Raw genomic sequence first — 57,671 nt, 5'->3', positions numbered from 1 at the left:
GTCCGTTTGCCCATAATACATAGTGACATGTTCGGACGTTCCCCCCGTAGAAGAATAGTACTTTTGAATGAGTTCCAGCCCCCCAACGTCACAATGTGCCTCTTCTTGAGCTTCCATTCGGGCAATCTCTTCGGCGGGTTTATCCTTATCAAGCATACCAGCCACAATTTCCAGTGCCCAAGGCGAATCGCCTTTATCCGCGATGGCCACACCAAGTCGAAACTGCTCAACCAATACGATGCTGTCCAACTTAGGATCATGCAACAGTATTCCAACCGCATGACCTCTTTCAAATAACTCACGCGTAATGAGATCACTCCAACCGCCATTAAATAAGCGATGACGAAGCTGATACCGATTTAACGCAAAAAAACCTTTGTAACCCTCGGTTTTTTCAACAATGTCGATGTCTTCGTTGGTCATGGTTGAAAAATCAGTCATTCATTTCTCCTGCTGACGAATCCGCGCATCGGTACGTCACACCGACACATCCGCTTTCCTTAGTTTCTGTTCAATACCGAACCAATACCGTCTCACTACTCATATTAAGCTTAGCCCTAAAACCACAAAACCAGCGGCTAACCGCTGGTTTCATTGCTTCCGGAAAAAGCAGAGCGTTTACACTTTATGGTAAAGCTGACTTCCTTGCTGCTTAAACTCTTCGGCTTTTTCTTCCATACCTTGCTCAACGGCAATATCCACCATTTGGATTTTATTCTCAGCCGCGTAATCACGAACTTCCTGACTGATCTTCATAGAACAGAATTTAGGCCCGCACATTGAACAAAAGTGAGCCACTTTGGCCGACTCTTTTGGCAAGGTAGCATCATGGAACGACTTCGCCGTATCCGGGTCGAGTGACAGATTAAACTGATCTTCCCAACGGAATTCAAAACGCGCTTTAGACAGTGCATTATCTCGAATTTGAGCACCAGGATGCCCCTTAGCCAGGTCGGCAGCGTGAGCAGCCAATTTGTAGGTAATAATCCCGGTTTTTACATCGTCTTTGTCTGGCAAGCCCAAGTGTTCTTTCGGTGTCACATAACAAAGCATGGCACAGCCAAACCAGCCAATCATTGCGGCACCGATCCCGGAAGTAATATGGTCGTATCCCGGAGCAATGTCTGTGGTCAATGGGCCTAATGTATAGAAAGGCGCTTCATCACATTCTCGCAGCTGCTTATCCATATTTTCTTTAATCATATGCATTGGCACATGACCTGGGCCTTCAATCATCACCTGAACATCGTGCTTCCAGGCAATTTTGGTCAACTCACCTAAGGTCTCCAGCTCCCCGAACTGTGCTTCATCGTTCGCATCGGCCACAGAACCCGGGCGAAGACCATCACCTAAGGAGAAGGAAACATCGTAAGCTTTACAAATTTCGCAAATTTCTTCGAAGTGCGTGTATAAGAAGTTTTCTTTATGATGTGCCAGACACCATTTTGCCATGATCGAACCACCACGAGACACAATACCGGTCACGCGCTTAGCGGTCATAGGAACGTAACGCAACAAAACGCCGGCGTGAATGGTGAAGTAGTCAACGCCTTGCTCCGCTTGCTCAATCAGAGTATCTCTGAATACTTCCCAGGTCAGATCTTCCGCAACACCGTTTACCTTCTCAAGCGCCTGATAAATAGGCACGGTTCCGATTGGCACATGTGAGTTGCGAATGATCCACTCGCGTGTTTCATGAATGTTTTTACCGGTGGATAAGTCCATCACAGTATCAGCACCCCAGCGAGTGCCCCACGTCAGCTTCTCCACCTCTTCTTCAATGGAAGAGCCCAGAGCAGAATTACCAATGTTACCGTTGATTTTCACAAGAAAGTTACGACCAATGATCATTGGCTCAACTTCCGGATGATTAATATTGGCAGGAATGATTGCCCGGCCACGTGCGACTTCTTCCCTGACAAATTCCGGGGTAATTTCTTCAGGAATGTTGGCACCGAAAGATTGACCCGGATGCTGTTGAGCCAGCAACTCAGTGGCTTTGGCCGCCTGCAATTTGCTGTTCTCACGAATCGCAATGTATTCCATTTCAGGGGTGATAATGCCCTGACGAGCATAATGAAGCTGGGAAACGTTTTTTCCGAATTTGGCTTTTCTTGGTCGGCGGGTTAAGTCAAAGCGCAAACTGTCCAGAGCGGTATCTGCTTTACGCTCACGACAAAATTCGGAACTGAAGTCATCCAAAAATTCGGTGTCGTTACGATCCTCGATCCAGGCCGTACGAACATCCGGTAAACCTTTTCGGATATCAATCGTCGCAGCTGGATCTGTGTATGGACCAGAAGTGTCATAAACTCGAACAGGATCATTTTTTTCACCACCAAACTCAGTTGGGGTATCTGCCAACGTGATTTCTCGCATTGGTACCTGAATGTCTGGCCGAGATCCTGCTAAATACACTTTTTTCGAATTAGGAAAGGGTTGAATAGATGCCTGATCTACCTTTGCATTCTTACTAAGAAAATCTTCCGGAACCGCACTCATAAAACCCATCTCCTAATCACAGTAATGCCAAGGTTATTTCCCCGGCATTCGCATACCTTTTTAATATGCTATCTAATTTGTCTAAACGCGCTATTTTGGATCAGCTAGGCTCACCAAACAACCACAAAATACGTATGGCAAATAAATATCTGCCACGAATGGCAAGATTATAGCCCCGACAGCCCGAATATGATTAAACAAAGATGCAATTTTGTTTAGCTATACTGGTGCGTGAAGTTGAATGAGTCGTATATACTGTTGCAAAATTAAACAACATCTATTTTGTTCACCTAAGTTAGGACCCTGATATGTATAAAGGACGTTTAAAAGTCACCGCAGTTGTGCTGTCCCTGAGCTGCGCTCCAGCCTGGTCTGCAAACTTGCTCGATATTTATCAAAGCGCCATCCAAAAAGATGCACAACTAGCAGCGTCCAAAGCACGATTCGACAGCCGGAAAGAAACAGAAGACCAAGCGTTTTCCGGCCTTCTTCCACAAGTGAATTTAGGTGCCAGTGCAAGTTTCAATGACCGGACAACTTCACCTAACAGCGGTTCCGATGTGGACCAAGAAACCGATACCACCCAGTGGAGTCTGTCCGGTAAACAGGTGTTATTCAATGGTTCAATCTGGAATGACTGGAAAGCAGCCGGCCTTTCCACCCAATCTGCACAATACACCTACCTGGCAGATCAACAAGCACTGACGTTCAGAACCGCCACCAGCTACATCGAAGTGCTGCGGGCTCATGAAAATTTAACCTTGCGCATTGCAGAAGAAAAGGCAGTCGGCCGACAGTTGGAACAAACTAAACAGCACTTTGAAGTGGGATTGATTCCGATTACCGACGTACATGAAGCTCAGGCGTCTTTTGACAGCACCCGGGTGAACCGAATCGTAGCCCAGAATGACCTGAACATCGCGTTTGAAGCACTCACGAAGTTGACGGGTGAGATTTACGGCGAATTAGACGCCCTGTCTGCAGACTACCCGATCACAATGCCATCACCGGCGTCCGCTCAGGAGTGGGTTTCAGCAGCCTTAAACAGCAACCCTGCACTGGCTTCCGCCCAGTATGCTGTACAAGCGGCTCAGGAAAACGTGGATTCATCCCGCTCAGGCCATTACCCAACCATTGATGTAACCGCCAGTTATGGCGAACAGTATTTAGATTCAGATGTTAGCCCTTCTGGTTCTTCTGGTTTTCAAAGTGGTGATACCGACGTCCAGGACACCGTGGTCTCTTTGAACTTCAATCTACCTCTTTATGCCGGTGGTGCGGTCAGCTCCAGCACCAGACAAGCCACTTCGGATTTAGAAGAAGCCCGTCAAAATCTGATTTTCTCTAACCGAGATATTACCCAGCAAACCCGAACGCTATACAGCTTGGTGACCACAAACGTTCTGCGCATTGATGCGAGAAAGCAAGCGGTTGTTTCAAGCACCAGCGCACTGGAAGCCACCGAACTTGGCTATGAAGTGGGTACCCGGAACATTGTAGACGTGCTAATTGCTCAGCGAAACCTGTATGAGTCTCAGCGCAATCTCACGGATGCCCGCTATGACTATGTGCTTAACTATCTGCAACTGAAACAAGTCTCAGGCCAGTTGGCTCAGTCCGATATGGAAGAGCTCAACCAATGGCTGACCGGTGATAAAGTCACCACAGTGGAAGTCACCAAAAACCTATAAGCGCAACGCTTATAGGTCGTTCACAGACAATAAAAAAGCGCCAAATCGGCGCTTTTTTTATGGGCGTTCACATACGAAACATTTACAACAGAAAGTATTCCACGCGCTATCGTTTTAATTCATTATCAATCAACTCAATCAAATACTTCAATGCACCCTGGTTTTTCTTCACCACATCAATACCGGCTTTCGACATGGTTTGATATAAGTCTGCATCTGTGAACACGTTTTGTACTTCAGACATCAGCTCGATACCATTTTGAATCTGCAACACCGATCCTGCACTCACCATCATTTTCATGATTTCATCAAAGTTAAACGTATGAGATCCGGTCAGGATAGGTTTTGCTAATGCGGCTGGCTCCATCGGGTTATGCCCGCCATGCTCAATCAAGCTACCACCAATAAAAGCAACATCGGACGCCTGATACATCATCATCAGCTCACCCATGGTATCACCAAGGTACACATCGGTGTCAGGTAAACACAAATCCCCCTTGCTTCGCCGGGCCATATTCAACCCGCGTCGAATGACCAACTGCCCAACGGATCGAAACCGCTCCGGGTGCCGAGGCACCAAAACCAATAACAACTCAGGCAACACACGTTTCAGTTGTTGGTAAAGATCTAATAACTGGCTCTCCTCACCTTCATGCGTGCTGGCTCCAATCAAAATGTCCCTGTCTTCACCAAGTAAACGCCTTAATTCATACCCCTGCTCGGTCAGATTCTCAGGAAGTTGGATATCAAACTTAATACTGCCGGTCACGTACAACTGATCGTCCGTCAACCCCAGAGACTTAAACCGCTCTGCATCTGCCTCATTTTGTGCGGCCACTAAACTTAAACAAGACAACATTTCCTCAGCAACAAAGCCGACTCTTCGATAACCGTTTGCGGAACGTTCTGACAAGCGTGCGTTGGCTAAAATTACCGGAATATCCTGTGACTTAGCAATTTTCAAGGTATTCGGCCACAACTCCGTTTCCATAATAATGACGGCTTTAGGGCGAATTCTTCGAAAGAAACGTTTCACCGCCAGAGGAAAGTCGTAAGGAGCATACACATGAAACACAGAGTCACCAAACAGCGCCCGAACCCGTTCTGAACCGGTTGGGGTCATCGTCGTCATCACAATCTGACAGTCCGGGTATTTTTGCTGCAACTGTTTTACAAGCGGCGCTGCTGCTAAGGTTTCCCCCACAGATACGGCATGCACCCAAATGGACTCTCTGGCTTCCTGATACTTAAACAGACCGAACCGCTCAAAAATACGTTTACCATACGCCGGAGCTTGCCAGGCACGATAAGCAAGTCGAAGCAACACAAGTGGTAAAATCAAATACCATAGAACACTGTAAAGCGCCCAAACCGCTTTGGCTTTGAAAGACACGATAAATCCTTTTTAGAGCAGTACTTATTAGAAGTGTTATTGGTGTGAAGTATACAGGAATATCAATGCTGATGAATAAGAATCAAGAACGCATTTATCACACCAGAACGAACTTTCAACACTAAGGTAATCAATCAGCATCCCGGTGTAACAGTATACCGATCTCTGTTGGATGCTCTCCACGCTTCGCTCTTGCAATGTATTTCTCAACATCCTGCCTTAATAAGGAAATTTTCTTTTTTGCCCTCTTTTCGAAATACGAAGCAGTGAGCATCGACTTTGGGAAAAAGCCGGAATAACCCAACCCATCAATAACAACCAACCGAACAACCCGCTGCATGTCATCTTGTTGTACTAGAACATTATGGGCAAGCAGGTTCCTTGAAGGCAGACTTGTCTCCTGCCAAAAGTTGCAAAACGCATCTAAAGCAACATTAAACGACTCTGTTGGGCCTACTTCATAAAGGTACTGTTTGATGTTGTATGAAATCAGCCCGTTGCCGTCGCGGACAAGCTCTAAAATTAAGCCTTTACCTTGATCCGTCTCTTCAAACCCATAACAACGGCTAATATGTTTAAAAACATGTTCGCCATACTTTTTCTGGAAAGCGCTCAACACTTTAAACTCTTCCAGATTGTCATCAAACGAAGACAGCGGTTTTAAAGATTTTGGGAACCCTTTCTTCTTGCGAAGATCTTCAAGCGTAAAATCAGGTCGACGTACTTTGACCACCTTTGATTTATCATCAGGATGAACATAACAAAGGCGATTACCGCCTTGTGCGAAAGGCTTGGTTGAAGCGAGTTTTATCATCTAAGGTATAATTTTTATGGAATACTGTCGTTATCTTGTAACAAGTCTACTGAATACACGAACGATCACAAAGGATATATTATTTTTATTAGAATGAATATTTTAGAATACCTATTTACCCAATAGATTATTTGCAAAATCGACTTATCATACCACCGACACAACAAGACGTACGATAAACAATAACCGCAATAAACCAAACAAATAACCTCTGGCAATACCTACAATACAAAGAGAATAATGAAATGAAAGTGTTACTGATTTTTGGGACACGCCCCGAAGCGATTAAAATGGCGCCACTGGTTCAAGCACTTAAGAAATCTGATTGCGATGTTGAAGTTTGTGTCACTGGCCAACACAGGGAAATGCTCGATCAGGTGTTAGACCTATTTGGTATTGTTCCAGAGTACGACCTTAACCTCATGAAACCCAACCAAGACCTGACAGAACTGTCGGCAAGAATGTTAATCGGATTGAAAGACGTTTTATTGCAATCAAAGCCTGACTGGGTTGGTGTTCACGGCGATACAACGACCAGCATGATTGCAGGCTTAGCGTCTTTTTATCAGAAAATCCCAGTATTTCATGTGGAAGCCGGTCTTAGAACAGGAAATAAGCTTTCCCCTTGGCCAGAAGAAATGAACCGATCCATTACAGGCTCATTAGCAAATTTGCATTTCGCACCCACCGTTTTAGCAAAATCGAATTTAACAGCAGAAAACATTGACGACCATTCCATTGTGGTTACTGGCAATACAGTCATTGATGCCCTACTGGACGTGGTAGATAAAATTAAAACCGACCCTGACGTAACCAAACGTTGTAAAGAACATATTGGCCTAGACTTTATCTCTGACGAGCAGCCTATTTTATTAGTCACGGGGCACAGGCGAGAAAACTTCGGACAAGGGTTTGAGAACATCTGCCTGGCCTTAAAAGAAATCGCCCAACGAAAGCCTGAGCTTCAGATCATCTACCCTGTGCACTTAAATCCAAACGTACAACAACCGGTGAACACTCTTTTAAGCGGGTTATCTAACGTCCACTTAATTCCCCCCCAGGACTACTTACCTTTTGTCTACCTGATGTCGAAAGCCCATATCATCCTTACAGATTCCGGCGGCATACAAGAAGAAGCTCCCTCATTAGGTAAACCGGTATTAGTCATGCGCGACACCACCGAACGACCGGAAGCGATATCAGCAGGCACAGTGAAATTAGTCGGAACATCCGTGACTACCATCGTAGATCATATAATCGAGCTCCTGGATAATGAGTCACTCTATCAATCCATGTCACAAGCATCGAACCCTTATGGTGACGGCCAGGCCGCTTCCCGGATCGCCAACCACCTCATGAAGTTAAATGCATAAATAAGAAGCGCTAACGATTTACCTTCCTTAAGAGACACTTTTATGAAAGTCATTATGGTTTCAAATGAATTCCCACCGAGCATCGGTGGGGTTCAGACACATGTCTATGAACTGTCAAAAGCGATGGTTCGTCTAGGTCACCAGGTCGCAGTCGTAACTCGTTTGTCGGATAGCGCCCTGGCAATCCAAGAAGTAATGGATGGCGTAGCAGTTTTCCGAGTCAAACTTTCTAACAACCATATGCTCTACGACTTTAAATTACACCGACTCTTACAAAAGATGATCGATAAAGAAGGTTATCAAGCAGTACATATTCACGGAATGCGGCCATTAAAAGCCTGTAAAAAGTTGAGCGTCCCTGTTGTTTTCACCAACCACACCTCTTCATTTTTAAAAAGGGTCACCAAAGGCCCTAAAGTACTGCATAAGATGAAAAAGCAATTGGACATCGCTCAACAAATATTTGCACCCAGCGACGAATTAGTCGAGGCAACGAAAAAAACCGGATATCAAGGTCCAACCAGTTTCATTTCTAACGGAGTAGATATTAACCGTTTCTACCCAGTGAAGTCAGAACTGAGAAAAGAGCTAGGTATACCTGAAAGTGCTTTCGTCGCCGTTCTCGCTCGAAGGCTGGTTGAAAAGAATGGCGTATTGTATTTCGCCAAGGCCATTGTCAAAGCAAACCAACCAGACCTTCATGTCATCGTTGCCGGGGATGGTGCCGACAGAAGCGCTTTTGAAAAGATCATTACCGAAGGCGGTTGTACAGACAAAGTCCATTTTCTTGGTGGCGTTGACAACCAAAAAATGCCAGAAGTATTCTCAGCAGGCGATGTGTCCGTTTTACCTTCTCTGATGGAGGCGACCAGCATCGCCGGCTTAGAGGCGATGGCTTGCGGGTTGCCCTTAATCGGAACCAATGTGGGCGGGATACCTGTGATCATTCAAGACGGAGAAACAGGCATCTTAGTAGAACCTAAATCCCCCGAACAACTTGCAGACGCTCTGGTGAGCCTCTGCAATAACCGCCCGCTTGTTACGCGTCTTGGGGAAAACAGCCTGAACAGTGCCAAACATGACTTCAGCTGGGATGTCATTGCAGAAAAAACGATCCGGTTAACATTCAACAGTGCAACATAACAAACGACTGTTCATGTTCAAGCCGACCTGTTATTTGCTGCATCGATTAAGATCCGAGACCTAAAACAGTTCGGTATTCAGATAACGAGCTTTGCACCATATTGTCAATTTGCAGATGACCATCTGCATAATCAAAAATGGGCTGAAACCTTTCTTGCAATTGATCACGGCAAGAAAGGGTCTGATTAATCATTTTCTGCAAAGAGTCACTGCACTCAACAGGGCATATGTATTCACTCGGCAGTATTTCATTCGGTATCGGCACGTCTGTGGAAATCACCGGAGTTCGGGACAACAAGGTTTCACTGAACACATAAGAAAAACCTTCTCTCCTTGAAGAAATCACCACCAACTCAGCGCGCTCAATTAACTTTGAAATGTCGCTTCGGTTTCCTAACAACTTTACGTGTTTTTGCAAATGATCCGAGCGTTCGATCAAGGTTTCTAACTCAGCTCTGTCAGGCCCCTCTCCTGCAATCAATAAATTGGCTTCAACGCCCAACCATGCCTCTAACAGGACATCAAACCCTTTTGCAGGAACCAGTCGTCCTACCGCTAAAATTAACGGTAATTCAGAGTCAGAAAAATCAGGCAGATGAAGCTGATTGCCGGTGACATCAGGCTTATTGATACCATTGTAAATCGTCGTGATACGGTTATCACCAGTGAGCTGCTGACTGACGCCCTTACTGACCCCAATGGATAAATCAAAATACTTGGTGAAGTTAAGGTTTTTCTTCAGGTTATGAATGGTAACGGCCGTTTTGCAGGGTAAGAACCTCCTGATCGAAGCCACCATCAGGCCGGCTTTATTTGCTTGCGCATGGACAATGTCAGGTTTGTGAGACTGCACAATTTTCAGCAGTTTATATAACAAAGACAGACTTCTTCGGCTTTTCGACAAATCCAGAGGTACGAACTCAACGTCATCAACAAAGCGATCTTTGTATTTCTCATGAGCTACCACCACCACATCACAGTGCTTACTCATTTCATTGGAAAGCTCGACAACATGTTTTTCTAAACCGCCTTCACCACTGCCACCCATTATCTGCATGACCTTCATAAAAATTCTCCTTGTAATACCTAATTTGGGTGGCAAGTTATATATTCGATTTAAAGACAATCGGTTACAATTGTAACCACTCATGGCGCTATGGTTAAGTATCACTTCTCTATTGCTGTGAAATTACCACTTATGGCAAACGTTAATAGGTATCTTATGGGAAAACCAATCTCTCTAACGCATGAAACACCGTTCGCAGTGGGTGATCATAAAGCCGTGTATATTCACCCAAATGATTCAAGTCTACTAATCAAGGTGGTTCATGAAGCGGGGCTGGAAGCACTTAAGGCTAAATACCCCTGGTCAATGAGATTCAGACGTTTGCCTAATTATTGGGAGTTCCTTCATGAAATGGTCGAGCATCTCGCCGTTCGAGAGTTGATGTCGCCTGCTGAGAGTTATATAGAAAACGTGATTGGGCTGGTAGACACAGACCTCGGTGTCGGTATGATAGTTGAAGCCATTCGCTCACCGACTGGCGAAGTGGCCCCCACCTTACGAAATCTTATTCAGGGCAACACGTTTAAACAAAAACATGAAGATGCCCTCAATGAAATCTTAGACTGGATCGTCAATACCAACGTCATTATTCGTGAGCTGACCACCACCAACATGGTTTGGAACGACACCACCCAACGCTTTGTCATTATCGACGGTATCGGCAGTAAGCCACTTTTGACTCTAAGAAGCTTTTCAAAACGATACAACAAGCGCTCCAATTTTAAAAAATCTCAGAAACTAAAAATGTGGGTTCAGGAAGGACTGAGTAAACACGCTTCTCAATAATACTTTAACCACGCTACTACGAATTACGGCAACAAAATCTATGACATTAACTTTATCAGACACAACGCCCATTGCTAAAGGCGGAGAGCGCTTCGTTTTTATACACCCAGACAACCCAGACTGGCTCATCAAAGTTTGGCACGAACGCTTCCATAAAAAGCAGGAAAAAAGAGTCCCCATTGTCATCAAGTTTCTTCGTTTAAAACGCTACTGGTCGTTATTAAATGAATTAACAGAGTATCTGGCAATACGTGAATGCGCAAAACCAAACCTGAACCACATCCAACAGATCGTCGGCTTAGTGGATACCGACCTGGGCTTAGGCATGATCGTCAAAGCCGTAAAGAAAGAAAACGGTGAGTTAGCACCAACCACGGAAGACCTGGTCAAAAATGCTCAATACACGGCTGAACACGATAAAGCGTTAGACGAATACTTTGACTGGATGCGGGATACCGACATCATTATACGAGACTTCAATCTCAATAATTTAGTTTGGGATGAACTCGCCAAGAAGTTCGTATTGATTGATGGGATAGGTAGTAAGCCAGGATTTTCGTTACGAAGCTTCTCCAAGGCTTACAACAAAAAGGCAAACTTCAACCGAATACAAAAGTTTAAAACCCGAATGAAAAAAGCCTTGTCCTAGTGGCATTTACCGAAGCAGAAAAGGCGACCATCCTTTTCTGCTGAACGGCCTGCCTAATTAGCGATTTACCTCAAGCGATCGGTTTTACCCAGCCGTTTATCAGGCATTTCAGCCGGGTAGAAATCAGACCGATTCAGCCTGAGATAACTGTGACGCCTGACACTACGAAACCCTTTGTACAGATGAAAAGCAACCAGCTGAAAAAGACTTAACGACATGCCTTTTTCAGGCGGCTTTTTAATGGTCGACTCGGCACGGTATTCATGCAAAATGTGTGGCTCTACGCCATAAAGTTTTAAGTCAAACTCAAAGAAATGATCAAACACTTTATCAATTGGTTCATAAATACGAGCCGCATGATCAATAATTTTCTTCATTCCAGGTCGGGAAAGCACATACCCCTGAGCACCACACCACCCCCTCTCGGGTCGAACAATTACTGAATGCTCACCATCTATCTGATCGGGAATATCACGTACTTTTTTACGTCGTCTGACCCTGAGTGCCATCAATCGAGTCATTTCATATTCATCAGGTAAGTCAATAATATCGTTCAGTGCCGATGCAAAATTAGGCTCTAAAAAGACATCATCTTCTAAAATACAAATACGGTCATGCCCTTCGTCATAAGCTTGTTTGATTGCCCGGTAATGAGCTAAATAACAACCAACCTGCGACGGAGAAAGTAACTTTCTATGCCTTAATACAGACTCTTTCTCATCAATAAACTCATTCCCTTGCAGTACCGGCATCTGACTGCGGCCATCGACACCAGGAAACGGCGTTGCATTAACACCCTGATCCGCCAAGGAATCAATTAACTTCTTAGTTTGATCAGATTGTTCATCTAACGTTAATACCCAACAAGAAAACTTCACATGCAGTTCCTTATCAATTCAAGCAGGCCCAAAGCTAAGCCACTCAATCGAGAATTTTGGTTGATTTCCAGTGCAACGACAACAGCGCTCCACCAACCAAAGCCAGCACATAAGTACCACTTGAATAGTACATATAGGATTCAAAACAATTTACGATACCCGTAAAGATAAGTAAAAGAGATGAAGTTACAATGACTGTCTTGGTTATAGTTTTCTTTTTATAAAGATCAATCGTAATATAACCAAGATAATAAAACAGCAATACCAACGTCAGCAAGCCTAAAAGGCCGAAATTGACCAGCGTATCCAGATATGAGTTATGAAGATGCCGGAATATCTTTTTGTTTTCTTCAGATAAGCGATCGGTATGCTTCACCACCAAGTCGCGCCCGTTTCCTCCCCAACCTAACACTGGCCGTTCTGAAATCCAGTCCAATGACTCATACCAAGTATCCAACCGAATGCCGGTACTGGTATTTGATCGATATTGATCTGAACCACTCAACGCAATGGTAATATTTGAGAGTTCATGGGCAATGCGTTTTTCAAATGTGTTGCTCAAATTGGTCACAGATAAGGTTGCAAATACACCCACTAGGACAACAGCTAATATTGCGAAAGATTTAAACGACCCTCCCCGCTGAATAGAACGGAAAAAACAATACAACACAAAACAACACAATACTGCGGCCAAAGCCAACCATACGGCTCGAGTCTGAGTAATAATAACAGCGATTAAAGACACTGCCGCCAACATCAAATACAGGGATGTTTTGAACCAACTGACGGACTTGTTTATTAAGTCGTTAATGAATAGCGCGCAAAAAGTAATAAATAGCATGCCAAACAACATAGCCACATGCTGGGCATTTCTGACGCCAAAGTCTACTCGTCCTCCAGAAAGGCCATGCCAAATTTCCTGCCATCCGCCACCGGTTACCCATGGAGAAATAAACAAGGCAAAGGCTGCCAACCCAAAGACGAACAATATTTTCCGCTGGTCTCCATTTAAAAAGTACGCAACGGGAATCAACATAAACCACGCCAACAAGCGTTCTACTTTAGGCGAACTCTCAGCCCACTCAGGATGCTGGAGCTGCATCCCCACCCAGGTTAATAACTGGATAACAATGGCCACCAACACCAATAAAACCAGGGGTGACTTAACCAAAGTACGCCAACGTGAGCATAAAAAGAGAACCCCCAACACCGCCATCACTTTCGCCGAACGATCACCAATCTTGTCGGTAATCATCATCAATAACGCCATACTGCAAAGCGCCAAAAAACCTACCCAATGAAAGAACGTGTCGAGGTTTTTAATATCTAATTTCTGGTTTAGCAAGCGCAAATCGAATTCCTACATTAATTCTTCAACAACTGTATATAAGCAGCTGTTTTTCCGATCAAAAACAAATTATTTTAGGGGCAAACTCTATTCAGCCGAACTGAGTAAGCGCCCATCTTGAGCAATGTCTCTCGCCCAAACATAATCATGACTGAACGGTATTTCCATGGTCGCTTCCGTAATATAGCGCGCGTATAGTCGTGAATTCATTTCATTATGAAAAAACTCACGCGTCCGTCCTGCCCAGTCACGTCGCTTGGCGTCGTCATGATGAAACTCTTTAATGCTGGCAATCAAATCCGCTTCATCTTTAAAATAAACCACCGTATCTTTAGGCAATAATTCATCAAATTTTGGCGATTCATGAGTAAACTGAAGAATTCCGTTGCCTGCCAATTGAGCCATTCTGGCCGAAGAATACCAATAAAAACCTTCCTGCCGATTTAAATTCAATCCCATTTTAGTTTCAGCCAAAGCACGATCGTAATCCCTTCCCCAAATAGGCGGCTGCCCAAAACTGCCAAAGGTTGCGAAATTCAATTCATCCTTTACTTCTTCTCTGATATTGCCAATCATTTGAAGACGCTTGGTGAAGTCATTACTGTTGCTGCAAAACAGTAGGTCAATGGATAAGTCGCTACGAAGGTCATTTTTCAAAATCTCGACCGAAGCTTCAACCGGATTAGGCATGTGGTAGATACGAGCACCAATGCCTTCAAACATAGTTAATTCTCGACGACCAGTAGAAACAAAACTCGCATCAACCACTTCTGCTCTGTGTTTAATCTTTTCAACATTCTCAGGCACAAACAGCGGGTCATTATTACAATGAGCTATCTTACAACCGGGAGCCAACTTCTTAGCCTTCATTAACGACTCATTAGTAATCATGTCGCAATGACCTGCAATGATCAGGTCTGGCTGAAAAGACGCTACCATCTCCAGGAAACGTTTGTTAGAAGCGGGCTTTCCCAGGTCACGGATGCCAAATGGCGCCTCAAACGCGGCCACATCCCGGTCACTGAACATTTGCACATAATAATCGTTTTTTATTAAGCCAAACGTTAACTTCTCAGCCCAGCTTACTCTGGTTTTTCCATATCGACGAAGCTGTCTGTAGTCTACATGTAAAATTCTCATTCCAAACACAACCTACTGCTCTACGAGCGCTAATTCATAAACCGATAAGGTTTCTTGCACCTGATAAGACAAATAAAATGCATCAGGTAATCTAATGTCAGTATTATCTTCAGACAGTTCTATAATTTTCTTGGCAAAGAGTTCGATATTATCAGACTCAACCAAACCTTGAGGATAAGCATCTTTCATAGACTCACTCGCCCCGCCCCGGTCAAAAGCAACCACCTTACACCCGACGGCCAGAGCTTCAGGCACCGTTCTGCCAAAAGGTTCGGGCTTGTTCGACATGTGGCAAGTAACTTCAGCCAACTGATATAAATTCTGAATGTCTGATCGGTGGCCCAAAAAACTGATAGAATCTTGCAATTGTTTAGCTTCACATAACCCCAAAAGTTCCGTCTTATAATGCTCTTTAATTGGGTCCGCCTCACCAACAATCACACCATGAAAGTCAGGATTAGCATCAACCAAAAGGCGCATCATATTAATGAAAGCTTCCTGCCCTTTCCATCGGGTTAGCCTGCCAGGCATTAAAATAATTCGTTTATTCTTCAGCTCAGGGTGCTCAGCATAAAGGGCGTCTTTCCATGCATCCAAAGACGCTATTTTATTAAATGACTCAGGATCAACCCCCCGATAAATGCGCGTTATTTTATTTGGACTGACCGAATAGTTCTTCAGAATATATTCATGAACACAGTCCGATATGGCAATAATACGCTCGGCTCTGGCCATCACTGCACTGTAAAAATTCACCGAATACAGGCCATGAAAAGTCGAAATTAATTTAGGTCGGCTCTCTTTTGGTAACTTTCTCCATGCCAACCAAACAATCCAGGCAGGCACTCTCGAACGGACATGAACAATGTCCGGCTTCAATGCCAGCAGTTGCTGTCTCATCAACCTGACTTGTCTTAACGACATAAGCGACTTTTTATGAACAGGCATTTGTATATGGGTGGAACCTTCAGCCTCCAACTTGTTCACTTGGCGACCACCATTCGAAATAACGATGGATTGATGCCCCAGCTTCACCAGCTCTCGTGCAAACTCAATGGTACCGCGTTCAACGCCACCCGAATTCAATTCAGGCAGTACTTGTACTACTTTCAAGCATTTAGCAGTCATAGTTTGCCTTTAGCTGAGACCATAAATCAAAGTGGTTAAACACAGCATGAATTTTATAGTCATTACCGTCACACTTGGATTTATTCTGTTTAATCAAAGCCACATCCTGAGAGCCTTCAATCATTAACAACCTGGCCCGCCAATGCTTTGTATGCGATACCACCTTACAAGGCACCTTATTCCTTAACGACATCGCTTTTAGCCACACATCATCTGCATTCAACGCCAAGGACTGAAAAACCTTCTCGTCGGTCACATCTGAGTGTAAAGCGCCGGGAAAATAAAGCACCCCTCCGTTTCCGGTCGGAAAAATATCGAAGTTCGCTGACGATGATTTAAGACCCATTTGCCATTGATGGTAAGGCAGAATATTGCCTGAAGTATCGTATTGGACTTTATGGCCCCGGTGACAATGAATAACATTCGGCTCGTTCAGGTAGGCGCGATACAACAAGTCAATGGAGTCGACCGGGTATAAGATATCGTCATCAAACGTTAAAATCAGCGCATCCGGGTGCGCTTTTAACGAATAAATTATTTTCTTATAAGGCCCCAGGTCACCTTCCACAAATTCTATACTTAATCCACGAGCGCGCTGCATGAGTAACGCTTCCGGCAGGTCATTCAACTGGTTAGGGAAATTCTCGACAGATAACCAAAGAATTATTTGATCTGCCTTGAGTGATTGCTGAAACAAGCTCTCGATGGTTAAGTGGACATCATTAATTCTTGCAGGAAAACTCGTTAAAGACACGACAATCGATTCCGGCTTAGCATTTCCAATGCCTGAACTCTGGCTGTGTAATGTCATCGACTGCAGGTGAAGAGCCGTTAGCATCGCGTGCATTTTATAAATTTGCTCTTGTTTGCGCTTTGCTCGCTTTTCTCGATATTTTTTTAACATGGATCAACCAACCCTAACTTCATTTAATCGAGACAAAAGCCAGTCTGCAGCTCGATCGGCCTCACAAAAAGAGTGCGTGTGTTCTAATTCGATATCCATATCTGATACAGACAAAACCAACTTCCCTTTCATTAAATTATTAATACCTTGCACAACCCGACCCTGCTTAATCTCAGACAAGACAAACAAACCCGTTATTTTACCTGACGATAGCGCCTCATACACCATAGACACACTATCAGGAGTCACCCATATTTGATCAACAGCCTTCATTTGCGCCGGCAACCAGTTAGCATCGGTACTTTCGTGTGGGAAAAATTCTATTTTCTGACCATCTTTACTGCCGAGTAACGCCCTGAACGCTTCAGGCGTTCTTCTTGAATCCGTCAACAACCAAGTATCAATATTGGAAGCCTTCTCTATCACTGTTGATATTTGATTCAGAACAGCCTCGGAATTCCAATGATAATGTTTGGACTCTCCACCGATCAAAATCAAACCTTTACGAGAAGGTTCTGTCAACTTATGAGGCCGTACTTTATTTAATACACCAAAGCTTTTAAAAATACGAACAGATCGCTTAGGCTTATCATGCTCAGGAATAATCAGGGCATCAAACAAGCACTGAGGAAAAACACTGGGCCGCATCAACAATACCAAAAAAGCATTAAACTGGCGTTTCACCGTTAACGCAAATAATTGAGTGTCGCTGCCTGCGGCAATCACCACATCCGGTACAAATGGAAGATTGAGCTGTTTATTTTTTTTAAACAAGTTCAGCCATGAAAAAGGCGTCGTTTTCACAGACAACCAAACACACTCCAGCTCCACTTTTAATGCTAACGAGTTCTGCAGCCCTTCCAGCTGATTTTTATGGCCCGGCTTGTTGTCTGTAATGAAACAAATACGCAATGTCATAACGTCACTCAACCCGCCTATTCTTCGAACTGGCTTTGATACAGCTGAGCATAAAGCTCATTCTTAGCCAATAACTCAGCATGAGTGCCGCTTTCTTTTATTTGGCCCGACTCCATCACTATGATTCGATCTGCCCCGACGATGGTAGAAAGTCGATGCGCAATAACAATAGTCGTTCGGCCCTTCATAACTTCATTCATGGCCGCTTGAATATAACGTTCAGACGCATTATCCAATGCCGAAGTTGCTTCATCCAAAATCAATACCGGTGAGTCCTTCAAAATAGCACGAGCAATGGCAATCCTCTGTCTTTGCCCTCCGGAAAGCATCAACCCTCGTTCACCAATTTCAGTATCAAGCCCCAACTTAAGCTCTTTGGCAAATTCCATCACATACGCAGACTCTGCTGCTTTTAAGACAGCTTCATCCGAAGCTTTGGAAAGCTCTCCATAAGCAATATTGTCACGCAAAGTGCCTTTGAATAAAAAAACATTCTGGCTGACCAAGGCAATCTGTTCCCGCAAAAACTTCAGATCGAGATCTTGAATGTTTTCACCATCCAAAGATATTGTTCCCGACTGAGGATCATTAAACCTGGGCAACAAGCTGGCAAGCGTGCTTTTACCACTGCCGGAGTGACCCACAATAGCAATCATTTCGCCAGCGTTAATCTCCAACGAAAAGTCCTTTAACACAGGCTTACTTGGCTCATAAGCAAAAGCAATATTATTAACGGATACAGCACCCTTAACCTGATCTAACGTTTTAGACCCTTGATCTTTTTCAATTTGAGTATCCAGCAACTCAAACAAAGTGCTGGCCGCAGCGATACCTTGCTGCATTTTACTGTTGATGTTAGTTAAAGTTCGGATCGGCTTTGCCACTAAACCTGCAGCGGTAATGTATTGAACAAATAAAACTTCATCAAACCCCTTCAAATATTCTGGGTTAAGCCCAATGTAAACCAATACCGCCATAGGAATGGCAACCAACATTTGCACGACCGGCGTATTCAGGGCTTTAACAAACTGAAGTTTTACACCTTGCTTAGCGGTATACCGACTGGAAGTATGAAACCGATCGTATTCATACTTTTCACCACCAAAAATACGAATTTCCTGAAACCCCTGCACCGACTCAGAAGCAGACTGAGTAATATCACCCATGGAGTTCTGAATTCGTTTACTCAGCAAGCGAAACCGCTTTGAAGCATAACTGATCGCTACGGCAATGAACGGCATGGACGTTAAAAAGACCAAGGTCAGCTCCCAGCTCAAATAAACCATGTACCCCAAAAGGACAATCACTGTCGTGCCCTCCCGGAGAATCACTTTAATGGCCTCCGTTGCAGCTCCCACAACCTGCTGAGTGTTATAAGTAATCTTTGATAGCACATGCCCGGAAGACGTAGCAGAGAAATACGAAGAAGGCAGATAGAGTACTTGCTTAAAAACACTTACCCTTAAAGAATGGACTAACTTTTGAGCGACCACAGAGATTGTGTATTGCCCCACAAAACTGCCCACGCCTCGCAATAAGAACATCAGAATTAAAGCCAAAGGCAGCGCGATGAATTTTTCCAGCCCAAACGGTATATCAGGGTTATCATCCACCATCATACCAATGATTTCCGCCCAGCCCGCCTGCGTCGCAGAGTACAAACCATACCCAGCAAAACTCAATACAAAAAGCCACCACTGAGGCTTCACATAGGAAAGTAATCTCGCATACACCTCAGCGGGTGTTAAATTTCCATCAAGACTTGTCTTCTTTGACATAACGTTTCTAATTGCCGTAATAATTACAAAGTCAAACAGGCTGACCAAAAACAACAAAACCCAAAGTAATAAAAGCCTGGGCCTGTATTACTTTGGGTTAACAAAAAATCAATTCGTGAAACCGAATTAACGATCCACTAACGCCAACCATTCTGGGTACTCTTCTCGCTTACCCATCACCTGATCAAAATACATGGATTGCAACTGCTCAGTAATCGGACCTCGAACACCTGAACCAATGACGCGGCCATCCAGCTCTCGGATCGGCAACACTTCAGCTGCAGTACCAGTGAAAAAGGCTTCATCAGCCACATAAACTTCATCACGAGTAATTCGCTTTTCACGCACTTCGTATCCCAAATCCGCAGCAAAGCGGAAAATGGTATTACGGGTAATGCCGTCCAGACAAGACGTCAACTCAGGTGTGTATAAAACGCCATCGCGAACAAGGAAGATGTTTTCGCCCGAACCTTCGGCGACGTAACCTTCGTTATCTAGCAACAACGCCTCTTCACAACCACTGTCCAGAGCTTCGCGAAGCGCCAACATTGAATTGATGTAATTACCGTTTGCTTTCGCTTTACACATGGTAATGTTGACATGATGACGAGTGTACGAAGACGTACGAATGCGAATGCCTTTGGTTTTGGCATCTTCGCCCATGTACGCAGGCCATTCCCAGGCCGCAACCATCACATGCACTTTTAAATTATCGGCACGTAAGCCCATGCCTTCTGAACCAAAGAACACCATAGGGCGCAGATACGCATGATCCAGATTATTGGCTTTGACTGCATCCAACTGTGCCTGATTCAGCTCTTCTTTAGTGAACGGAATTTTCATTCCCAAAATATGAGCTGAGCGGAACAAGCGATCGGTATGCTCTTGAAGTCTGAAAATCGCAGCGCCTTTATCTGTCTGATAAGCACGGACACCCTCAAAACAACCCATACCATAATGCAATGTATGTGTAAGGACGTGGACTTTAGCATCTCGCCAAGGTACCAGTTCACCATCAAGCCAAATCAATCCGTCTCGATCAGCCATCGTAGGCAATGCCATGCTTATATCTCCTGCTTCAAGTGTGTGAAGATTTTATTCTAGGGGAACGCATTATACGCGATCTTCCATAAAATGCTGCCAGATTTTATTCACAATTTGTCGATATTCAGAGAAGTTTTGAGCTTCCTCCCCGGTAACCGCAACACTTTGGTTGTTTAAAATCTTCCGGTGCCCTTCAATCCGGAAAACTTTATACGCCTCAATCAATTGATTCACCTCTTCAACAGACATCAGTTTTAAAGCTTCCAGGGTTTCCAGAATACGAATATTATCACTCCAGATTCGCATTTCCGGGTAATCTTTAGACCACAGCAGTACTGCATACTGTGCCATAAACTCGATGTCCACCATACCGCCGGCATCGTGCTTTAAGTGAAACACATCGTCTTGATCTCCGGCCGGGTTCGACGCCAGGCTTGCCATCATCTTTTTACGCATATCCACCACAGACGACAACAGCGACTCCTGTTTCACTGAAGCCAAAATATCCTCTCGCACCTGATTGAACTGGCCTTCCAACTGCCTGGAACCCGCCACCACTCGGGCACGCACCAAGGCCTGATGCTCCCAGGTCCAGGCATTTTTATACTGATAATCCTCAAACGCTTTCAAACTAGAAACCAACATCCCTGAGTTTCCTTCTGGTCTCAGCCGCATATCAATTTCATAAAGATCGCCCAAAGGGGTCACCGTTGTCATGATATGAACCACTCGCTGAACCAGGCGCGTATAAAACACTTGGTTATCCACTTGCTTGAGACCGTTTGTGTATTTTTTAGTGTTTGAATTATGAATGAATACAATATCCAGATCAGAGCCATAGCTCAGCTCAATGCCACCCAGCTTGCCATAACCAACAACAATCAACTCCGGTGAACTGACCGGGCCATCATCATTGCAGGGGTAACCATAGCGCTCAACCATTTGATGCCACGCCATATCGACCACATTTTCGAGAATCACTTCCGCAATATAGGTCAGGTAATCACTGGCTTTCATCAAAGGCAAGGCCCCTGTCACCTCAGCTGCCGCCACCCTCAGCACATGCGCATTTTTAAAGTACCTTAATGACTCCATCAGCGCTTCCAGATCGTCTTCCGGTATTCTCAACATATGCTGACGTAACTCATCGTTCAGCTCGGCTTTGTCCGGAGGTGAATACAAAGAGCTGACATTAATTAATTCATCCAGAATGACAGGCGTTTTCGCCAACTGCTGAGAAATCCACGGACTCGCCTGACACAACCTGATCAGTTGAGCGAATGCCGTTTTATTCTCCATCAACAGAACCAGATAAGCGGTTCTTCGAATGACAGACTCCACCAGCACCAATACCCTGGCCAAAGTCTCCGTCGAACCATCCGTACTTTCCAACTGATACAACAGCTGTGGTATGAATTGATTCAAACGTTCCTGACCTTCACGCTGAAGTGTGCGGACTCGTTTACTTCCTTTTAAATCTTTAATCAACTTCCAGGCGTCTGCTGGGCGATCAAACCCTACCGCATCGAAAATGCTTACGGCCTCCTCATCGGACATGTCGTCTAACCACACTGAACGCCAACCGTCACATGACGCATCTTCTTCAGCGGTGACATCCTCATCTACTGGTCGGATCAAATCTACGAATTCAGCTTCGACACTGGCCCTTAAGGCATTCAACTTCGCAATATAGGAATCCCAGCCGTCACACCCCAGGGATAATGCCAAACGGGTTCGGGATAATTCATCCTCTGGCAACAACTGAGTTTGTTTATCTTGTAATGCCTGAATAGCATGCTCCGTATCCCTCAGGAACTGATAAGCAGTCAATAAATTTTGATGCGCTGACGACGATAAAATACCGCCCTCTTCCAACAGTTGCAGCACAGCCAGCAACGACCGGTTCTGCAAACGCACGTCCATACCGCCATGAATCAACTGGAAAACTTGAGCTATAAACTCGATTTCACGAATTCCCCCCCGGCCGAGCTTAATATTGTGTTCCATGCCCTTGCGACGCACTTCCCGGTTAATCATTTCCTTCAAACCCCGAAGCGCTTCAATCACACTGAAATCAATGTATTTCCGATACACAAACGGTTTTAACAAACTGATCAGCTCTGCACCACGAGCCTGATCTCCCGCCATTACCCGGGCTTTAATCATGGCGTATCGTTCCCACTCCCTGCCCTGACTCTGATAATAATCTTCAATCGCATTAAAGCTCATCACCAATGGTCCACTTTCACCGTATGGCCGCAAGCGCATATCGACCCGAAACACGAAGCCATCCGCCGTCTGATTATCCAGCGACTGAATCAGCTTTTGACCCAGTTTGGTAAAGAATTCCTGATTGCTAATTTCACGCTTACCGTTTTGGGTCCATCCCGATTGCGGAAATACGAAAATCAAATCGATATCTGAAGACAGATTAAGTTCATCCGCCCCCAACTTCCCCATCCCCAACACAATCATCGACTGAGGAACCAGCTCACCGTTCGGGTTTTTCGCATGAGGCTCTCCCCAAACCGGCTTCAATCGTTCACTGTGCCAGCGCATAACATGCGTCACCGAAGCGTCCGCAAAACGGCTCAAATCTCTGGTGGTTTCCATTAAAGGGGCCAACCGGTTCAGATCACGCCAGATCACTCGTAACATCATCTTTTGACGACACTCTCGTATCGTCTTATTCAGCACACTTTCATCATCTATATCCGCTAACGCAGTTTGTAACAACCGGTCGTAATGATCACTGGAAATTGACGCGGACAACTCGCCGGCTTCCACCAGTTCAACCAAAAATTTCGGGTAGCGACACAACACATCAGCCACATAATCGCTGCCTACCAACACTTTAATCAACTGCGACTCATTCCCGGAAAGCACGGAAAACACATCCAAAGAGGACATATTCCAGGCATCAACCAAACGTTCCCACTGTTGTAGAATATGAGTTTGCAACGCAGCAGAAGGCAGAGCTGCTACTGATGAATGAATTTGTTTTTCAACCGCAGACAAAGACATGTAAACAACCACTCCAGCAATAAAACCAAAAAATCAGATAAATAATATCAGTATAGAAATCAATTCACGTTACTTTCGGGACGACATCAATAAACCCACAGAAACATCTAAGTTATTACTGAGGCGACAACTCTGCAATGACCTCGTCTGCCCACTCAAGCCAACTTTGTTCACCACGAATTCCCCGCTTTAAGGTTAAATAGGGCAACCGGTATTGTGGTTTCAGTTCGTCGTCCAAATTAAAATACAAAGACTCAATCGCTAGCAGTTTCTCCAACCCTTTTTGGTGAATGTCCCGATGCCGACGAACTTCTTTGAGAATAACGTCATCACCTACATAGCGTCCACCATAGATCATAACCAACAAAGCATCGTTCGTTTTGCTTGGTTTTATTTCTGAAGATAACCAGGTTTTTAACCCCGCCATCCCCTGCGCTGTGACTTTATAAATTTTCTTGTCTGGCTTGCCTTCTTGTTGTTCTTCCTCAAAATCAATCAGGCCGTCTTCTGTCAGTTTTTTCAACTGTGTATAAATCTGCTGATGACTGGCCTTCCAAAAATAACCCACACCGCTTTTAAATTTTTGTGACAACTCATAACCACTGGAAGGCTGCTCTGCCAATAAAACCAGTAACGAATGCTGTAAAGACATAAAAACCTCTCCCGGTTATAACGCAACACTATATGCAATTTATTGCATATTATTAAAAACACGATTAGATTACGAATAAAACAATAAAAACAAACGACTCAAAAAGGAATCCAAATCATGGTCAGAACAGGAAAACGTTACCGATCAGGTCGTGCTGATGAGCATTACGATGCAATTATCATTGGTTCCGGCATTGGTGGATTAACCACCGCAGCATTGCTCTCTAAGTTTGGCAAAAAAGTGTGTGTCCTAGAGCAGCATTATACGGCTGGCGGCTACACTCACAGCTACGTCCGTAACGGTTACGAATGGGATGTGGGTGTTCACTACGTAGGCGAAGTTCACAAGCCCTGGTCCGTACTTCGATTGGTGTTTGATACCATCACCAACAGCAAGCTCGAATGGGCAAAAATGGACGACCTATACGATAAGATTATTTTCGATGATCAGGAATATCACTTTAAAGCAGGCAAAGACGCTTTCCGGGAAGAGCTGGTTTCACACTTTCCACACGAAGCTGAAGGCATTGATCAGTACATCAAAATGATTTACGAGGTCAGCCGCCAAGTGCCAAAATTTTTTGCCGGACAAGCCATGCCTAGAATGGCAGGACAGCTCTACAATAAAGCCAGACACCTGCTCATGCCCGACTATTTCTTCAAAAACACACGGGAAGTACTGGAGTCTCTGGTGTCTGACCAAAAGTTAATCGGGGTACTGTGCGGTCAGTGGGGCGATTACGGCCTCCCCCCCAAAGAAGCCAGCTTCATGATGCACGCAATGATCGCCAAGCACTACATGGCGGGAGGCTGCTACCCCGTTGGAGGCTCATGGGAAATCGCCAATAAGATTATCCCTGTCATTCGCGAATCCGGTGGCGAAGTTTTTACCTATGCCGGCGTGGAAGAGATCCTGATCCAAGGAAACAAAGCCAAAGGCGTCAGACTCACCAACGGTGACAGAATATACGGCGATAAAATCGTCAGTAATGTTGGAATTTTTCCCACAATCAAGCACTTACTACCCGAAAGCTCTGTAAAAAAATACAACCTGTCAAAAGTAGAAAGCACCCTTACCACCTCTTCATGCCATCTGGGCATTTATGCTGGCTTTAAAGGCAACACCAAAGATTTAAAGCTAAATACCACCAACCTTTGGATTTACCCGGGTTATGACCACGACCAGAACATGAAGGTCTATAAAGAAAAACCGGAAGGCAACTTACCTCTGATCTACATTTCTTTTCCCTCAGCCAAAGACCCAACCTGGGAAGAACGCTACCCGAATAAATCAACGGTTGAAATCGTTACCATAGGCCAATGGGACAAGTTTTCAGCATGGGAAAATAAACAATGGAATAAACGAGGTGACGATTACGAAGCACTTAAAGAAGAGATTGCCCAAGAAATGCTGGAAGTGCTCTTTAAACAACACCCGCAACTCCGAAATGCGCTCGATTACTACGAACTGTCCACTCCGATTTCAACAAAGTGGTTCCAATGGAACATGGCCGGAGAGATTTACGGCATTGATCATACAGTCCAACGATTTCAACAAGATTGGTTACACCCGGAAACCCCCATCAAAAACCTGTACCTTACAGGCTCAGACATCGTTACTGCAGGCGTAGGAGGGGCACTTATGGGCGGAGTGATGTGCACATCCAACATGCTGGGATTACAAGGCTATAAGGTCATGAAACTCATCAAAGAAACCGCGCTCAAGAAAAAGAAAGCAGCCTAGCATAATCCAGAAGCACTGATTATCTAAGCACTTACTGCCTGAGCACTTACTACCTGGCCCCCCCATCAGGTTGTAAGTGCGATCGCACTTCTGTGTGCGCCCTCACTCATATTGATCAATAACCAACCAAACTGTCGCCTTTAAACAAAAATATAAACGACCCAACGCCTAGAATAAAAACTTACATAAAATTACAATGGGAATTAAGTTCACCCCAAACCTAAAAAGGCGCACAAATGACCCATCCAACATTAAAAAACAAGCTATTCGCCTTAGGTTTGTCCGTTTGCACCTGTTCAATGGCATTTGCGGTCGAACCCTTGAACGACGAAGAAATGAGCGATCTTGTGGTTAAAGACCCATACGGTTCAACGGCTGCCGGCGGACACATAGACACAACACTGGCAGGCAGAACCAGCAGTGCAGAAAGTGTCGATGAGGCCAATCAGATGTTGGCCAATGACCCCAACCTGAAACTCACACTCGGGCCATCAGACAATTCACTTGCTAACATTGGCCAGCCAACCGTAAGGCATACCAGTAAAGACTACTTGGACGGAATCCAAATTCAATCCGTCGGCACAGTGCGTAACGTCTACATCGATCAGGTGTTTGATAATACCGGAGCCAACCGAGGCTCAAGATCCATCGAAAATATCAACGTTGATACTTCTGCGTCCATTTATAATTTCCGTTAGTACTTTTTTCTTTTCCCTCCTTCATCTAATTATATTATTACCAACAACAAAAAAGGCTCCCGAGGGAGCCTTTTCTTTTTCTCTCAGAAGTATTACTTCTGTGTGAACTCTGGGTATGCATCCATACCACATTCAGCCAAGTCCGCACCTTCGTATTCTTCTTCTTCGCTGATACGAATACCAACAACCGCTTTCAAAATACCCCAAACAACCAAGCTCGTTACGAATACCCAGCCAAAGATTGTTGCAGCACCGATCAACTGACCAGAGAAGCTTGAGCCATCATTCGTAATAGGAACCAACAGCAGACCAAGTAGACCTACCACACCGTGAACAGAAATCGCACCTACAGGATCATCAATCTTAAGCTTATCAAGCGTAATGATAGAAAGAACAACCAACACACCACCTAGCGCACCAAAGATTGTTGCTTGCAATGCAGTTGGTGTTGAAGGCTCAGCAGTAATTGCAACCAAACCAGCCAACGCACCGTTCAATGCCATTGTAAGATCCGCTTTCTTAAACATAACACGAGCCAAGATAAGCGCACCTACCACACCACCAGCTGCTGCTGCGTTCGTATTCAGGAACACCATAGCGACTGAGTTTGCGTTCGCAATGTCGCCCAGTTTAAGAACTGAACCACCGTTGAAGCCGAACCAGCCCATCCAAAGGATGAAAGTACCCAAAGTTGCTAGCGGAAGGTTAGCACCAGGGATCGCGTTTACTTCACCATTAGGGCCGTATTTACCTTTACGAGCACCTAGTAGAAGTACACCTGCCAATGCTGCAGAAGCACCCGCCATGTGAACGATACCAGAGCCGGCAAAGTCAGAGAAACCAAGATCACCAAGAGTATAAAGACCAAATACAGAGCCACCGCCCCAAGTCCAGTTACCTTCCATTGGGTAAATGAAGCCAGTCAGAACAACAGCAAACGCCAGGAAAGCCCAAAGCTTCATACGCTCTGCAACTGCACCCGATACGATTGACATAGCTGTAGCTACGAATACCACCTGGAAGAAGAAGTCTGAAGCGCCAGAATAAATGGAGCCACCTTCAAAACCGTCTTCACGAGAAGCGAAATCACCCAATACCGCCGCTGTATCTACATTAGCAATACCTGAAAGGAAAATTTCACCGCCGTACATGATTGAATAACCACATACCAAATACATAATGCAAGAAATCGCAAACAAAGCGATGTTCTTCGTTAAAATTTCAGTCGTGTTTTTAGCGCGTACCAGACCCGCCTCTAACATGGCGAAACCCGCCGCCATCCACATTACCAGTGCACCACACACTAGGAAATAAAATGTATCAATTGCGTACTGCAATTGATAAACGTTATTTGCTACCTGTTCCATCTTCAGCCCTCCGAATGAGCTTGTTCTATCTTATAAGTTTGTAATTAAGTTAGTCAGTTAAACAGTCAGCGCTTATACAGCGTCTTCGCCTGTTTCACCGGTACGAATACGCACAGCTTGCTCTAGGCTAGTAACGAAAATCTTACCGTCACCAATTTTTCCTGTATTAGCAGCCTTGCTAATTGCTTCAATCACTTGATCAGTCAAACTTTCAGAGATAGCCGCTTCGATTTTTACTTTTGGTAAGAAATCAACAACGTACTCAGCACCACGGTATAATTCTGTGTGACCTTTCTGACGTCCAAAACCTTTTACTTCTGTTACGGTAATACCTTGAACACCGATCTCAGACAGTGCTTCACGCACATCATCCAACTTGAACGGCTTAATAATTGCGGTTACCAATTTCATGGTTTTCTCCCTTAAAGAGTTATTAGCCTAAAAACTTCGAATCAGTCTTTCCATCATCGACTAAATCCTGCATACCCCAACGAGAGCAGGGAATGTGCCTATTTTTAAAAACTGTTATTTTTCATTGAGTTACAAACTTAAAAATACAACAAGCTTAAATCATTCGGATTAACCTAAGCTTCCCGCCATTGATTACGCTCCATTTGAGTGCACCACCAAAAGCAAGCACCCCACTATAGCGCATAATAGATAAATACATCCACATTCAAGCGCTTAGATGGCCCAATAAGACGAACTAAGATAAGATGTGATCCATCATAATTTTTGGAGGCAATCATGTTACCGAACGAATTATTCAACACCCTTGCAGCTCAGCTAACTCAAGCCATTCCGGGGGCTAGCGGGGCTGCAAAAATGGCTCAAGAAGAAATTCACAACAATATTAAGGTGATACTCTCTTCTGCATTGAATAAGCTGGAATTAGTAACACGCGAAGAATTTGATGCACAAACTGAAGTTTTGCACCGTTCTCGTGAAATGATTGAAGCTCTGGAAAAAAGGGTGTCCGATCTGGAGCAAAAAGACGCCTAGACGCTCCTTTCACTCAGCATCAAAATAGTGCACCAAGAGTTAACGCTCATACTTGCGCACTATTTTGGCTATTTCAAGTCGCCGATACATCCCGGAAAGCTCAGCCTGAAGACGACGAATGGTTTGAGGAGACAAAGACTGGTGACACGCCATGGCACCAATACTGGTAAAAAACACAAACTTCTTAGAAAACTGCTTATTGATCATTTTTGAGGTCGATGGCTCGCTGAACTCATCCGTGGCCCATACATCCGCCCGACCCAGTGACACCATGTTTGCAGCCACCTCGTCTTTAATCGCTTCTATGGTCTTAATACCAAATCCATCCAAATATTCTTTTAGCCCACTTCCTAAATAGGAAGCGACTTTATAGTTACTTAAGTCTTCCAGCGTTCGAATACTTACGTCATTTTCCAGAGGAGTATAAAACGCAAAGCGATTAATCATGATAGGGCTTACCCACTGAAAATCAGCTTCCCTTTCCTGATTCCTTTGTAATGGGAACAGGCACGTATTCGGTGTTTTTTTCACATACCCATACGCTCTTTTTAACGGCATAATGCGCCACTTTTTAGTAATTTCTGCTTTCTCAAATAACAAGTCGGCGATCTCTATACTGACCCCTTTGTAACTGTCATCCTTTTTATCCACCCAGCTATAAGGTCTGAACTCATGGGTCACCAGGAGAATTTCTTCGGCCATAAGATGATTCGCTGCCATCCCCCCAAACAGCCCTATCATCCAAAAGAAATGACGCAATGATTTCATTTGCCGACTCCTATCCATTGAGAAAGCGATTGCTCATAGCTGTATGTTTTACCTTTGGGTTTTTCATTGGCAAGTTTTGACTTGGGGGCACCGGGTTGCGACAGCCAGTACTCCCGACCTTTCTTTTGGCTCAGCTTAGGAGCACAGTCTGCGCGCTGAAACGACATATTCGCCATGTCATATTCCATAGCATGAGCCATGTCTGTCATCGCTTGCTGAGGCGTTACTTTTCCGTCAATCGCGTTCGCGATGTTGCTCCACCAATGCCTTGAGAGCTGAGGGTAATGCGGCACATTTACTCCGGTTGGCGTCCATAAGGTTCTGGCCGGGCTCCGGTAGAACTCCACAAAGCCGCCCAATTTAGGCGCCATTTTCGTCATCAGGTCGGACTCAATATCCGATTCACGTATTGGCGTCAGCCCGACCACCGTTTTTCGTAAAGAGACGGTTTTGGAAACCACAAATTGCGCATATAACCAAGCAGCATTTCTTCGATCCACCGGCGTATTCTTAAGAAACGTCCACGACCCCGCATCCTGATAACCGAGTTTCATGCCTTCCTGCCAATAAGCGCCTTTCGGAGAAGGCGCCATTCGCCACTTAGTGGTGCCGTCTTCATTGATCAGGCCCAATTCAGGTTTGGATAACGCCGCCGTAAAAGCGGTATACCAGAATACTTGCTGGGCAATATTTCCCTGACCGGGCACGGAACCTGCCTCTGTGAAATTCATTGATTTAGCACCAGGCGGAGCAAATTTTTCCAACCAGTCTATGTATTGTTTCACCGCATACACCGCCGCCGGGCCGTCCAAAGCACCGCCACGCTCAACTGAAGCCGCAACCGGTCGGCAGCCTTCCATTCGAATACCCCACTCATCCACGGGTAATCCGTTAGGAACGCCTTTATCCCCCGTCCCCGCCATGGATAACCAGGCATCTGAAAAACGCCACCCCAAGGAAGGGTCTCTCAACCCGTAATCCATATGGCCATAGACACGCTCACCATCAATCACCTTGACATGATCAGTAAAAAACTCCGCAATATCTTCGTAAGCAGACCAATTTGCAGGCACGTTCAGCTCATAGCCATAAATTGCCCTGAACTGACGCTTCAGATCCGAACGGGAAAACCAATCGTGACGATACCAATATAAATTCGCAAACTGCTGATCAGGTAATTGATACACCACACCATCCGGCCCGGTGGTGAAGCTCAGACCAATAAAATCTTCAAGGTCCAGCGTAGGTAAAGTAATGGTCGCATCAGCCATCAACTCAGAAACCGTAAATACAGCGCCTTGCCGATAGTGAGTCCCGATTAAATCACTGTCATTAATGTAGCCATCGTAAAGGTTAAAATCCGTATCAATTTGAGTTGAGATCTTTTTAATCACATCGTCTTCACCCGTCAATTCGTGATAAACCCGAATGCCGGTGATGTCCTCAAACGCTTTTGCCAAGGTATTTGCTTCGTACCAGTGGGTATCTATTCTTTCCGAAACGACTCGTATTTTCATGCCTTGATAGGGCATCGCAGCCTTTGCCAGCCAGCGCATTTCTTCCGTTTGCTGAGCACGGGTCAGCGTTGACTGCGCAAACTCTTTATCCAACCAGTACTGAATCAGTTTTTCACGCTCTGCAGGTAAGGAAGCGGACGAGTCAGCAGCCGACGCGCCCGACAAGCCCAACAATACCAAGGTAGACAGCATGAAATAAACCATACTCATAGTCCGCTTTATAAACAGCAACTGCTTCAGCATTTCAAACATCCATTAATCCCATGTCTACCCACGTATTTAGTTCATACCTATTGAGTGTAGGAAAGATATTTCATATCTACTAATAACAATTCACCAGTTAAGATCCGTTTCTGTCAAATAGCCTCAACCGAAGTTATGAAATTAGCCCTGCTTATGATTTATCAATAGAAACAACAGCATATATTCGATGACAAACGAACGCTACACAACAAAAAGAGTCGTAAATGTCCCTAGCCGTTATCCACACCCGCGCAGCCATTGGCCTGAATGCCCCGTTAGTTACCGTAGAAACTCATATCTCCGGAGGTTTACCCTCGCTGTCCATCGTTGGTATGCCTGAAACAGCAGTAAAAGAAAGCAGAGACAGGGTAAGAAGCGCCATCATCAACAGTGAATTTGAATTCCCGCTGGGTCGCATTACCATTCATCTTGGCCCGGCCGATTTGCCTAAAGAAGGTGGCCGTTTCGATCTCGCCATTGCGGTCAGCATTTTAGCGGCATCCCATCAAATCAAGGCAGAAGGTCTGGATCAATACGAAATCATTGGCGAGCTTTCCTTGTCTGGTGATGTTCGCCCGGTCAGAGGCGTACTGCCTTCGGTCATCGCGACCGACAAACAAAACAAAATCGCCGTCGTTCCCAAAGAAAATGCCAACGAAGCCTGTCTGCCAAAAACCAACCGAGTGATCGCAATCAAACAATTAAGCGAGCTTTGCGCTCACCTGAATCAACTGTCGCAGCTAAACTTTCATGAGTTTGAAGAACAACCCGCTTCGCTTGACATTGAAGTATCATCCTTATGCTTGTCCGATATTAAAGGGCAACCTCAAGCAAAGCGGGCGCTGGAAATCGCAGCAGCGGCAGGCCATAATTTATTAATGAGCGGCCCTCCCGGCACGGGCAAAACCATGCTCGCCAGCCGACTGACCAGTATTTTGCCGGACGTCGGCGCCAATGAGTCGCTGGAAATTGCTAAAGTGCAATCCATATGCAGCCCAATGAACATCCAACACTGGAGCAAACGCCCTTTTCGGGCGCCTCATCACAGCGCTTCAGCAGCAGCCTTGGTCGGTGGTGGTTCGAACCCCAAACCCGGCGAAATCACCCAGGCGCATTTAGGCGTTTTGTTTTTGGACGAACTTCCGGAGTTCGACCGCAAAGTATTGGAAGTGCTCAGGGAGCCACTTGAAAGCGGCGAAATCACCATTTCCCGTGCCCGCCATCAAATCACCTACCCGGCCCAATTCCAACTCATCGCAGCCATGAATCCGACCCCCTGCGGGAAAATATGCGGCCCCAACGATATTTGCTACTGCACCCGCGCCAAAATTGATAAATATCGCAGTAAACTTTCCGGCCCTTTACTGGATCGCATCGACCTGCAAATTGAAGTGAACCCGATTCCCAAAGCCCTGTTAGTGTCCGGGCAAAGTCAAAATGAAGAGACCAGCCAAACCGTCAAGCAACGAACCTCTCAGGCCAGAGCAAGACAGCTGTCCCGGGCCAATAAACCCAATAACGCGTTAACGAGTAAAGAAATCGAACGGGATTGCAAAATCAGCGCCTCCGACTTTGAACTCATGAGCCAGGCGATTGACCAACTAGGGTTGTCGGCCAGGGCATACCACCGGATCTTAAAAGTTGCCAGAACCATTGCTGATTTGGAAGATCAAGCTCACATCAGCACTCAGCATTTAACAGAAGCGTTAAGTTACAGAAAGCTGGATTTCAAAAGTTAGACCCCATCAAAAATGAATATGAAGCCGAACCCCGGAACTGTCTAACCCTTGGTTTCGGTCAGTACAAAAACCACCATGAGATAAGTGATCGGTCACCAAAGACAATGCATACTGCTCAGAAAACCGCCAGCCAATATCAATGGCTTCCCGAAACACCACCCGACACCCCATCCCACGATGATCCCCCTTCGGTTCGAGTTCGCCATCGTGCACTGCCAACCCCAAAAAGGGGATCACAAACAAACCTGTTCGGTGTTCATCCAAATAAAACGACCAACTTAAACCGGAGTAAACAAAACTGGTATAACCAAGGTTATTGATCGCCACACCCAATGTCGGCTTCCCTCCTAGCCGCCAAGCCAATTCACCCCAAACCAACTCGGCATTAACATCCGTCCCATGTTCTTTTTTACTGGCGATTAACCCCAAATTATGGGCAAGCATGCCAAGCCTGACCTCCTGAGGAAGGTAGTCTTCGTCAGCCTCCGCACCCGGAGCCAGCAGTGACAACACCACAACAGCGATGATCAATCCAGTGTTAAGTGCAGTTTTTATCGTCAGCCGGAACAAATTCATAAAACCTCAACCGGATCAAGAACCACCACGTTCCCATTGTTAAAGAACAAAGCTTGTCTTCAGGCGCACCTCAAGAACAATATTACTTTTAAGTATGGTCGGATTTTATCACCAGGCAAGCTATCAACTCCGTATTTCCACGATTCACCTTTCTCAAAATATATGCTCTCTTCCGGATGATATTTTGATAAAATTGCTTTCTCTTTTTTTCGTAATTGACCCCGCCATGAATCAGATAGAACAACGAATCAACCAACTGAACGATCGCCAGAAAGACGCGTGCAAATACATCAGCACGCCGCTGCTGGTGATTGCGGGGGCTGGCAGTGGTAAAACCAGCGTAATCACCACCAAAATCGCGTACTTGATCGACACTTGCGGTATTAAAGCGCATAACATAGTCGCGCTGACGTTCACCAATAAAGCCGCCCGAGAAATGAAAGAGCGTGTCGGCCACCTGGTCAAAGGCAAGGCCAGCCGGGGTTTAACTGTCTCCACCTTTCACAACCTAGGGTTAAACATCATTCGTAAAGAGTGCAAAACACTCGGTTACAAATCCGGCTTTTCCATTTTTGATCAGCAAGACGCCCTCGGTTTAATCAAAGAAATCATGATTCGTAAATACGAGGACGACGGCGGCATGGCGGACATGGTTCAGAACCAGATATCCAACTGGAAAAACGAAATGCTGTTACCCGAGGACGTTGCCAACATCGCCGACTCCCCGGAAAAGGTTGCCGCAGCCGTCGTTTATGAACAATACAACCGTTACTTAAAAGCCTACAACGCCGTTGACTTTGATGACTTAATTTTACTGCCGACCATGCTGTTTAAGCACAACAAAGCCGTTCTTGATAAATGGCAAAAGAAAGTGCACTACATGTTGGTGGATGAGTATCAGGACACCAACATCAGCCAATACCTGTTAGTGAAACAGTTAGTGGGCATGCGCTGCCAATTTACCGTGGTGGGTGATGATGACCAATCCATTTACGCCTGGCGAGGAGCCAGACCTGAAAACCTGGTACAACTGAAACACGATTACCCGAGCCTGCGCGTCATCAAGCTGGAGCAAAACTATCGTTCCACCAGCCGAATTTTAAAAGCCGCCAATATCTTAATCGCCAATAACCCTCACGAGTTTGATAAAAAACTGTGGAGTGATTACGGCATGGGGGAAGAGATACGGGTCATTGCCTGTAAAAGCGAGGACGCAGAAGCCGAGCGAGTTGCCTCAGACATCATCGAGCAACGCTTACGACGCGGCAATCATTACAGCGATTACGCCATCCTTTATCGGGGTAACCATCAATCCCGCCTGATAGAAATGAAGCTGCAAACGTATCAGATTCCGTACAACCTTTCCGGCGGCACCAGCTTTTTCTCCCGTGCCGAAGTCAAAGACATCATGGCCTACCTTAAGCTCATCGTTAACCCAGACGATGACAACGCATTTTTACGCATCGTGAACGTCCCCCGACGCGAAATCGGCCCGACGACTCTGGAAAAGCTGGGAGAATACGCCAATAAACGCGATACCAGCCTATTTAATGCCTGCGATGAAATAGGTCTGGATCAAATATTGAGTGAAAAGGCATTGCAGCGTTTAAGACAGTTTACTCACTGGATTCAACGTGTCACCCAACTTTGCTACCAAGGCAATCCCGTCGATGCCGTCTCTGAAATGATTCGGGACATTGACTACGAAGCCTGGCTGCATCAAACCAGTAACAGCCCTGCTCAGGCTGAAAAACGGATGAACAACATCTGGTTTTTAGTGGAATCCCTGCAACGGTCCATTCACCGAGCGCAAGAAGACGGCGAAGAAGGCAACATTGAAGATGCCATTGCCAAGCTGGTCCTTCGGGATATGCTGGAACGACAAGAAGACGAGGAAGAGTCCGATAAAGTCCAGTTAATGACCTTGCACGCTTCCAAAGGTCTTGAGTTTCCTCATGTCTACATCATGGGCATGGAAGAAGAGCTGCTGCCCCACCGCAATAGCATTGATGAAGATAATATCGAAGAGGAACGTCGGTTAATGTACGTGGGGATCACTCGTGCAAAGCGGGTACTCACATTGACATACGCCGCCAAACGCAAACAATACGGTGAAATTTTTAATACCACGCCCAGTCGGTTTCTGGAGGAAATTCCAGAAGAAGATCTGGTTTGGCAAGGCCTTAAAAACAAATCCGATCCTGAAAAACTCAAAGCCCACGGCCAGCAAACCCTAAACAGCTTAAAGTCGTTGCTGGGCGATTAACGTTCTAACCCACGGCATTCGCGGTTGCGTCCGGTAAAATGCGGTCGAATGCCTGCTGTTTGACTTCGCCTTTGGCCAGAATGTCCGGCAGATCAATTTCATCAATGGGCTTGGACAAAAGAAAACCCTGAGCACTGTCACAGCGGCTGTTCTGTAAGAATGTCAGGTGCTCTTGAGTTTCAATGCCTTCTGCCACCACCGTTTTATTCAGCTTATGCGCTAAATCAATGACAGACTCTACAATCATCCTGCTTTCTTGGTTGTCTTCAGTGGGGGCTATAAAACTGCGATCCAGTTTAATGACATCCACCGGTAATTGACGCAGATAACTCAACGACGAATAGCCCGTGCCAAAGTCATCCAGGGCCACAGTTACCCCCAGCTCATTCGCCTGTTTCATGACAGACGCCGCCAAACCACTGCTATGGATCAACACGTTTTCAGTAATTTCCAGCTCCAACCGATCTCCGGAAATATCGCTCAAACAGTCTTTCAGGTAATCCACCAACTTATCATCACAAAATTGACGAGCCGACAAATTCACCGCCAGTTTGTATTTGCCCAAGCCGGATTTTTCCAAACCCTTGATGATATTCAAGCCATGACTGATCACCCACCGGCCTAACTGGAAAATCAGCTCGCCTTCCTCCATCTGGGGAATAAAGTGGTTCGGCATGATCATTCCTTTCTCCGGATGACGCCAACGAACCAGCGCTTCAAAGCTATCCAACACGCCAGTCACCAGATCAAATTTGGGCTGCAGGAACAAACAGAATTGTTCCTGATCCAACGCAGTCTGAAGTTCAGACTCAAGCTCCAGCGCCTTAGAGATATCAATCAACATCTGATCATTGAAAAAGTGGAAACTGTTTTTTCCCACGTCTTTCGCTGCGTACATTGCCATGTCCGCTTGTCGGGTCAAATTCTCAGGAGATGCGTTCTCATCGCTGCAGAAGACCACACCAATACTGGCTGTTACTGTAAGTAAACGCTTATCAACTTCAATCGGCTTTCGGAATTCAGACAAGATACTATTAAGCAACGTATGAATATCATCCTGGTCGTTTAAGTGGCGAGTAATAATGGCAAATTCATCACCGCCCAGCCTGCACAGGGTATCCTGCTCCGACAAAAGCTGTTTCAAGCGTCGGGAGGTTTGCACCAAAAGGCTGTCACCCGCCATATGCCCCAAGGTTTCGTTGATTCGCTTAAACGCATCTAAATCCAAAAACAATAAACCTATGGACTCCCCTGGATGCTCTTTCAGTTCAGATATGGCTTCGCGCAGCTCATGCACGTAAAGCGAACGATTAGGGAGGTGGGTGAGTGTGTCGTACATCGCCAACCGCTCCAGCTCTCCCGTCCGAAGTTCCACTTCACGACTCAGAAACTCTAACTTACGGGACAACTCAACTGTCACTATGTCAAGCTGATCAACCTCGTTATGATAACCACCATGATCCGGCCTCAGCCGATTACGAACCAGTTCATATTCGCCTTCCGCCAATAACGGCAAGGTTTCACTGTGCAATGCAATTCGCTTCACTGGCCGCCACAACAGCACAACCCCCACCACCACAGAAAAACAACCGGCAAACAGAGCAAAAAACAACGCAAACATCATCAGGCTACGATTGCTTTTCTGCTCCGCCGTAAGGTCAGACGCCACCAGCAACACATCCCCCTGAGAACTGATTTCCAGCCCCCAAAGCGCCCAGGCTTTGTCTTCCAAAAGAATTTGCTGACCCTGAGACAACAATTGTTTAAGGCTATAACTGCGATTTGCCGCCGTCAGAACTTCATTCGACAAAACCTGACTGGTTGCAGACATCAACCCCACATTCCAATTCGCCAGACGACCCAAAAAGCTGGCTTCCTTATTCACAACCGCCAAAGCCAGTTCCGCATTAAACGAGCGGCTCATGGTCGCCACCACATCCGATATCGACTGAGCAATCACCATGACATAATGCTCGCCATTGGCCAATAACAGAGGAACGCCGAGATATATTCGACAGTCGTCAGAACAATAAATTAAAGATTCCGGCCGACTTTTCTGAGGCACCCAATCCATCAGCTCCGTCACCGGCGTCATACTGATCTGCCCTTTTTTAGTCAGCACCTGAGCACGATCATCCAGTAGCAAGATGGCATCAATCTGACCAAATAAATTCAGGTTTTCCCAGTGCAAATCCACCGCTGAAATAACTTCAGCTAAGGTAGGTTCCGATGAGGCTAAGTCAAAAGGCAAATTATCCGGAGCTGTCAGGTTTTTTTGGGCAAATGAAGCATTGGCCAGCAACATAATCTGATCCGCTACATCCACCAGACCGTCACTGGTCATGGAAACCAACTGTTGAAAATTGGTCTCGTATTTCACAAATTCTGTGTTCAGATAACGATCGAAGCGATCCGAAGACCAAACATAAATAACGACGGCAAACATCAATACAATAAGAGAAGCAACCAAGGCAAACGAGCTGGCCACCTGAAATTTTAAACTGACAAATTTTGAACTATCACGTTGTGGATGCATTACTTCTTAATATCCAATGAAAAGACACAAACAGCAGGACCGATCACCCAACCTCTCAGAATGTTTTTCTACACTAGAACCATGGCCATCTGTAGCACACCCAAAACAACATACCATATCAAATATGAGTTCGCCCATAATTCATCTTAATGATATCGACAAAGACACGAATAACTTTGATTTAAACACAGAAAGAAATTAATCAGTCACAGAAAACCGAAAGGGCTTATCAGCCAAACGGAATATGAATATTTGAATATCTGTAAATTTTAAGTATCTGTAAATATAGCTCACAAAACCGTGAGCTCAGTGATTTTCTGGGCATAAAAAAAGGCGAGAAACCTCTCACCTTTTCTTTCCTGTTAGAACAGGCAATGTACTAAAACGCGATTATTCCGCGTTAGACATGAATTTAATCGCCGCACTCATTTCTTCATCAGTACAGTCGCCACAGGTACCACGAGGCGGCATCGCGTTCAAACCGTTAATCGCGTTCGCCAACACAGTGTCAAAACCTTGTGCCATGCGTGGAGCCCAATCGGCATCGTTACCGGATTTCGGCGCACCTAATACACCCACGTTATGACAAGCGCCACAGTATGAACCCACAATATCTTCACCAGAACGAGGGCCTGAAGATGCAGACGCAGCCGCACCAGAAGCAGCGGCACATTCTTCGCCTTGAATACATACAGAACCAACTGGCTTCAGTCGCTCACTAATTGCTTCAACACTGTTTGAACCTGCAACAGCTGTTGCTGTCAGCATCAATCCCGCAACAAATACAACGGCCGAACGAATGGCTTTAATCATGTTTTGAACCTCTGTTATCAGCTAATCAGGACTTCATTCCTTTGAGAATTCAGCCTACTCTTAAAATTTTATCGCGCGATTATACCCGCTATACCCACAAAGACCAAACGGTTGATTAGAAACTCTTCAATTGAAATTAAAATCCTCTCTAAGCACCTTCCTGTTCATTATTCGACCAGTTCACATTTTCTATTGATCAAACACGACACAAAAACACCCCAGGACACATCGGACTGTTTCTGGAAATTTGAGACCTATCTCCGTTTCAAGTCCTTGCTAGTTTTAAAAGCGCAGTGCTGAAAGGTGACGGATTACTCCTCTAAAACGCCTTTCTTCATACGGACAAATCAACGACCAATAAATATAAAAAATAATCGGAGATACATATGAACACACACTCCGCGAGCCCGCTCGCAACCAAACTGACCTTGCAGTTCTTTGCCGGACTGTTCATTCTTTTCATTGCGGCAATAAGTAATCTGGCACACGCAACCAACTTATTAGCCGGCTTCACCTCCATTCCCGGTCACTTTCCCCCATCCGATGCCTACATCGTCAACGACGATGTGGTCGTCACCAGCTTCGACGGCACTGAAATCACGGCCAACGTATTGGTCCCCACATCCGGCGAAGCCAGTTACCCGGCGATTATCTTTATTAATAGCTGGGCCATGGACGAATATGAATACATTCCCCAAGCCGCACGTTTTGCCGAACAGGGCTACGTCGTTTTAAGCTACGCCACGCGTGGTTTTGGCGAATCCACAGGCAAAATCGGTACGGCCGGCCCCAATGACATGGTCGACTTCAGCCGGATGATCGACTGGCTGCTCGAACATACCCCCACCGACATTAACCGCATCGGCGCCTCGGGCATCTCTTACGGTTCCGGCATCAGTCTCTTGGGGGCCGCCCATGACAACCGAGTATCTGCAGTAGTCGCAATGAGTACCTGGGGCGATCTGGAAGCATCTCTGTACGGCCAGGAAACACCTCGTCTTATCTGGGGTGGTCTTCTTACTTTATTAGGTCAGCTCACCGGCAACCCGGAAGAAGACATCGCAGAGAACTATGGCAACTTAATCAAACATCAAAACATTGAAGAAACCTTGGAGTGGGCCGGAGTCCGCTCGCCCCGAACATACATCGACGCCCTGAACGCTCGAAACGTGCCCATTTACATCGCCAATAACTTCGGCGATAACTTATTCCAGCCCAATCAGGCACTGAATTTTTATGAACAACTGACCACGCCTAAGCGTCTCGATCTCAGCCAGGGCATGCACGCCAGCGCTGAACTTTGGGGATTAATCAACGCCAACAAGGATCATTACCTATGGACCAAGACCGAAATGTGGTTCGACCGTTGGTTAAAAGGTGAAGCCAACGGAATCGAGTTTGAGTCTGCGTTTAATGTCGAGCCTAAAAACCAAAAAGACCATTATGAAAATCTGGGCCAATGGCCAAGCCCGTTGATCAGTGATCAACGCCTGTACCTGCACTCACGCGGGTTACTCAGTAACGGCAAACTTAAAACCTCGCAATATCGTCCATGGTGGACTCAGACGGACACCATTCTTTCCGGGCTGGATACTTTAGCCACCACAGGCATTCCGATGATTTCCAACCTGGTTGGCGCTGAAATAACCGCCCCGGTGATTACATCCATTCCTTTGATCAGCCGGGTCAACGGCATCGTATTTGAGACCAATCGACTGGACGACACCATGCAACTGCGGGGCATTCCTAAACTTCGCCTGAACATCGAACCCAGCAAATCCAAGTATCAGATGGTTGCTTATTTGTACGATGTGGATGCCGTCGGCATTGGCCGCCTGATTACTCACGGCCCTATCACAGACTACCAAGCCAACGAAGATCAGACCCAAACGGTCGACCTTGAGCTGGTAGCCACCGCCTATGACGTACCTGCAGGTCACAAGGTGGCACTGGTTATCGACACCTTTGATTTGCTGTATGCGCCACCAACTTTGAGTATTTATTCGTTGAAGTTCCGATTCAATAAAAACAATCAGTCCTGGTTAGATTTACCGATTAAAGAGTAGTCATATTGCTTTCTAGCACCTAGACTAGGTGCTAGAAAACCAATAACACAGGCTTACTTGAATTACATGGAAACGAATTCACGCTCTGATCATGGCAACAACATCGCCACAGAAAACCAATACGGACAAACCCTAGGCACTCCCCTCACAGACTGGACTCCGCCACCTTTCCCTCAAGAAATTGCCGAACAAGGCAATTACTGTCGGCTGGAAATCCTGAATCCCAAAAAGCACACATTCGACCTTTATACAGCGAACACGGAAGACATATCACCAGCCAGCTGGACTTACCTGCCTTACGGCCCGTTCGAATCATTAAAGGACTATTCCACCTGGCTGGCCGCACAGTCAAAATTAAACGACCAGCAGTTTTATGCCATTATGGACAACCGAACGAACAAAGCCGTAGGCCTTGCCGCTTATTTGAGAATCGCCCCCAATGCCGGGAGCATTGAAGTGGGCCATCTGAAGTTCTCGCCATTAATGCAAAGAACGCCCGTTTCCACAGAAGCCATGTACTTGATGATGAAGCACGCATTTCAACTTGGCTATCGCCGTTACGAATGGAAATGCAATACCCTGAACACGCCATCCAAAGAAGCCGCATTGCGACTGGGTTTCCAGTTTGAAGGCATATTTCGCCAAGCGCAAATAGTAAAAGGCCATAACAGAGATACCGCTTGGTTTTCAGTCATCGACCAAGAGTGGCCGGTTTTATCTACGGCTTTTGAACAATGGTTAAGCCCGTTCAATTTTGACACCGAAGGCAACCAGGTTGAACGGCTGGCAGACATCCGAGCGTCATTACTGCCCTAGTTTAAATGTCCCTATGTGTCTTCATGCCACTTGGGACAAGGCGTGACGTGTTCTACGAATTAACCATGCCCAGAAGTGTACTAGACTAAAAATAAAAATAACGACTCGTGTCTTGGGAATTTACATGCAAATGAACTCTTGGTTGGCCGCACTGCTGTGGCTCTTGATTTCCGGTACGGTGAACGCAAAAGAAGTGGTTTCCCTGACAGAAACCGAGCGACGAATTGCACTCGACCAATACATATCCTTTATTGAAGACCCGAATCACGCACTCACTTTTGAACACGTTCAGGAGTTGGCGGATAATCAGTGGCAACAAAACGAAAAAGACCAACTCAACTTCGGCTATTCCAAATCTTCATTCTGGTTAAAGGTGTCCTTCAGAAATGACGACGCGGTTTGGTTGGATCGCATTTTGGAAATCGGTTACCCCGTCCTCGACTACATTGACATCTACGTGGTCAAAAACGGGATCTACACCAACCACATCCTGATGGGCGACAAACTGCCCTTCTATGAACGACTGATTCAAAGCCGAAACTTTCTGGTGCCCCTGTCGTTTTCCGTCAATGAGAAAATCGACTTATACATCAAAATCAAAACCACCAGCTCAGTTCAGGCTCCAATGGAGCTTTGGAACCCCATCGACTTCCATCAGGTGGATCAATCCCGGGTGATCTTTCAAGGCGTTTATTTCGGCATCGCCCTGGTGATGATCTTATACAACCTGTTCGTCTATCTGGCGGTCAGCGAAAAAACCTATCTTCATTATGTCGCTTACATCAGCTTCATGCCCTTATTTTTGGCGTCTCTGAACGGTCTGAGTTTTCAATACCTATGGCCCACCGCCACCTGGTGGAACGACCAATCCATCGTCTTCTTTCTGAATGGCGTATTGGTCTTCGGCTCTTTCTTTTCCATTCGATTCCTGTCGTTAAAACCGGAAAGCCACCTGTGGATCAACCGCTACCTGAACGGCATTGCGTGGCTGGGTTCACTGCAAATGGTGGCTTCGCTGTTATTCACCTACAAAACCATGATCCAACCCACCATATATTTAGCCATCATCACCTGTGTGTCGCTGCTATTTATTGGCATTTACCGTTGCATCCAAGGTGATATTTCAGCCCGTTATTTTACCGTCGCCTGGACGTCCATGTTGTTTGGCGGAATCGTACTGGCCCTGAACAAATTCACCGTCCTGCCACAAAACATCATCACCGAAAGCGCCACCCAAATTGGCTCGGCACTGGAAATCATCCTGTTATCCATCGCCTTAGCAGATCGCCTCAACCAAGAGAAACGCAAAGCATTTGCCGCCCAGCTGGCCGCCCTGGAGCACGAACGTGAAGCTCGCCAAGCGCAAGAAGAAACGCTACAGGTACAAAAAGAAGCCAACCAAATGCTGGAGCAGCGAGTCATTGAACGGACCTCTGAACTGGAAAAACTGAACCAGCAACTGCTGGAATTAAGTGCCACCGATGCGTTAACCGGTTTAAAAAATCGCGGTTACTTTGACGATAAATTTCAGCACTATTTCACCACGGCATACCGCTTCCAACGGCCTCTGTCGCTACTGGTCATCGACATCGACCACTTCAAACAATTCAATGACAACCACGGCCATCTGGTCGGCGATGAATGCTTAAAAATGGTGGCGGAACATATAGAAAGTATTGTCTCCCGGCCGGAAGACAAAACCGCCCGTTATGGCGGCGAAGAATTTGTGGTGTTATTGCCCGACACCAACGAACAGGGAGCCTTTAAAGTGGCTGAAAGAATACGCAACCGAATTGCCAGCACGCCCTTTCAGCTGACCAACACCATGTTACAAGTGACCGTCAGTATCGGCATTACCACTCAGATACCCAGCGATGTGGACAAACGAAAAGAAATGTTCGATAAGGCCGACGAAGCACTGTACCTTTCTAAAAACAGAGGTCGAAATTGTGTGAGCGTACTGCCAATATCAAAAGCAGCGGAATCACCCTCTTAATGACGTTCGGTTTGAATCAGTCCCGCCAGTCCTGTAACTGATAGGCTTTCATAAGTTTTTGAAGTTCGCCCGACTGCCTCAGAGACTCGATGCCTTGCGACAACAGTTCTGCGTATTTGGCCGAGCTTTTCTTTGCAGGTGAAAACGCATGATAAATTCGCTGAGCTGCCACGGACGTGTCCTTTCCTGCATGTTGAATCTGGTTCGAGACCGCCAGTTCGTTAGCAATCCAGTGCACCGCTTTCACATCTCCGGCCACTGCATCCAACCGGCCATTGACGAGCAACGACAAATTATCCCTGAGCGGTGCATAACCATACCTGAGATAAACCCGGTCAGGATTCGCATCCAGGTAATCCAAAAACCAATCGTTATAATCATAACCGTCAATTGCGCCGAGGTAGACTGTACTCAACGAACCAGGGTGTTGATAACGCCACTGCGAACGTTTATTCACGAAAAAGCTGAGATAACTGATTCCCGCTTCTTGTTCAGGAAAAATAAAATCGGGTGTCTCTTTGCGTGTTGCGCCAATCACCGCATTAAAGCGGCCTTTTCGAGTCTCAATAATTGCACGCTTCCAAGGCAACATTTTATAAGTCACCTGATAGCCCAACGGCTCAAATACCAGACGCACTAAAGTCACCATATAACCCTCATGCACAGCGCCAGGTGTGCCGTTATAAGGCGGCCAGTAATCAGCAACCAAGGTTATCGTTTTCGATTCCGCGTGCACTGACGTACTGAATAGAGACACAAACATCAAAAAAAATATGGAATGCCAGTAACGCGTTAAAGCAAACATATCGAGCTCTGAATATTGTCCGAAACGATCACGTGAAAAAATAGAAAATACAAAGAATGGTACACCCGGCGCGATTCGAACGCGCGACCTTCGCCTCCGGAGGGCGACGCTCTATCCAGCTGAGCTACGGGTGCATTTTGCTTTTATTAAGCGAAGGCGAAATTCTAACGTCACAACTAACTGACGTCTAGCTCTGCGTAACTTATTTACCAAATAATCTTTCAGAAAGTCGATTTCTCCACCTTCCTCCATGATTTATAATCGGTTTTAAAACCAAACAGCCCTCACAGGAAAACCAAAATGACACAAACAGCCCCTGCACATTTAACCCAAGAACAACAAGATCAGTTGGACGCTGCGGCGTTCCGTCGCTTGTTGTCACACTTAGACAATCGCAAAGACGTTCAGAATATAGAGCTAATGATTCTTGCCGGGTTTTGTCGAAACTGCTTTTCCAAATGGTATAAAGCGGCGGCGGATGATCTGAGCATTGAGCTGACCGATGATCAGGCCAGAGAAAGAGTGTATGGCATGCCTTACAGTGAATGGAAAGAGAACCACCAGCTGCCGGCCACCCCAGAACAAATGGAAGCGTTCAACAACTTGTCTAAAAAGTAATCCACAGAAAAAAGCCTTGAACGTGACAGCACGCCAAGGCTTTTACTTCGTTAAGATACAGCTATTTTAGAAACAGTTTATATGCCGGATTATCGGTCTCATTCCAGTAACGGTAACCCAGTTTATCCATATATTCCTGCAGCAGTTTCTGCTCTTCAACCGGTACCTGTAAACCCGCCAAAACCCGGCCATAAGCAGCACCATGGTTACGGTAGTGGAACATAGAAATATTCCATTTATAGCCAAGCTGATTAAGGAAACGCATCAAGGCCCCCGGTCGCTCAGGGAACTCAAAGCGATAAACCACTTCGTTGGTCGCGCCTTCCGCACGGCCACCCACCATATAGCGAACATGAAGTTTCGCCATTTCGTCGTCGGTTAAATCGACCACCTGATAACCATCCCCGGTTAACGATTCAACGATGGCAGCCCTGTCCTGCTGATTTCCGCCTAACTGAATTCCGGCAAATATCTGTGCCTGATCGTTATCATCGTAACGGTAATTGAACTCGGTGATATTGCGCTTGCCTAATAATTCGCAGAACTTTCGGAAGGCACCCGGGCGCTCGGGAATCGTCACTGCAAATAATGCTTCCCGTTTTTCGCCGATTTCAGCGCGCTCTGCAACGTGACGCAAACGGTCAAAGTTGGTGTTCGCTCCACTGATGACCGCAACCAGGTTTTGACCCTGGACATTGTCCCGTTCGACGTATTTCTTTAACCCGGCCACCGATAAAGCACCCGCCGGTTCTGAAATGGCGCGGGTATCATTAAATACGTCTTTAATCGCCGCACAAATTTCATCGGTGGAGACAGTGATCACTTCATCCACAAAATCTCGTGCAACCTTCCAGGTATTTTCGCCAATTTGAGCAACCGCCACCCCATCTGCGAAAATCCCGACCTGATCCAGAATCACCCGCTCATCGGCTTTCATTGCTTCATACAAACAAGCCGACTCATCAGATTCCACCCCAATGATTTTTACATCCGGGCGAAGGTACTTAATGTAGGCAGCAATCCCGGCAATCAAACCGCCACCACCCACAGGCACAAATATGGCGTCTATTTCACCTTGTGTTTGATGCATGATCTCCATACCAATCGTTCCTTGGCCGGCAATCACATCTTCATCATCGTAAGGGTGTATGTAGACGTATCCTTTTTCTTTCACCAGTTGCTGGCTGTACTGATACGCAATATCGAAGGTATCGCCATGCAATATCGCTTCAGCGCCACGAGCCCGTACAGCCGCCACTTTAATGTCCGGTGTCGTGTTCGGCATAACAATGGTGCAAGGCACACCAAGTTTTTGAGCGACTAACGCCAAGCCCTGAGCATGGTTGCCTGCGGAAGCCGCAATTAAGCCCCGCTTGCGCTCTTCTTCCGGTATTTGCATGACTTTGTTACAAGCACCACGCAACTTAAACGAGTAAACAGGCTGCAAATCTTCACGCTTCAAAATAATATTATTGTTCAGCCTTTCAGATAAAAAACCTGCATGATCAATCGGCGATTCGATGGCTACATCGTAAACTCGCGCGGTCAAGATTCGTTTTATGTATTGCTGAAGCATGAAAGGGCCTACCGTGAATAGATTTTCTGAAATTAAAACATGATCACATAGGATACCCTGTTTGACGGATCAGGCATAGAATTCGCCATGAAAGAAAGTGACAGAAAACAAACTATCATTACAGAGGGGCAACACGGCTACCGCTATAAAATACCGACGCCCTTTGGTATCATTCGCTCCATTATTTACTGGCCCGGAAAAAACAATGACTCAAGACGAATTAAAGCAAGCTGTCGCACAAGCGGCGCTGGATTACATCCTGCCAAAACTTGAAAAAGACAGCATCGTTGGCATAGGCACAGGTTCCACAGCCAACTTCTTTATTGATGCCCTGGCCAAACACAAAGACTTATTTGATGGTGCGGTTTCGAGCTCTAAAGCCTCAGAAGACCGCCTGAAAGACCACGGCATTTCGGTCTTCGACTTAAACTCCGTTGGCACGTTTGAATTCTACGTAGACGGCGCCGACGAAACGAACGAACGGCTGGAACTCATCAAAGGCGGCGGCGCAGCCTTAACCCGAGAAAAAATTGTAGCGGCCTGCGCAAAAGAATTTATCTGCATCGCAGACGACTCTAAGATGGTCAGCCTGTTAGGTCAGTTCCCATTGCCTGTCGAAGTGATTCCCATGGCCCGCAGTTTTGTCGCCCGCGAAATTGTAAAACTTGGTGGCGATCCTGTGTATCGTGAAGGCGTGGTTACCGACAACGGCGGGGTTATTCTTGACGTGCATAACCTAAGAATCGACTCCCCGATGGAACTCGAATCTCAAATCAACCAAATCACAGGGGTTATCACCAGCGGTTTGTTTGCGTTAAGACCCGCCGACGTGTTGATGCTAGGCACCACCAACGGCGTAACAACGCTCAAGGCTAACTAATGAGTTCTCTGCTCCAGCACTTACTTGCTTTTATACCCGGCTCCAAAGCCAACAAAAAAAGAAAAAAACTGAAGCAATTAAGAGTGTTGCTCAAAGCTCAAGGCCAGGACGTTTCCAATTTATCGGACGATCAATTGGAATACGTCGCCCTGCAAGTGCGCCAACAAGTATTAAAGAGCGCACCCAAAGAAAAAGAAGCCCACAAAGCCGATTGATCCAACGCAGGCATCTGCGCGATTAACCACACCTAGCCACGCAGCTAACAGCTGCGGCTGTCCAGCCAATCTGCGCTCATCGCCCACGCGTATTGAGACGCAGAAGAACCACCAAAAACGCCGGCATGACCGCCTGGCACCACATAAAACGATTTATCCTGGCTGCCCACCACATCAAGCAGATGACGTGCCGCACGAATCCCGACAATTTTGTCATTGTCGCCGGCAAACGACATCAAGTTGGCCTTAATATCACTGAAATAGGCCTTGCCACCATTGATGTTCACCACACCTTCCGCAAACTGATTACCCACCGCCAGTTTACTGATAATTTCCTGAATCATACCACCGGGGTAATCGGCCATATCCTCAAACCAGTTCGACATCGTCGTGTGCTCAGAAAGCTCTTCCCGATCCCCCATGCTGGTTAATAAGTCCCAGTAACTGATCAGGCTGCCCAACGGGTTGGTGAGTTTGAATGAAATCGCCACCAAACGACCGGGAACGTGCAAATGTTCAGGGCGAATCATGGAAGAGACCGGGGCGTTATTGACCCGTGACAGGATTTTAGCCGCGTGATGCATGACCGTCATGATTTTACCCGCCGGCCCCACTTGCTGAACATCGATCGGACTGGCCACCGTCACCAAATTGGTTAAATGCTCATTCTTCGACCAAGCCGCGTATAAGAGACAAAACAAGCCACCCATGCAATAGCCAAAGAGGCTGAAATCTTTTTGTCCGGAGGTTCTTGCCACTGCCTCGACGGCATGAGGCATCCAGTCGGTCACATAGTCTTCAAAGGTCAAACCTGCGTGACTGCGATTTGGATCACCCCAGTCAATCAGATAACAATCGTAGCCCCGAGCCAAATAATAACGCACCAAACTCCGGGTCGGCATCAGATCAAAAATCTGAGCAGTTGCACCCAACGGCGGAACAAACACCAAAGGCACCCGCTTGGTGTCCGCCGCCACCGGAACTTCCTGGCCATCCACGTCAATACTGGCGGCATTTAAAGTACGATAGCGTTTAACCGTCATCAGTCCTTTTTCAGCAATGATGTCATAATCACTTTTATCAGAAAGAATGAGGTTATCTTTATACAGCACTCGCTCTGCTGCATTATTGGCAACAACGAAGCCTTTATTCACCCATTCCTGAGCTTTGTTTTTTGTGGCTTTGACCAATTTATTTACATCCAGCACCGCAGTTCTCCATTCCTCTGATCCGGAATTTTTAACAAAAATTAAAAGATAGACTCTATTTCATCGGACATTTCAGATTGTTTCAAACGATCACGCGCCATATAAAGCGCTGCAATGGCTCTCGCTTCCGTAATGTCTTCACTGGCAGTCAGGTTAATGGCTTCATCCAGCGGTGTAGGCACCACAATGATTGGCTCAGGTTCATCACCTTCCAATTTTTCCGGATACAAACCAGTGGCAATCACCACTTGTAACCGATAAGACATATAGCCTGGCGATACCGTCATTTCAGTCAGGAATTGAATATGCTCAGCGCCATAGCCGATCTCTTCTTTTAACTCCCTGTTGGCCGCATCAAATAAGTTTTCACCGTGTTCAATCAGGCCTTTCGGTAAAGACAGTTCATAACATTCTGTGCCCGCCGAATATTCCCGAATCAGCATCACATTGTGGTCATCGTCCAAAGCAACCACCATGACAGCCCCCGCATGGTTGCCTTTGCCCACTAAACGCTCATACGTTCGCTCAACGCCGTTACTGAATCTTAACAACTGAGATTCAATACGAAAGATCGCAGTATCTGTCACGATTTCGTGATTCAACACTTCCGGTTTTTCTGGCATGATGACCTCCTTGATTTAGTTACATCTGAACTGATTCTACTACCCGGATGACAAGAAAATACACCGCTTTCTTATGTTTCAGGACATTTCTATGAAAACCGCCGTTCCTTGGTCAGAAATCGATACCGTACTGCTCGACATGGACGGTACCCTGCTGGATCTTCATTTCGATAACCACTTCTGGCTAACGCATGTACCAAAAACCTACGCAACCAAACACGGCATTTCGATAGAACAGGCCAATCAGGAACTCGACGAACGTATTCACTCCTATCAGGGCAAACTGGAATGGTATTGTCTGGATTTCTGGACTCGAGAACTGGACATTGACATCGCCTTACTCAAACAAGATGTGCAGCACCTCATTGCCATCCGCCCCGGCGCGGAAGCATTCCTGAAGGCTCTGTCCGAATCTCAAAAAAGAGCCGTATTGGTGACCAACGCACACCAAGGAAGCCTGCAACTGAAACTGGCCAACACCCATATTGATCAATATTTGGATTTGGTACTGTGCTCCCATGATTTTGGGCTACCGAAAGAAGACCGAACTTTCTGGGACGCACTTCAGAACACAGAAAAATTCGACCCGAGCAGAACCTTGTTTATCGACGACAGTGAATCGGTACTAGACTCCGCCAGCGATTACGGCATCCGCTACTTAAGATCCATTGTTCAGCCTGACAGCAAAAAGCCTCACAGGACAAAGCATAATTACCCTGCCATCCTTGAATTTTCAGATTTGCTCCCTATATATTAATCAAACACCGAACCTACCCCCTGCCGACCCAGCACCTCACTCGCTTCAATCATGAGGGTGCTGTTTGTCAGCAATTGAGACCTGAGAATGAGTGACGACCAACCATTAAAAGTTCGATTGGATAAATGGCTTTGGGCCGCCAGGCTTTATAAAACCCGGGGACTGGCAAAACAGTTCATCGAAGGCGGAAAAGTCCATTACAATAGCCAAAGAATCAAACCCAGCCGCACCGTGGAAGTGGGTGCCCTGATTACCTTAAGGCAAGGCTGGGATGAAAAAACCATTGTTGTTAAAGGCATTGCTGAAAAACGGGTGGCCGCGCCTCAAGCCCAGCTTCTCTACGAAGAAACGCCTGAAAGTATCGAGAAACGCACCCAAGACGCCATTACCCGAAAAACAATGGGGGCTGCTGCTTTTATCAGTGACACCAAACCCAACAAAAAAGAGCGAAGACAAATTCATCGTTTTAAAAACGACGTTTTTGAATAACCATCTATTATAGTTATTTTAATTTAAAGGTATCTCAACTTCATGAGTAACTCTGATCAAATCCAAAGATTCATGTTTGAACATCATGACATTCGTGGCGAACTGGTTGGCATTGACGAAGCCTATCAGGCCGTCATCAGCAAACATGACTACCCTGATCAAGTAAAAAAGCTGTTAGGCGAATGGATTGCAGCAGCCTCTTTATTAAGTGAAATCCTCAAGTTTGACGGTTCCGTCATTCTACAGGCCCGAGGTGACGCAGGCATTGGCGTTTTAATGGCAGAATGCACTCATGACCAAAACGTAAGAGCAATTGCACAGGTAAACGGCGATATCCAGAGCGATAAGCTGCAGGAACTGTTTGGCAACGGTCAGCTGGTTATTACGATTTCGCCCCGCAAAGGCAATCGTTACCAAGGTATAGTGCCACTGAACAGCGATACTCTGGCGGAATGTCTGGAGCACTATTTCCTTCAGTCGGAACAGTTGTCGACACGCATCTGGCTGCAATGCGATAACAGCCGGGCAGCCGGTTTATTTCTTCAAAAGCTGCCGTTCAAGCCAGGCGCCAGTGACGACCAGAAACAACAGAGTGATGAGCAATGGCAACACGTTGTAACCCTTGCCGACACCATCAAGTCCGAAGAGTTACTGTCGCTGGAGAACGAAACCATCCTGCATCGCCTTTACCACGAGGAAGATCTGAGATTATTTGAATGCGAGGATGTGGAATTCAGATGCACATGCTCTAAAGAGCGGACAGCGGCATCCATTAAAACCGTAGGACAATCCGAGCTGTTGGACATTCTTGAATCGGAGCCGAGCATCAAGGTCACCTGCCAATTTTGTAATCAAACTTACAGTTTTGACAAAATTGATATTCGCGCCATCTTTGAGACCGGATTTTCATCAACCAAAGACGATGGTTCAATCCATTAATCCGCAACTCAATAACATTACATTGCAGGAAACCGAACCGTCCAAGGCTCACGCCGGGTCAGCTCGGCTTTCCTGTTACTTTTGTCCGGTTTTTAAGAATCGTTCACATTAAAAAGCAGTTTTTTTAGATTTAGTCGGAATTATCTGGCATAATTCCGCGCCTAAAACTTTATCATGCTCGGACTTTAATTGAGTTCGGGAAGACATATGTTTCGGTCACTGCTCTTGAGCAGTTGTTCATTTATCCGGGGAAAAACAGAATGACCACAACAAGTGACAGGGTTTATTACAACCTATCATCTGCAAAATTGGTAGAAGAAGCGCTTGCTCGCGGAGAAGGAAGTCTGGCAGCAAATGGTTCTTTGGTTGTTGAAACTGGCAAGCGTACTGGCCGTTCACCAATGGATCGCTTCATTGTTAAAGAGCCAAGCACCGCAGACGCAATCGATTGGGGTAACGTAAACCGTCCTTTCGATGCAGACAAATTTGATGCACTTTGGGAGCGTGTAGAAGCGTTTCTTGCTGAACAAGAGTCTTTTGTATCTGACGTTCACGTAGGTGCAGACCCTGAGCACTATCTTCCTGTGCGCATGACAACTCAAACTGCTTGGCAGAACCTATTTGGTCGTAACCTATTTATTCGTCCTGCTGAATATAACTCAAAGAACAAGCAAGAATGGCAAATTCTTAACGTAGCTAACTTTGAGTGTGTACCTGAGCGCGACGGCACGAACAGCGACGGTTGTGTGATCATCAACTTCGCAGCCCGCAAAGTTCTTTTGGCTGGCATGCGTTACGCTGGTGAAATGAAGAAAGCGATGTTCTCTGTACAGAACTTCCTGCTTCCAGAAAAAGACGTGCTACCAATGCACTGTTCTGCAAACGTAGGTGAAGACGGCGACACTTGCTTGTTCTTCGGTTTGTCTGGTACGGGTAAAACGACGCTATCTGCTGACCCTGAACGTTACCTGATCGGTGATGACGAGCACGGTTGGGGCGAAGGCACAGTATTCAATCTGGAAGGCGGTTGCTACGCGAAGTGTATCGATCTTAGCCAGAAAAACGAGCCTATCATCTGGGACGCTATCAGATTCGGCGCAATCGTTGAAAACGTGGTTATTGACGGCGAAACACGCGTACCTGACTACAACGATGTATCTCTGACTGAGAACTCCCGTTGTGCATACCCGCTTGAGCACGTTGAAAAGCGCGTTGAAGAAAACCTTGCTGGCGAACCAAAAGCCATCGTGTTCTTAACATGTGACATGACAGGCGTTCTTCCTCCTGTATCTATCCTTTCCAAAGAAGCAGCGGCTTACCACTTCCTAAGTGGTTATACAGCGCTTGTTGGTTCAACTGAAATGGGTTCTGAGAAAGGTCTTAAGTCGACGTTCTCTACATGTTTCGGAGCGCCATTCTTCCCACGCCCAGCGGGCGAATACGCAGAACTTCTAATGAAGCGTATGGATGCATTCGGTTCTAAAGTCTATCTGGTAAACACAGGTTGGACTGGCGGTGCATACGGTAAAGGCGGTGAGCGTTTCAGCATCCCAACAACGCGTGGCATTATTGCCGCTATTCAGAACGGTTCAATTGCTAACGCAGAGACAACACGTCTTCCGATCTTCAACCTGGACATCCCAACGGAAGTGCCTGGTGTTGACAGCAACCTTCTGAACCCTTCAGAGTGCTGGGCAGACAAAGACGCATACCAAGACACTGCTCTTAACCTTGCAGGTCAATTCGTTGCAAACTTCAAGAAATTTGACGTTTCTGACGAAATCGTGAACGCAGGCCCTTCAATCGACTAAGATTGAGGCCGGTTTACGAACACTAAAAAGGCGGGAATCCCCGCCTTTTTAGTGCCTGCACCAAATGAAAAATCTCCACTTGAAAGACTAAATTTCTTTTTCTGAATACGCCCGCAAAAATTCCTTATCTTCATCCGAAATACGAGTAAACATCATGCCGACTTTAAATCCGGAACTGCACGCCACACTGTAGCGGGTCTCAATGATGGCCTCAATGGTTCTCTGATGCTCTTTATAAACCAAGGGCACTTTAATAAACAGTTTTGTACCAGGCTTATAGGCTTTCTCCACAACCGCCTGCAAACCACCCTCTGAAACATTATCAGTCTTAGTGGTGTGCCACTTGCCACTCAAATCCTGAAAGCGCACCACCCAATACGCCAGGCGACGCCTGTGTTCCCGTCGGTTTGCAGCATCACTACCAATTTCATTCACGGAGTTCACTACCTGATCGATTGCAAAAGATTCAGTCATTCTGTTCTTCAATAGTATTGTTTATTAATGGTCATATATCTAAAAAAAGTGAGAACTATCTCACATTTCAGACCGCAAGATTAATTAAATTATGGGTTTAATTCGAGAGTATTCCTGTAAGCATTTGTTTTTTATTTCGTTACGAAAAGCGCCATATCAGTACCTTGTGTGAACCATTCCAACATCTTTTGCTGATACGATGCTTTTAACGGGAACAGGTGTCCTTCCTTGTCTTCCAGCTGCAACCTTGAATGTGGGAGCCTTTGATCTAAATGCTGCATAAACTGCATCGGAACCAGCTTATCCTCCCTTCCATACATCAATAAAACAGGAGTCTTTACCTGACTGAGCGCGAAAGGCCAAGGCCGCCACTGCACCTCCAAGTCAAGTTCTGCACCAGCGGAACCTTGTGCAAAGGCCTCCTCCTGATTAAGCATGAACAGAGCCTTCATGCCATTTTTTTCGAGTATCACCCGATCACTGTCCGACACTTCTTTTTCTGTCACTTTATAGTACATATTGGGCAAATGCTGACTGGTCCAACCGACCAACCAAACCAAGCCATGAAATAACCGGGGCGCTTTTTCCGATAACACCGGTCCTTTCCGATGGTGCGCCTTCATAATCGCAACCGCATCTGGTAACTCACCGAAGTTTGTATAACTTGATGCGACTATGACTCGTTGAACGTTTTCTGGGAAATACGCGCTGTATGCAAAACTTGGCGGCCCACCACTCGACCAACCAACTAAATCCAGCGGCCGCTTAACCTTCAGCTTATCCATAACAAAGTCAGTATCCTGAGCATAATGGACAAGCGAGTATTCATCACTGAAGGTCGAACAACCAAAACCTGCCCGCTCTACCACATAGATAGCCCGGTGCTGAGCGACGGCCTGATCGTGAAAAAACAATAACTCAAACCGTGACCCAGGGTTGCCGTGTGCATAAATTATGGGTTGACCGTTTTCCGGCCCAACCCTTGCCCATGAAACAACCCGACCGTCCTGACGAGTTATCTGACCCTGCTGATAGCTTGGGTACTGACTCGCCAGATCGTCCGGTAAGGAGCTACAATCAGCGTTAACAAGCACACTGAACCACGTACCAAATAAAACACAAACAATAGTCAGGCACCGTTGAACCGAAAACTCAGATTTCATTATAAATTACTAATCACTTAGTCAGGATTTATTTTACACTATCGTTCATTAAATCTACGTGAAATCCTCAGAAATTGTAAGATCGAGAACTTAGCTATGAGTTACCCAAGAGACCTGATCGGTTACGGACAACACACTCCCGACCCAAAGTGGCCCAACAAAGCCAAAATTGCCGTTCAATTTGTCATCAACTACGAAGAAGGCGGCGAAAACTGCATTCTGCATGGTGACAACGCCTCTGAAGCATTTCTTTCTGAAATTGTCGGAGCGCAAGCCTTAGAAGGCGTTCGTCATATGAACATGGAGTCCATCTATGAATACGGCAGCCGTTCTGGCTTTTGGCGACTTCACAGAATGTTTACCGAACGGAACATGCCCGTCACCGTTTACGGGGTAGCCACAGCATTAGAAAAACATCCGGAAATCGTCGCTGCGATGAACGAAGCCGACTGGGAAATCGCCTCCCATGGCTTGAAATGGATTGACTATCAATACATTGATAAAGAAACAGAACGCGAACACATACAGCAAGCCATTGATATCCATACCAAAGTCACCGGTCAAAGACCGCAAGGCTGGTACACAGGCAGAATGAGCCCGAATACCCGGGACTTAGTGGTTGAAGCCGGTGGCTTTATGTACGATTCAGACGCCTACGCCGATGATCTGCCATACTGGTCAAAAGACCATGAAGACCACTTGGTCATCCCCTATACACTGGATGCGAACGACATGCGCTTTGCGACCAATCAGGGCTTCAACTGCGGCGATCAATTCTTCAGCTACCTCAAAGATTCTTTTGATGTCCTTTATCAGGAAGGAGAAACGGCACCTAAGATGATGAGCATTGGCCTTCATTGCCGCCTAGTCGGGCGTCCTGGTCGTGCAGCCGCGTTAGCCAGGTTCCTGGATTATGTCGCCTCCCATGAAGACGTTTGGGTGACTCGCCGTATCGACATCGCAGAACATTGGCACAAGCACCACAAACCACAATAAAAACCAGCTGATACCGATCAAGCAGCGGTTTAATAACCAGCCCAATAAAAATGCCGAGCAAACGCTCGGCATTTTTATTCATCCACGATCTACAAACCCAGTCACTACTCACCCAGTTTCTTAGGCAGCAGCAAGTTCAGTAAAATCGCAGCAATCGCGGCCAAGCCAATGCCTTTCAGCATCAGATCACCCACTTGCAAAGCCATCCCTCCGATACCAAAGACCAGGGTGACAGCAACAATCACCATGTTTCTTGGCTCAGTCAAATCAACCTGCGCTTTCACCAGTGAACTCATCCCAATCGCAGCAATGGTTCCAAACAACAGCACCAAAATCCCCCCCATGACAGGCACAGGAATCGTTGAAAGGGCTGCACCAAGCTTACCGCAGAATGAAAGCACAATGGCGAACACGGCAGCCCAGGTCATAACCACTGGATTAAACACTTTGGTCAACGCAACCGCACCAGACACTTCTGAGTAAGTCGTATTCGGCGGACCACCCATCATCGCGGCCGCAGACGTTGCCAGGCCATCACCCAACATAGTGCGGTGCAAACCCGGTTTCTTAAGATAGTCTTTATTGGCAACGGCACTGATCGCCGTAACGTCACCAATGTGCTCTACCGCAGGGGCGATCGCAATCGGCAAAATGTACAGAACCGCCTGCCAGTTCCATTCCGGCATTGTAAAGCTGGGTACGGCAAACCAAGGCGCCGCTTTTACAGCCTCAAAATCCAC

General features: G+C 46.1%; 50 protein-coding genes and 1 tRNA gene (2 of these 51 running past the window's edge). 21 read left to right on the top strand and 30 right to left on the bottom strand.

Annotated features, from left to right (window positions below):
- Positions 1-441: the 5' portion of an NUDIX hydrolase gene (locus tag ABD744_RS11830; RefSeq protein WP_344798710.1), read on the bottom strand. The gene continues 165 nt to the left of window position 1, outside the view; 441 of the gene's 606 nt are visible here — the first part of the coding sequence; it begins with the start codon at positions 439-441; its stop codon lies off the left edge, out of view.
- Positions 442-618: 177 nt separating this feature from the next.
- Entirely contained in the window at positions 619-2,502 is a 1,884-nt protein-coding gene (gene thiC / locus ABD744_RS11825) for a phosphomethylpyrimidine synthase ThiC (protein WP_344798709.1), read from the bottom strand.
- Positions 2,503-2,810: 308 nt separating this feature from the next.
- Here thiC and ABD744_RS11820 point away from each other — a divergent pair, with 308 nt between their 5' ends.
- Positions 2,811-4,193 (top strand): TolC family outer membrane protein, encoded by a 1,383-nt coding sequence (locus ABD744_RS11820; RefSeq protein WP_344798708.1) that lies wholly within the window; start codon positions 2,811-2,813, stop codon positions 4,191-4,193.
- 106 nt (positions 4,194-4,299) lie between these two features.
- Here the strand turns inward: ABD744_RS11820 and waaA are convergent, their stop codons facing one another.
- Both waaA and ABD744_RS11810 read right to left on the bottom strand, forming a co-directional pair.
- Entirely contained in the window at positions 4,300-5,586 is a 1,287-nt protein-coding gene (gene waaA, locus ABD744_RS11815; RefSeq protein ID WP_344798707.1) for a lipid IV(A) 3-deoxy-D-manno-octulosonic acid transferase, read from the bottom strand.
- Between the two features lie 130 nt (positions 5,587-5,716).
- Positions 5,717-6,400 (bottom strand): YrbL family protein, encoded by a 684-nt coding sequence (locus tag ABD744_RS11810; protein ID WP_344798706.1) that lies wholly within the window; start codon positions 6,398-6,400, stop codon positions 5,717-5,719.
- A 245-nt stretch (positions 6,401-6,645) separates the two neighbouring features.
- Here ABD744_RS11810 and wecB point away from each other — a divergent pair, with 245 nt between their 5' ends.
- Together wecB and ABD744_RS11800 are read left to right on the top strand one after the other, a co-directional pair.
- Complete coding sequence (gene wecB / locus ABD744_RS11805) at positions 6,646-7,773, top strand: non-hydrolyzing UDP-N-acetylglucosamine 2-epimerase (protein WP_344798705.1); 1,128 nt, start codon at positions 6,646-6,648, stop codon at positions 7,771-7,773.
- Positions 7,774-7,815: 42 nt separating this feature from the next.
- On the top strand, positions 7,816-8,916 hold the full coding sequence (locus ABD744_RS11800; RefSeq protein ID WP_344798704.1) for a glycosyltransferase family 4 protein: 1,101 nt from the start codon (positions 7,816-7,818) through the stop codon (positions 8,914-8,916).
- A 46-nt stretch (positions 8,917-8,962) separates the two neighbouring features.
- On the opposite strand, the gene ABD744_RS11795 is transcribed toward ABD744_RS11800, so the two are convergent.
- Positions 8,963-9,982, bottom strand: coding sequence for a glycosyltransferase (locus ABD744_RS11795; RefSeq protein ID WP_344798703.1), 1,020 nt, complete (start codon positions 9,980-9,982; stop codon positions 8,963-8,965).
- 156 nt (positions 9,983-10,138) lie between these two features.
- Between ABD744_RS11795 and ABD744_RS11790 the strand changes: the two genes are divergently transcribed.
- Positions 10,139-10,768, top strand: coding sequence for a YrbL family protein (locus tag ABD744_RS11790; RefSeq protein ID WP_344798702.1), 630 nt, complete (start codon positions 10,139-10,141; stop codon positions 10,766-10,768).
- Between the two features lie 40 nt (positions 10,769-10,808).
- The gene (locus ABD744_RS11785; RefSeq protein WP_344798701.1) at positions 10,809-11,417 is read left to right on the top strand and encodes a YrbL family protein; all 609 of its coding nucleotides are present in this window, start codon (positions 10,809-10,811) and stop codon (positions 11,415-11,417) included.
- A gap of 65 nt (positions 11,418-11,482) precedes the next feature.
- Here ABD744_RS11785 and ABD744_RS11780 read toward each other — a convergent pair whose 3' ends face one another.
- The 10 genes from ABD744_RS11780 to ABD744_RS11735 form a co-directional block, all read right to left on the bottom strand.
- Positions 11,483-12,295: a glycosyltransferase family 25 protein gene (locus tag ABD744_RS11780; protein WP_344798700.1), complete on the bottom strand. Its 813-nt coding sequence runs from the start codon at positions 12,293-12,295 to the stop codon at positions 11,483-11,485.
- 43 nt (positions 12,296-12,338) lie between these two features.
- Positions 12,339-13,646 carry an O-antigen ligase family protein gene (locus tag ABD744_RS11775; protein ID WP_344798699.1) on the bottom strand — a complete coding sequence of 436 codons (1,308 nt, stop codon included), beginning with the start codon at positions 13,644-13,646 and terminating at the stop codon, positions 12,339-12,341.
- Positions 13,647-13,730: 84 nt separating this feature from the next.
- Positions 13,731-14,783, bottom strand: a complete 1,053-nt coding sequence (locus ABD744_RS11770) for a glycosyltransferase family protein (RefSeq protein WP_344798698.1) — start codon at positions 14,781-14,783, stop codon at positions 13,731-13,733.
- Between the two features lie 12 nt (positions 14,784-14,795).
- Positions 14,796-15,911: a glycosyltransferase family 4 protein gene (locus ABD744_RS11765; RefSeq protein WP_344798697.1), complete on the bottom strand. Its 1,116-nt coding sequence runs from the start codon at positions 15,909-15,911 to the stop codon at positions 14,796-14,798.
- Positions 15,901-16,815 carry a hypothetical protein gene (locus tag ABD744_RS11760; protein WP_344798696.1) on the bottom strand — a complete coding sequence of 305 codons (915 nt, stop codon included), beginning with the start codon at positions 16,813-16,815 and terminating at the stop codon, positions 15,901-15,903. Before ABD744_RS11760 ends, ABD744_RS11765 begins: the two co-directional genes overlap by 11 nt.
- Before the next feature lie 3 nt (positions 16,816-16,818).
- The gene (locus ABD744_RS11755; RefSeq protein ID WP_344798695.1) at positions 16,819-17,733 is read right to left on the bottom strand and encodes a mitochondrial fission ELM1 family protein; all 915 of its coding nucleotides are present in this window, start codon (positions 17,731-17,733) and stop codon (positions 16,819-16,821) included.
- A gap of 17 nt (positions 17,734-17,750) precedes the next feature.
- The gene (msbA, locus tag ABD744_RS11750; RefSeq protein ID WP_344798694.1) at positions 17,751-19,511 is read right to left on the bottom strand and encodes a lipid A export permease/ATP-binding protein MsbA; all 1,761 of its coding nucleotides are present in this window, start codon (positions 19,509-19,511) and stop codon (positions 17,751-17,753) included.
- 126 nt (positions 19,512-19,637) lie between these two features.
- The gene (locus ABD744_RS11745) at positions 19,638-20,573 is read right to left on the bottom strand and encodes a branched-chain amino acid transaminase (RefSeq protein WP_344798693.1); all 936 of its coding nucleotides are present in this window, start codon (positions 20,571-20,573) and stop codon (positions 19,638-19,640) included.
- Between the two features lie 51 nt (positions 20,574-20,624).
- Positions 20,625-23,579 (bottom strand): bifunctional [glutamate--ammonia ligase]-adenylyl-L-tyrosine phosphorylase/[glutamate--ammonia-ligase] adenylyltransferase, encoded by a 2,955-nt coding sequence (glnE, locus tag ABD744_RS11740; protein ID WP_344798692.1) that lies wholly within the window; start codon positions 23,577-23,579, stop codon positions 20,625-20,627.
- A gap of 115 nt (positions 23,580-23,694) precedes the next feature.
- Entirely contained in the window at positions 23,695-24,231 is a 537-nt protein-coding gene (locus ABD744_RS11735; RefSeq protein ID WP_344798691.1) for a PadR family transcriptional regulator, read from the bottom strand.
- 117 nt (positions 24,232-24,348) lie between these two features.
- Between ABD744_RS11735 and ABD744_RS11730 the strand changes: the two genes are divergently transcribed.
- Together ABD744_RS11730 and ABD744_RS11725 are read left to right on the top strand one after the other, a co-directional pair.
- On the top strand, positions 24,349-25,974 hold the full coding sequence (locus tag ABD744_RS11730; protein ID WP_344798690.1) for a phytoene desaturase family protein: 1,626 nt from the start codon (positions 24,349-24,351) through the stop codon (positions 25,972-25,974).
- A gap of 236 nt (positions 25,975-26,210) precedes the next feature.
- Positions 26,211-26,672, top strand: coding sequence for a hypothetical protein (locus tag ABD744_RS11725; protein WP_344798689.1), 462 nt, complete (start codon positions 26,211-26,213; stop codon positions 26,670-26,672).
- A 92-nt stretch (positions 26,673-26,764) separates the two neighbouring features.
- Here ABD744_RS11725 and ABD744_RS11720 read toward each other — a convergent pair whose 3' ends face one another.
- Positions 26,765-28,039: an ammonium transporter gene (locus tag ABD744_RS11720; protein ID WP_344798688.1), complete on the bottom strand. Its 1,275-nt coding sequence runs from the start codon at positions 28,037-28,039 to the stop codon at positions 26,765-26,767.
- Positions 28,040-28,111: 72 nt separating this feature from the next.
- On the bottom strand, positions 28,112-28,450 hold the full coding sequence (gene glnK / locus ABD744_RS11715) for a P-II family nitrogen regulator (protein ID WP_344798687.1): 339 nt from the start codon (positions 28,448-28,450) through the stop codon (positions 28,112-28,114).
- 336 nt (positions 28,451-28,786) lie between these two features.
- Here glnK and ABD744_RS11710 point away from each other — a divergent pair, with 336 nt between their 5' ends.
- The gene (locus ABD744_RS11710) at positions 28,787-29,041 is read left to right on the top strand and encodes an accessory factor UbiK family protein (protein ID WP_344798686.1); all 255 of its coding nucleotides are present in this window, start codon (positions 28,787-28,789) and stop codon (positions 29,039-29,041) included.
- Positions 29,042-29,080: 39 nt separating this feature from the next.
- Here the strand turns inward: ABD744_RS11710 and ABD744_RS11705 are convergent, their stop codons facing one another.
- Both ABD744_RS11705 and ABD744_RS11700 read right to left on the bottom strand, forming a co-directional pair.
- Complete coding sequence (locus ABD744_RS11705) at positions 29,081-29,809, bottom strand: substrate-binding periplasmic protein (RefSeq protein ID WP_344798685.1); 729 nt, start codon at positions 29,807-29,809, stop codon at positions 29,081-29,083.
- Entirely contained in the window at positions 29,806-31,569 is a 1,764-nt protein-coding gene (locus ABD744_RS11700) for an ABC transporter substrate-binding protein (RefSeq protein ID WP_425562186.1), read from the bottom strand. Before ABD744_RS11700 ends, ABD744_RS11705 begins: the two co-directional genes overlap by 4 nt.
- 224 nt (positions 31,570-31,793) lie before the next feature.
- Here ABD744_RS11700 and ABD744_RS11695 point away from each other — a divergent pair, with 224 nt between their 5' ends.
- On the top strand, positions 31,794-33,308 hold the full coding sequence (locus ABD744_RS11695; RefSeq protein ID WP_344798683.1) for a YifB family Mg chelatase-like AAA ATPase: 1,515 nt from the start codon (positions 31,794-31,796) through the stop codon (positions 33,306-33,308).
- Between the two features lie 6 nt (positions 33,309-33,314).
- Here the strand turns inward: ABD744_RS11695 and ABD744_RS11690 are convergent, their stop codons facing one another.
- Entirely contained in the window at positions 33,315-33,884 is a 570-nt protein-coding gene (locus tag ABD744_RS11690) for an acyloxyacyl hydrolase (RefSeq protein ID WP_344798682.1), read from the bottom strand.
- Between the two features lie 226 nt (positions 33,885-34,110).
- On the opposite strand from ABD744_RS11690, the gene rep reads away from it, so the two are divergent.
- Positions 34,111-36,150, top strand: a complete 2,040-nt coding sequence (rep, locus tag ABD744_RS11685; RefSeq protein ID WP_344798681.1) for a DNA helicase Rep — start codon at positions 34,111-34,113, stop codon at positions 36,148-36,150.
- Positions 36,151-36,154: 4 nt separating this feature from the next.
- Here rep and ABD744_RS11680 read toward each other — a convergent pair whose 3' ends face one another.
- Both ABD744_RS11680 and ABD744_RS11675 read right to left on the bottom strand, forming a co-directional pair.
- Positions 36,155-38,686, bottom strand: coding sequence for a putative bifunctional diguanylate cyclase/phosphodiesterase (locus ABD744_RS11680; RefSeq protein WP_344798680.1), 2,532 nt, complete (start codon positions 38,684-38,686; stop codon positions 36,155-36,157).
- A 390-nt stretch (positions 38,687-39,076) separates the two neighbouring features.
- Positions 39,077-39,499 (bottom strand): c-type cytochrome, encoded by a 423-nt coding sequence (locus tag ABD744_RS11675; RefSeq protein ID WP_344798679.1) that lies wholly within the window; start codon positions 39,497-39,499, stop codon positions 39,077-39,079.
- A 386-nt stretch (positions 39,500-39,885) separates the two neighbouring features.
- Here ABD744_RS11675 and ABD744_RS11670 point away from each other — a divergent pair, with 386 nt between their 5' ends.
- The 3 genes from ABD744_RS11670 (at position 39,886) to ABD744_RS11660 (ending at position 44,377) form a co-directional block, all read left to right on the top strand.
- On the top strand, positions 39,886-41,565 hold the full coding sequence (locus tag ABD744_RS11670) for a CocE/NonD family hydrolase (RefSeq protein WP_344798678.1): 1,680 nt from the start codon (positions 39,886-39,888) through the stop codon (positions 41,563-41,565).
- 66 nt (positions 41,566-41,631) lie between these two features.
- Positions 41,632-42,381 (top strand): GNAT family N-acetyltransferase, encoded by a 750-nt coding sequence (locus ABD744_RS11665; protein ID WP_344798677.1) that lies wholly within the window; start codon positions 41,632-41,634, stop codon positions 42,379-42,381.
- 124 nt (positions 42,382-42,505) lie between these two features.
- On the top strand, positions 42,506-44,377 hold the full coding sequence (locus ABD744_RS11660; RefSeq protein WP_344798676.1) for a sensor domain-containing diguanylate cyclase: 1,872 nt from the start codon (positions 42,506-42,508) through the stop codon (positions 44,375-44,377).
- A 16-nt stretch (positions 44,378-44,393) separates the two neighbouring features.
- Here the strand turns inward: ABD744_RS11660 and ABD744_RS11655 are convergent, their stop codons facing one another.
- Both ABD744_RS11655 and ABD744_RS11650 read right to left on the bottom strand, forming a co-directional pair.
- Positions 44,394-45,182 carry a substrate-binding periplasmic protein gene (locus tag ABD744_RS11655; RefSeq protein WP_344798675.1) on the bottom strand — a complete coding sequence of 263 codons (789 nt, stop codon included), beginning with the start codon at positions 45,180-45,182 and terminating at the stop codon, positions 44,394-44,396.
- Positions 45,183-45,239: 57 nt separating this feature from the next.
- Positions 45,240-45,316, bottom strand: a tRNA-Arg gene (locus ABD744_RS11650).
- Between the two features lie 166 nt (positions 45,317-45,482).
- Here ABD744_RS11650 and ABD744_RS11645 point away from each other — a divergent pair.
- Positions 45,483-45,800: a DUF1244 domain-containing protein gene (locus tag ABD744_RS11645; RefSeq protein WP_344798674.1), complete on the top strand. Its 318-nt coding sequence runs from the start codon at positions 45,483-45,485 to the stop codon at positions 45,798-45,800.
- Between the two features lie 61 nt (positions 45,801-45,861).
- Here the strand turns inward: ABD744_RS11645 and ilvA are convergent, their stop codons facing one another.
- On the bottom strand, positions 45,862-47,376 hold the full coding sequence (gene ilvA, locus ABD744_RS11640) for a threonine ammonia-lyase, biosynthetic (RefSeq protein ID WP_344798673.1): 1,515 nt from the start codon (positions 47,374-47,376) through the stop codon (positions 45,862-45,864).
- A gap of 205 nt (positions 47,377-47,581) precedes the next feature.
- On the opposite strand from ilvA, the gene rpiA reads away from it, so the two are divergent.
- Both rpiA and ABD744_RS11630 read left to right on the top strand, forming a co-directional pair.
- Positions 47,582-48,256 carry a ribose-5-phosphate isomerase RpiA gene (gene rpiA, locus ABD744_RS11635; protein WP_344798672.1) on the top strand — a complete coding sequence of 225 codons (675 nt, stop codon included), beginning with the start codon at positions 47,582-47,584 and terminating at the stop codon, positions 48,254-48,256.
- Positions 48,256-48,471, top strand: coding sequence for a hypothetical protein (locus ABD744_RS11630; protein WP_344798671.1), 216 nt, complete (start codon positions 48,256-48,258; stop codon positions 48,469-48,471). Before rpiA ends, ABD744_RS11630 begins: the two co-directional genes overlap by 1 nt.
- Before the next feature lie 44 nt (positions 48,472-48,515).
- On the opposite strand, the gene ABD744_RS11625 is transcribed toward ABD744_RS11630, so the two are convergent.
- Together ABD744_RS11625 and nudE are read right to left on the bottom strand one after the other, a co-directional pair.
- Positions 48,516-49,679, bottom strand: a complete 1,164-nt coding sequence (locus tag ABD744_RS11625) for an alpha/beta fold hydrolase (protein WP_344798670.1) — start codon at positions 49,677-49,679, stop codon at positions 48,516-48,518.
- Positions 49,680-49,720: 41 nt separating this feature from the next.
- Complete coding sequence (gene nudE / locus ABD744_RS11620) at positions 49,721-50,302, bottom strand: ADP compounds hydrolase NudE (protein WP_344798669.1); 582 nt, start codon at positions 50,300-50,302, stop codon at positions 49,721-49,723.
- Positions 50,303-50,393: 91 nt separating this feature from the next.
- On the opposite strand from nudE, the gene yrfG reads away from it, so the two are divergent.
- From yrfG to ABD744_RS11600, 4 genes are all read left to right on the top strand, one after another.
- Complete coding sequence (yrfG, locus tag ABD744_RS11615; protein ID WP_344798668.1) at positions 50,394-51,059, top strand: GMP/IMP nucleotidase; 666 nt, start codon at positions 50,394-50,396, stop codon at positions 51,057-51,059.
- 87 nt (positions 51,060-51,146) lie between these two features.
- Positions 51,147-51,548, top strand: a complete 402-nt coding sequence (hslR, locus tag ABD744_RS11610) for a ribosome-associated heat shock protein Hsp15 (RefSeq protein WP_344798667.1) — start codon at positions 51,147-51,149, stop codon at positions 51,546-51,548.
- 42 nt (positions 51,549-51,590) lie between these two features.
- Positions 51,591-52,487 (top strand): Hsp33 family molecular chaperone HslO, encoded by an 897-nt coding sequence (gene hslO, locus ABD744_RS11605; protein WP_344798666.1) that lies wholly within the window; start codon positions 51,591-51,593, stop codon positions 52,485-52,487.
- A 260-nt stretch (positions 52,488-52,747) separates the two neighbouring features.
- Positions 52,748-54,298 (top strand): phosphoenolpyruvate carboxykinase, encoded by a 1,551-nt coding sequence (locus ABD744_RS11600; protein ID WP_344798665.1) that lies wholly within the window; start codon positions 52,748-52,750, stop codon positions 54,296-54,298.
- An 87-nt stretch (positions 54,299-54,385) separates the two neighbouring features.
- On the opposite strand, the gene ABD744_RS11595 is transcribed toward ABD744_RS11600, so the two are convergent.
- Together ABD744_RS11595 and ABD744_RS11590 are read right to left on the bottom strand one after the other, a co-directional pair.
- Entirely contained in the window at positions 54,386-54,772 is a 387-nt protein-coding gene (locus ABD744_RS11595) for a PilZ domain-containing protein (protein ID WP_344798664.1), read from the bottom strand.
- A gap of 131 nt (positions 54,773-54,903) precedes the next feature.
- The gene (locus ABD744_RS11590) at positions 54,904-55,935 is read right to left on the bottom strand and encodes an alpha/beta fold hydrolase (protein ID WP_344798663.1); all 1,032 of its coding nucleotides are present in this window, start codon (positions 55,933-55,935) and stop codon (positions 54,904-54,906) included.
- A 96-nt stretch (positions 55,936-56,031) separates the two neighbouring features.
- Between ABD744_RS11590 and puuE the strand changes: the two genes are divergently transcribed.
- Positions 56,032-56,931, top strand: a complete 900-nt coding sequence (gene puuE, locus ABD744_RS11585) for an allantoinase PuuE (protein ID WP_344798662.1) — start codon at positions 56,032-56,034, stop codon at positions 56,929-56,931.
- Between the two features lie 104 nt (positions 56,932-57,035).
- Here puuE and ABD744_RS11580 read toward each other — a convergent pair whose 3' ends face one another.
- Positions 57,036-57,671, bottom strand: the 3' portion of a protein-coding gene (locus tag ABD744_RS11580) for a uracil-xanthine permease family protein (protein ID WP_344798661.1). 591 nt of this gene lie beyond the right edge of the window; 636 of the gene's 1,227 nt are visible here — the last part of the coding sequence; the start codon falls outside the window, past its right edge; it ends in the stop codon at positions 57,036-57,038.

The sequence above is a fragment of the Litoribacillus peritrichatus genome (assembly GCF_039537985.1).
Lineage (GTDB): Bacteria > Pseudomonadota > Gammaproteobacteria > Pseudomonadales > Litoribrevibacteraceae > Litoribacillus > Litoribacillus peritrichatus.
This window is presented reverse-complemented; position numbering and strand designations above follow the sequence as displayed.

What these genes read in the sequence shown, in the direction of transcription:
- ABD744_RS11710 (WP_344798686.1), top strand. Translation starts at nt 28,787, where the DNA reads ATGTTACCGAACGAATTATTCAACACCCTTGCAGCTCAGCTAACTCAA.
- ABD744_RS11665 (WP_344798677.1), top strand. Translation starts at nt 41,632, where the DNA reads ATGGAAACGAATTCACGCTCTGATCATGGCAACAACATCGCCACAGAA.
- rep (WP_344798681.1), top strand. Translation starts at nt 34,111, where the DNA reads ATGAATCAGATAGAACAACGAATCAACCAACTGAACGATCGCCAGAAA.
- ABD744_RS11630 (WP_344798671.1), top strand. Translation starts at nt 48,256, where the DNA reads ATGAGTTCTCTGCTCCAGCACTTACTTGCTTTTATACCCGGCTCCAAA.
- ABD744_RS11730 (WP_344798690.1), top strand. Translation starts at nt 24,349, where the DNA reads ATGGTCAGAACAGGAAAACGTTACCGATCAGGTCGTGCTGATGAGCAT.
- nudE (WP_344798669.1), bottom strand. Translation starts at nt 50,302, where the DNA reads ATGCCAGAAAAACCGGAAGTGTTGAATCACGAAATCGTGACAGATACT.
- glnK (WP_344798687.1), bottom strand. Translation starts at nt 28,450, where the DNA reads ATGAAATTGGTAACCGCAATTATTAAGCCGTTCAAGTTGGATGATGTG.
- thiC (WP_344798709.1), bottom strand. Translation starts at nt 2,502, where the DNA reads ATGAGTGCGGTTCCGGAAGATTTTCTTAGTAAGAATGCAAAGGTAGAT.
- ABD744_RS11790 (WP_344798702.1), top strand. Translation starts at nt 10,139, where the DNA reads ATGGGAAAACCAATCTCTCTAACGCATGAAACACCGTTCGCAGTGGGT.
- ABD744_RS11745 (WP_344798693.1), bottom strand. Translation starts at nt 20,573, where the DNA reads ATGGCATTGCCTACGATGGCTGATCGAGACGGATTGATTTGGCTTGAT.
- msbA (WP_344798694.1), bottom strand. Translation starts at nt 19,511, where the DNA reads ATGTCAAAGAAGACAAGTCTTGATGGAAATTTAACACCCGCTGAGGTG.
- ABD744_RS11655 (WP_344798675.1), bottom strand. Translation starts at nt 45,182, where the DNA reads ATGTTTGCTTTAACGCGTTACTGGCATTCCATATTTTTTTTGATGTTT.
- wecB (WP_344798705.1), top strand. Translation starts at nt 6,646, where the DNA reads ATGAAAGTGTTACTGATTTTTGGGACACGCCCCGAAGCGATTAAAATG.
- ABD744_RS11645 (WP_344798674.1), top strand. Translation starts at nt 45,483, where the DNA reads ATGACACAAACAGCCCCTGCACATTTAACCCAAGAACAACAAGATCAG.
- ABD744_RS11735 (WP_344798691.1), bottom strand. Translation starts at nt 24,231, where the DNA reads ATGTCTTTACAGCATTCGTTACTGGTTTTATTGGCAGAGCAGCCTTCC.
- ABD744_RS11705 (WP_344798685.1), bottom strand. Translation starts at nt 29,809, where the DNA reads ATGAAATCATTGCGTCATTTCTTTTGGATGATAGGGCTGTTTGGGGGG.
- ilvA (WP_344798673.1), bottom strand. Translation starts at nt 47,376, where the DNA reads ATGCTTCAGCAATACATAAAACGAATCTTGACCGCGCGAGTTTACGAT.
- ABD744_RS11795 (WP_344798703.1), bottom strand. Translation starts at nt 9,982, where the DNA reads ATGAAGGTCATGCAGATAATGGGTGGCAGTGGTGAAGGCGGTTTAGAA.
- ABD744_RS11720 (WP_344798688.1), bottom strand. Translation starts at nt 28,039, where the DNA reads ATGGAACAGGTAGCAAATAACGTTTATCAATTGCAGTACGCAATTGAT.
- ABD744_RS11800 (WP_344798704.1), top strand. Translation starts at nt 7,816, where the DNA reads ATGAAAGTCATTATGGTTTCAAATGAATTCCCACCGAGCATCGGTGGG.
- ABD744_RS11660 (WP_344798676.1), top strand. Translation starts at nt 42,506, where the DNA reads ATGCAAATGAACTCTTGGTTGGCCGCACTGCTGTGGCTCTTGATTTCC.
- ABD744_RS11590 (WP_344798663.1), bottom strand. Translation starts at nt 55,935, where the DNA reads ATGAAATCTGAGTTTTCGGTTCAACGGTGCCTGACTATTGTTTGTGTT.
- ABD744_RS11810 (WP_344798706.1), bottom strand. Translation starts at nt 6,400, where the DNA reads ATGATAAAACTCGCTTCAACCAAGCCTTTCGCACAAGGCGGTAATCGC.
- ABD744_RS11600 (WP_344798665.1), top strand. Translation starts at nt 52,748, where the DNA reads ATGACCACAACAAGTGACAGGGTTTATTACAACCTATCATCTGCAAAA.
- rpiA (WP_344798672.1), top strand. Translation starts at nt 47,582, where the DNA reads ATGACTCAAGACGAATTAAAGCAAGCTGTCGCACAAGCGGCGCTGGAT.
- ABD744_RS11820 (WP_344798708.1), top strand. Translation starts at nt 2,811, where the DNA reads ATGTATAAAGGACGTTTAAAAGTCACCGCAGTTGTGCTGTCCCTGAGC.
- ABD744_RS11765 (WP_344798697.1), bottom strand. Translation starts at nt 15,911, where the DNA reads ATGACTGCTAAATGCTTGAAAGTAGTACAAGTACTGCCTGAATTGAAT.
- yrfG (WP_344798668.1), top strand. Translation starts at nt 50,394, where the DNA reads ATGAAAACCGCCGTTCCTTGGTCAGAAATCGATACCGTACTGCTCGAC.
- hslR (WP_344798667.1), top strand. Translation starts at nt 51,147, where the DNA reads ATGAGTGACGACCAACCATTAAAAGTTCGATTGGATAAATGGCTTTGG.
- ABD744_RS11690 (WP_344798682.1), bottom strand. Translation starts at nt 33,884, where the DNA reads ATGAATTTGTTCCGGCTGACGATAAAAACTGCACTTAACACTGGATTG.
- ABD744_RS11675 (WP_344798679.1), bottom strand. Translation starts at nt 39,499, where the DNA reads ATGATTAAAGCCATTCGTTCGGCCGTTGTATTTGTTGCGGGATTGATG.
- ABD744_RS11755 (WP_344798695.1), bottom strand. Translation starts at nt 17,733, where the DNA reads ATGACATTGCGTATTTGTTTCATTACAGACAACAAGCCGGGCCATAAA.
- ABD744_RS11785 (WP_344798701.1), top strand. Translation starts at nt 10,809, where the DNA reads ATGACATTAACTTTATCAGACACAACGCCCATTGCTAAAGGCGGAGAG.
- hslO (WP_344798666.1), top strand. Translation starts at nt 51,591, where the DNA reads ATGAGTAACTCTGATCAAATCCAAAGATTCATGTTTGAACATCATGAC.
- ABD744_RS11725 (WP_344798689.1), top strand. Translation starts at nt 26,211, where the DNA reads ATGACCCATCCAACATTAAAAAACAAGCTATTCGCCTTAGGTTTGTCC.
- ABD744_RS11595 (WP_344798664.1), bottom strand. Translation starts at nt 54,772, where the DNA reads ATGACTGAATCTTTTGCAATCGATCAGGTAGTGAACTCCGTGAATGAA.
- ABD744_RS11760 (WP_344798696.1), bottom strand. Translation starts at nt 16,815, where the DNA reads ATGTTAAAAAAATATCGAGAAAAGCGAGCAAAGCGCAAACAAGAGCAA.
- ABD744_RS11770 (WP_344798698.1), bottom strand. Translation starts at nt 14,783, where the DNA reads ATGAGAATTTTACATGTAGACTACAGACAGCTTCGTCGATATGGAAAA.
- ABD744_RS11670 (WP_344798678.1), top strand. Translation starts at nt 39,886, where the DNA reads ATGAACACACACTCCGCGAGCCCGCTCGCAACCAAACTGACCTTGCAG.
- ABD744_RS11680 (WP_344798680.1), bottom strand. Translation starts at nt 38,686, where the DNA reads ATGCATCCACAACGTGATAGTTCAAAATTTGTCAGTTTAAAATTTCAG.
- glnE (WP_344798692.1), bottom strand. Translation starts at nt 23,579, where the DNA reads ATGTCTTTGTCTGCGGTTGAAAAACAAATTCATTCATCAGTAGCAGCT.
- puuE (WP_344798662.1), top strand. Translation starts at nt 56,032, where the DNA reads ATGAGTTACCCAAGAGACCTGATCGGTTACGGACAACACACTCCCGAC.
- ABD744_RS11700 (WP_425562186.1), bottom strand. Translation starts at nt 31,569, where the DNA reads ATGCTGAAGCAGTTGCTGTTTATAAAGCGGACTATGAGTATGGTTTAT.
- ABD744_RS11695 (WP_344798683.1), top strand. Translation starts at nt 31,794, where the DNA reads ATGTCCCTAGCCGTTATCCACACCCGCGCAGCCATTGGCCTGAATGCC.